Raw genomic sequence first — 53,845 nt, 5'->3', positions numbered from 1 at the left:
TGCCGAACCACGGCTTCTGCGGCTGGCACCACTGAACGGCAAACCGATGCTGCTGATCGTGCCGGAACTGGCACGGATGGAATTGCTGAAAAGCATGCTCGATCAGCGTCCGCAGCTTTTCGACGAACTGGCTGTGACCACACCGCAGGCGATGCGCGGCGCAATCTGGAAGGCGGGCGAGGCGCGCCGCTGCCAGGACACGCGACATCGGCTTTTCAACGCGGCGCCGCAGCATTCGGCCAGAATCACGCTGCAAGGGCAGCAGGGTTTTACAAGCGGTGTCCTCGTTACCCTGCTCGTTCTGTCGCTGCTGTTTTATACGCAGGCGACCCTAGTGTATATTCACGTCACGCTGACAATGCTTTATCTTTCCACCCTGCTTTTCAGGCTTTTTGCGCTCGTCCATGCGCCCAGAGAAAACGATGCAAAAACCATCGTCCCGCTCCCGCAGGACGGAGATCTGCCGGTCTACACCATTCTCGTGGCGCTTTATCGCGAAGAAGCGGTCGTCGAGCAGCTTGTCGGTGCGCTGGATCGGCTGGACTGGCCCAAATCCCGGCTCGACATCAAGCTCGTCTGCGAGGCGGACGACGCCGCGACGATTAAGGCTATCCAGCGGACAAATCCGGGTTCGCATGTGGAGATCATAAGGGTTCCGCCGTCCCTGCCGCGCACCAAACCCAAGGCCCTGACCTATGCACTCTCCGGCGCGCGCGGCACATTCGTTGCCGTTTACGATGCCGAAGACCGACCGCATCCGCAACAATTGCGCGAAGCCCATGCCGCCTTTCGCGACCAGCCGGTCGAGGTGGCCTGCCTGCAGGCGCCGCTTATCATCAGCAATGCGCGCTCCTCCTGGCTCAGCGCCTGTTTCGCACTGGAATATTCCGGTCTCTTTCGCTGCATGTTGCCCGTTCTCGCCGCGCACAGGTTGCCGTTGCCGCTTGGCGGCACCTCCAACCATTTCCGCACCGCCGTCTTGCGCCGGGTCGGCGCCTGGGACCCCTACAATGTGACGGAAGACGCCGATATGGGCCTCAGGCTGCACAGGCTCGGTTATCGCTGCGGTGTCATCCGGCGACAGACGCTGGAGGATGCGCCGACCTCGCTTCCCGTGTGGCTGAACCAGCGTGCGCGATGGTACAAGGGCTGGCTGCAAAGCTGGCTGGTAATGACCCGCGCGCCCTTCATCACCGCACGCCACATGGGATGGGGTGCCTATACGGTCTTTCAGTTACTGATCGGCGGGATGCTCCTGTCGTCGCTAACGCATCCCCTGCTGTTCGTTTCCTTCGCTTTCATGGTCATGGCGATCCGTGAAAATGGCGCGGATATGCTGCTTTCCTGGCAGGGGGCTCTGTTTCTCATCGATACGCTGAATATTTTCGGCAGCTACGCCATCTTCGTGCTGATGGGCCGAAACAGGATGATAGCCTACGAAAAACAACAGATCGGACGCCGCTGGATGGCAATCCCGCTCTATTGGCTGATGATGTCTGTTGCCGCCTGGCGCGCCGTGGTGGAGCTGAAAACCAGACCTTTCGTCTGGAACAAGACGCCGCATGTGCCTGTCGTCAAAGATGCGGCGTGACGAGACATAGCCGGGGAAGCGCTTACTTCGCGCTTTCTCACGATACATGGAATACTTTCAGTCCGCGCTTCCGCAATCGGAAACCATTCCGGCTTCGATGGCGATGCCGCTATAGCAGCGGCAATACTTAGAATGCCTTGCCGAACGAGGCTTGTCTCCCGGCAAGGCCTTTCACTTCGCCACCGAAGCGACTGAAAACTTTATTTGGCGACGAGCTTGTTCTTGATCAGGCCGACAATGACCTGGACGATCAGACCGCCCACACCGCCACCAACGAGCTGGCCGGCAAGAGCGGCGATATCCACGCCGCCGGCTGCCGCCGTGCCTGCAGTCCCGAGCAGCGATCCGAGAACCGTTCCGCCGCCGATGCCACCGATGGCGCCGGCGATCAGGTTTCCGAGCGAACCGAGATCGGAATCCTTCAGTATCTTTCCGCCTGCCGTGCCGCCAACCGCACCACCAACGATTTGGGCCAATATCGAAGTAAGATCCATGTCATCCTCCTCACTTGTTTCCCCGACCATTCGGGGAAACAAAGCCTCTTATTCATGTCTGCGCAGGCTGGACGGAACCGGCGTGGCCGGCCTTCTCTTCCTCGCCAAAGATTTTCCAGACCACGGCGCCAATGACGCCGCCGAGGATCGGAGCGAGCCAGAACAGCCAGAGCTGTTGCACCGCCCATCCGCCGACGAACAAGGCCTGCCCCGTGGAGCGGGCCGGATTGACGGATGTGTTGGTGACCGGAATGGAAATCAGATGAATAAGGGTGAGGGCAAGACCGATGGCGATCGGCGCGAAGCCGGATGGAACCCTGCCATGCGTCGATCCCAGAATGACGATCAGGAAAAATGCCGTCAGGATGACCTCGATCAGCAGCGCCGAGACGAGAGAATAACCACCCGGCGAATGTTCACCATAACCATTGGCGGCAAAACCGCCAATGTCCGCCCCTGCCTTGCCTGTAAGGATGACATAAAGCGCCGCGGCCGCGACAATCGCCCCCAGAACCTGCGCCACTATATAGGGCAGGAGGTTCGCTGCCGGAAATTTACCGGCAACCGACAGGCCGACGGAAACGGCCGGATTGAAATGACCGCCCGAAATGCCGCCAACCGCATAGGCCATGGTCAAAACCGTCAGGCCGAAAGCGAAAGCGACACCAAGAAAACCAATGCCGAGTTCAGGAAAAGCAGCAGCAAAAACCGCACTGCCGCAGCCTCCGAACACGAGCCAAAAGGTACCCAGAAATTCCGAAAGAAGCTTGCGACTCATAACATTTCCCCATCATGTTACGACTGCATCAACTATTACGTGCAATTTAATAGTAGTCAAGCTAAATCGCATATTCACGCGACTGCCGGGGCGTCAATGCGCTCCCGCACGATACAGCGTTCCTCTGCCTCTGCTCGCACGCCAGCGCCTGAAGCGTTTCAAAAAGACAACGCAGGGTGAGATCGGCTGACGCTTAGCAACTTCAGGCTCAGGCAAGCCCGATTGCGTAATGAGCCTTTGCAAAGTGATGGACTTGAACGGACGCTCTTCGGGGTATTGGCAAGTAAATCATTTGTTGCTGTTGAGAATTTGGCCTTAGCCTTTAGGATTTTCCGGACATGACTTCGATCATTTCTTCCCTGAATGTCAATCAGATCAAATATCTTTCGACAGCAGCAGTTGCAGCCTGGACAACCGATGAGGTGGGGACGCTTTCCACGGCTCAGATTAAAGCGCTTTCTTCCGATCAAGTCGCGGCACTGGATGCAGAGGATGTCAAAGTCCTAAACTCCCGACAGTTAAGCGCCATCTCACAGGGCGCCATCATCGGTTTGACGCTGGATCAGCTGAACATCCTCGATCAATACGCCATCAAGAGCCTGAGTGCGGGTCAGATTTCTGCGCTCACCACCACGCAGATCGATGCGCTGACGGTCGATCAAGCGGAGGCGTTGACCGCGCCCCAGGTGAGCGCCCTCAAAGCAACGCAACTTGCGGCCTTCAGCGCGGAGGAATTAGCGACCTTCTCGACCGCCGATATTGCGGCGATAGCCGCGAGAGCCATGCCCGGCTTGAGCACGGAGGCGATCGCAGCGCTTACCCCAGATCAGATCGCGGCTCTGAACATAAGCGCCATTGCGAGCCTGACGACCGATCAGATCGCGGTTTTGAGTCCAGGTCAGATCGAAGCCCTGTCGCCCGCACAGATCAGGATGCTGAATTCGGCGCAACTCGCGGCCTTCAGCGTGGAGGATATAGCAACCTTCTCGACCGCCGATATTGCGGCGATCAACGCCAAGGCCCTGCCGGGCATGACCACGGATAGTGTCGCCGCCCTGTCCCTCGATCAGATCGCCGCATTGACGGCAGCTCAGGTTGCCGCACTCAAAACGACACAGGTCGCGGCCTTCAGCGTCGGCCAGATCGAAGCCCTGTCGCCGGCGCAGGTGATGGCGCTGAGTTCGGCGCAACTCGCGGTGCTCAGCACGGATGCCATAGCGGCCTTCTCCCTCGCCGACCTCGCGGCGGTGACGGCCAGAGCCGTGCCGGGCCTGAGCACGCAGGCGCTATCAGGCTTTACCCCCGATCAGACCGCTGCCCTCAGCACGGGCGTAATTGCAAGCCTGACGACCGATCAGATCGAAGTCTTGAGTACCGATCAGATCGCAGCCTTGACGACGGCTCAGATTGCCGCACTCGGGACGAAACAGATTTCGGCTTTCAGCACGAGCCAGATCGAGGCCCTGTCACCGGCGCAGGTGAAGGCGTTGAGTGCGGCGCAACTCACCGCCCTCGGCGCCGAGGATATAGCAACCTTCTCCACCGCTGATATCGCGGCGATCAACAGCAAAGCAATCTTCCGCCTGGGTACGGAGGCGATCGCTTCGCTTAGCGATGATCAGATCGCAGCCTTGACGACAGCCCAGCTCAACGCCCTCAGCGCAGCGCAGTTTCAAGTCCTGAACGCCACTCAGATCGAACTCCTGTCGACCGCCCAGATTGCCGCCCTGAACGCCGGCGTGATCGCAAGCCTGACAGCAGATCAGATCGACATCTTGAGCACCAGTCAGGTCGAGGCCCTGTCCTCCGCGCAGGTGAGGTCGCTGAGTTCGACGCAACTCGCGGCCCTGCGTCTGGAGCAGCTGATGACATTCTCGACCGCTGATGTCGCGGCAATCACGAACAAGGCCCTGCCGGGCCTGAGCGTGGATGCTATCGCCGCGCTGACCAGAGATCAGATCGCTGCTCTAAGCGCCAGCGCAGTCACGGGCCTGACCACCGATCAGGTCGAAGCCCTCAGCAGAGATCAGGTCGGCCTTCTCTCCGCCGCGCAGCTTAAAGCGTTGAGTTCGGCGCAGGTCGCTGCCCTTGGCAGCGATGTGACGGTCCTCTCCACCAGCCAAACCGCAATGTTGAGTGCAGCGGGTGTCAGGGGCCTGAGCGCCGATCAGATTGCCGCCATGAGCGTCGGTCAGTTTTCGGCCTTGACCGCAGTCCAGATCAGCGCTCTCAGCGCGGCGCAGATCGCGGCCGTGAGCGAGGACACCATAAAATCACTTTCGCCGGTCCAGATCGCGGCCATAAGCGCCGCAGGCATCGCGGGACTTTCAACCAGTCAGATCACCGCTTTGAGCACCGATCAGATTTCACGTCTGACCACCCGGCAAATGGCAAGCTTAAGCTCGGCGCAAATTGCCGCTCTGGGCACAGACGACATAGCTGCTCTTTCAAAAAACCAGATCGCTTCCATAAGTGCCGCAGGCATTATGGGACTGAGCGCCGAGCAGCTGGCGACCTTCAGCACCGGTCAGGCCAGCGCCCTGACGGGCGCGCAGATTGTCAATCTCGATTCCACGCAGATTTCGGCACTGGGCACGGATGATCTCGCGACATTCACACCCAGGGAGATTGCCGCCATCGGTTCGACGGCGATCCCGGGCTTGTCGGCCGAAACGATGGTGTCCCTGACGACGGCGCAGATTGCCGCCCTGAATACGCAAAGCATCAGTGCACTGAGCACGGCGCAGATCGCCGCCCTGACCACCGCTCAGGTGGCTGCCCTGACCCCTGCACAGGTCAGCGCGCTCTCCTTGAAGCAGATCGCCGTCTTGAGCACGGATGACATTGCAACATTCTCGACCAAGGATATTGCCGCGATCAGCTTAAACGCGATCCAAGGTCTGTCGACCGAGACCGTAGCCTATATGACAACGGGTCAGATTTCGGCTCTCAACGCACAAAGCATCGGCGCGCTGACCACCGCGCAGATTGCCGCCTTGACGACGGCACAGGTGGAGGCTTTGACCACCGCACAGGTCGGCGCTCTCACCTCGAAACAGATCGCCGTCTTGAGCACGGAGGACATTGCAACATTCTCCGCCAGGGATATTGCCGCGATCAGCGCCAGCGCCATCCCCGGCCTGTCAACGGAGACCATAGCCTCCTTGACGACAATGCAGATTGCCGCCCTGAGTTCCGCTGGCATTGGTGGACTGAGCACCGGGCAGGTAGCCGCCTTGACCAGCGGTCAGGTGAACGCTCTGACCAATGCCCAAATCCGTGCCCTCGCCTCCAGACAGATTGCGGCGTTGCGCCCGGACGATATCGTCTCGCTTTCAGCAAGCCAGATCGCCGCTCTCAGCGCCGCGGGCATAACGGGCCTCACCCCTGATCAGATTGACGCCCTCACCACCGATCAGGTCGCGGCTCTGAACAGCGCTCAGATCGGCGCGCTTAACTCGAAACAGATTGCCGCCCTCAGTCCCGATGATCTCAACACCTTCACCGCCGCCGAGCTGGCTGCAATCAGCTCCACAGCGATCCGGGGTCTGTCGACAGCAACGGTCGCTTTGCTGACGACGGCTCAGATCGCAGCGCTGGGCACGGCAATATCGGGCATGACCACCGACCAGGTTGCAGCCCTCGGGACCAATCAGGTGGGCACCCTGACCAGCGCCCAGGTCAGCGCCCTCACCTCCAGACAGATTGCAGCGCTGGGTACAGACGACATCGCCTCGCTTTCGGCAAACCAGATCGCCGCTCTCGGCACAGCGGGTGTGACTGGCCTGACCACCGATCAGGTCGCGGCGCTCAGCGCCGATCAGGTCGAGGCCCTGACCAGTGCCCAGATCGGCGCTCTCAGCTCCAAACAGATTGCCGCCCTCGGTGCTGATGACCTCAGCACTTTCACGACCGCGGAACTGGCCGCTATCAGCCTGAATGCGATCCCCGGCTTGTCGACGGCCACGATCGCTTCGTTGACGACCGCACAGATCGCCGCCTTCGGCACGGCGGCGATAGCCAGCCTGACCATCGACCAAATTGGCGCGCTCGGCACCAGCCAGGTAGAGGCCATGAGCAACGCCCAAATCGGCGCCTTCACCTCCAAACAGATTGCAGCGCTAGGCACGAATGACATCGCCTCGCTTTCAACAGCCCAGATCGCCGCTCTCAGCACGGCGGGCATAACAGGCCTGACCAGCGATCAGATTGTGGCGTTGAGCAACGATCAGGTCGAGGCTCTGACCGGCGCTCAGATCGGCGCGCTCGACTCGAAACAGATCGTGGCCCTCAGCGCCGATGATCTGGTCACACTTACCAATTCCGAGCTGGCAGCAATCGGCATGAATGCGATCGCGGGCCTTTCAACGGAGACCATAGCGTCGCTGACGGCAGCGCAGATCGCAGCATTGAGCCCGGATGCCATCAGTGGGCTGAGCACCGGGCAGGTGGCCGTCTTGACCAGTAGCCAGTTGAACACCCTGAGCAATGCCCAGGTTAGTGCCCTCACCTCCAGACAGATTGCCGTCCTCAGCCCCGCCCACATCGCCTCATTCTCGGCAACCCAGATAGCGGCTCTCGATGCTCTGGCTGCATCCGGCTTCAGCGGCGCACAGATCGGCGCCCTGAGTGTTGGGCAGATCGAAGCGCTCTCCACCCGCCACATCGCATCGTTGAGTTCGGAGGCGCTCACGGGCCTGTCTCCGGCCATGCTGAAAACCTTCTTGCCGGCAGAACTCGCTGCGATTGGCTCGAACGCGATAAGGGGATTGTCTACCGACTTCATCGCCACATTGTCTTCCACTGACGTTGCGGCCTTGAGTACAGCCGGCGTCGCCGGACTGACCAGCGACCAGATCGGCGCTCTCGGCAAGGAGCAGATCCGGGCACTCACCACCGGCCAGATCGCCGCCTTGAGTTCAGCCGCACTAGCAGGGTTGACGACGGAAGGTCTAGCAACCTTCACCACCGACGAACTCGCCGCGATCAGCTCGGCGGCGATCAGGGGTCTTTCCACCGGTGTCATAGCCTCACTGTCTTCTCAGGGCATAGGCGCACTGACGACAAGCCAGGTGGCTTCGCTGAGCTACGGCCAGGTGGCGGCAATGGGTTCCGCGCAAATCGGAGCGCTGACATTGGCGCAGGTCGGCGCCCTTAAATCGCTGCAGACCGCCGCATTTGGCGGAGACGATCTCGCCGCATTGTCCACCGAGCAAATCATCAGCTTGAGTTCAAACGCGATCTCGGGATTGAGCACCAGCGCGCTCGCCGCCTTGACGGCCTCGCAGGCGGCGGCCTTCACCCAGGGTCAGATCGCCGCCATGAGTTCGGCGCAGGTCGTGGCGTTGAACAGCGACGATCCGGTAAGCAGCTCCGCCCAAACCATCGCCTCATCCACCGTAGCCGACACGTCGACGACGCAGGCGACGTCTCAACAGTCGCCAGACGTCGCTGCTGCGATTTTGTCCTACCTGAACGCATGACCTTCAGTGCGACGCATGCTAGAGTAAAGAAAGGTAGCTGGAGCGGGTGAAGGGAATCGAACCCTCGTATTCAGCTTGGGAAGCTTCGAGAACAGCGAGGAAAATCAATGCGACGTGTCATTTCGCTTACCTCGTGTCAGGTAACGAGAGACACGCGTTTCAATGAAAAATCGGGCAATTCAGATGATGAAAATGACTATCGGCAGCGTGGTGATGCTGGGGCTTTTGTTGCCGCCACAGGCCCATGCTGGCCAAGGCGTGGCGTGCGCCTCGCTGGTTGTGATCGACGGCGACACCATCAAATGCGACGGGCAGAACATGCGTCTGCTGGGCGGCGGGGTGCCGTTCAAGTCTGGCGTGGACGCGCCTGAAATGGGGAGCCGTGCCAAATGCGAGCTCGAGCGGAATCTGGCGCTGAAGGCGAAAGCCAGACTGAAAGAACTTCTGCTGGCTGGCGTGCCTCGCATCGAGGACAGCGGCGCACGGGACCGGACGCAGAGCCGCCGGCCGCTCGTGAATATCTATCTCCCCGATGGCCGGGAAGCTGGGCAGGTTCTTATGGGGGAAGGATTGGCGCGAGAATGGCGCCCAAAGCACCGCATTGATTGGTGCAATTGATCTGCATCTCCTTTACGGAGACGTGGGGAAATCCCCACGTTCGGAAATTCCGAACGCCGAGAACCCGCTTGCAGTACGAGGCTGCTGGCGGGTTTTCATTATCGCGGCAGCGGCGAACGAAGCACCGTATCGAATGTATCGAGCGATGAGCGCCGCAAGGGAGCGCTTCTGTTTATGGCGGTCTCCAAGCGCTGAAGAATTTCCTTCATCACCTGAATATCGCTGGATTGCCGGTTGAAGTCAGCCTGCAGTTCCTTGATCGCCGTGGAGATGCTGACGGTCGTTTGCTCAGTCACAGTCACGCGATAAGTGAGATTATCGGCCTTTCGTTCCGCTTCCACGCTCTTTTGCTCGAGAGCGGAAAGCCTGAGATTGTAGCTCGCCTCGATCGCCTTCACTTCGGCCAGCCGCTCTTTGTGAAGCTGCTCGTGGCCATCCTTCCACTTTTGCAGATCCTCAATATCGCGGCTCTTGTCCACCCAGATAACGACGCCGCCGAGTATCATTCCGCCCAGCGTCACCAGCTGGATGAGGGTGTTCAGATTCCACTCCAATTTAGGCGCGCGACTTATCTGCATGTTCGTGTTCTCCGCCATCCGGTAAGCCTGCCCCTGCCATGCGAATAAAAGAAGCCCCCGACGTTCGGCCGGGGGCAGGTTATCAGAACGGTTTCTCTGTCTGCCTGAGAAGATCGGGAAGCTTTGACAGGATGATTTCCTCAAGCCCCTTGGCATCGACGCCGAGCTTCTGGAGCGCTTCCGGATTCTTCTCGATCACATATTTCGAAGCTTCCGCCAGGATCGTGTCATTGATGACGCCGCCGACGTTGGGCAACCCAGCCTTGCTCAATGCAAAGCGGATGGCATTGGCGGCAGACTGGTGAAGTGCTTCGCGAAGCTTGGCCTCGATCTCGACCCGCTGCTTTTCGTTTGTCACATTCAGGAGCGAAATTAGCTTGGTGGCAATCCAAGTCGCCAGCACAGGACCAACGGTGGACACCAGCAGCACCACGACAGGCTGAACGATAGTCCATACCTCGTACCAGATCGAGGAAGGCGCAATGACCGGCCCGGCGTCCTGCGCCCATGCTGGAGCGAAGAAGAAGCCGACGATGCAGGTGAGCGCCAGAACCGCGGCAATCAAATACCAGATGCGTGCCATGATCAGCCTCCCACCTTCTGAGCTTGGTTGATAGCTTGCGTGATGGTCAGATAGGCCGCAGAGGCCGCCACCAGAGTGGTTCCGAGCGTTGCTGTGTCCTTGTTCGCGCAAAGTCGCTGAAGGCTGTCATAGGCCGCCTGTGCGGCTGCTGCTGTCTTCGGCTTGAGTTTGTCGGCCACGATGAATGGCTGAAGCACGGCATAGGCCGTTTCGCCGGCGGCGCACACCTGCGGCAGGCTGTTGCGGATACCGGTATCGATCGATCCGGTCGATTGGCACGCGGACAAGCCAAAGGCTGCCACCGCCACAATTAGCAGAGACTTGAACATGATCGTTCCTTTGATGGAGGGGTTAAGCTTCGTTCGTGGTGACGGAAGCTGAAATCGTGGTCATAGGCAGGGCAGCAAATGGTGCGTCCTGATATGTGATCGGCCAGCGGTAGCCGAGCAGTCGAGTTTTCGCGATGCGTGCGATGCTGACGGAATCGGACTGATTGCCGCCAAGGATATGCAGGTGTGTCTTGTCGTGGCCAACGACGATGCCAATATGACCTTGCCAGCCATCCTTTGAGCCGCGCCAGAAGACGGCGATGGCACCGATCTGGGGATCGTTCAGCGGCTTGCCGAACTTCAGCCAGTTGCGGGAGCCGAGCGGGTTCGCTGGCATCGGTTCTTTCGGCAGTGCCGTGGCAACGACCATGCCGACGAAGGCACCGCACCAGGCGATTTCACTCGCATCGAGGCGAAGCGCCTTATCCAGCGCCTTGGCGTTCTTCACCTCGTGCAGGCCAAGGAAACGGCGGGCTTCCGTGACCCACGGCGGCACCATGGGCTTGTTGTCATTCAGACCGAGCGCCGCGAGCGTCTTCGGGCCGATCGTGCCGGGATAGAGGATCGAGAGCTTCTTATCCTCCTGAAACCGCGCCACCGCCTTTGTCGTGCTGCGGCCGGGAATACCATCAGCGCCAGTCGGCCCGACATCATAGCCGAGCGAAATCAAGCGCTGCTGTACTTCGCGTACAGTCGCCATGGTCGTCTCCTAGTGATTGGTGCAACAAAAACCCCGGAGCATCGCTGCGCCGGGTTATGGTCGTGTCAGATGGGTGAGGCTGCTACCTCTTCCGGAATATCCTGCGGAAAAACCGCTTCAACCGGCCCTGCTTAACGTATCGTTCTTCTAGTAGGCGAACTCGCTTCTCAGACTCGATCAAGTGCAAATGGATGCGCTGATAAATCTTATAGGCTTCCGTCGATTGAACCGGCGGATGCTCTTTTACCAAGTCGCCAACCACAGCGAGAAAGTCAGACAATGGATTGTCAACCAGCGCGCCGTAGATCTGCTTTGTGTCGAATACGGGCGCCCGCTTCTTGACCGCCTTCAGATTCAACGAAATGCCGACATGCTTATCTTCGAAGCGTGGGGCCCAACCATTCGACGCATCAGCAAAATCAGAATTCCACCAGTCAAATTCACCGAAGCCAAGCGTTTCAAGGATGTCGATCAGCATGCCAATCGTGTATCCGTATCGGTGTTGCTCAAACTTGTTCACACGGCCGCCGACGCCATAGATCAACCCGACAACATGGAAAGCGCTGTCTCCGCTGAGCATCATGCGCAGCAAGGCGTTCATGTCCGGAACGGCAATCTTGAGCGTTCCGCCGACTTCCAGAGCCCGAGCAAACTCAGCGAATGCAAGGAAACTGTCAGGCCAGTCAATATGCTCAAGAACGTGGCCGGCAACGATTTCAGAACAGGAACCGTCTGCGACCGCCGTCATGTTGGTGATGTCGGCCACGATATCGGGCTTCATTCCGGGGTCGATGTCGACCGTCAGATAGCCTTCTGGCTTATATTCGTGACTGCCAACATACAGTTTCATGACGCCCCCACTGGAAGTTGAACGGCTTCCTTACGCGCAGGGGCGAAAGTTTTCAATCACGGAGCCTGAAATTGCCCATCAACAAGAACCCACAGAAGTTGCGGGACAGTATCGCCAGGCTCCAGCTCGTAAAGGTCGAAAGGTGAAGGGCCGGCTAGACCTGTGACATCCAGCGACTTCATGGTTGCAACATTGTTGACGACGATAATTTTCATCGTCCCAGATGAATCCACACCGTTCTCAACGTTCCAGTTTTCTCGCGTCCACTGATACCAGTCCTCGCCGTCGGCTTCACGTTTCCAATAAATTGCGTTCTCCGGCCAACCAGGTGGATACTCGGCGGGAGTGTAGTAAGACCAAGTGCCATGATTTTTCATTTTCACCTCACAGAGCCGGGACCGTCGCCCAATTGCCAAAAAGGTCAGTCGTCTGGATGTAGCGATATTCAAAATTGAGGATTTCCCCAGCTCCATCTTTGTAAACTGCCGTCATAACCGCCCCAGAGGGGGAATAATTCCAACCGCTCCGATTGACATTTTGCGCAGCTGGTCCACTCAAACGTGTTTGACGCATTCTGCTCAGTATGGTGCTAAGCGTCGTGTTAAACCCGCTGAAAGAGCAATACAGATTGCCGTCGCCGTACACGACGCCGCCGTTAGGAAGCGTCATGTGCCCGGAGGTATCGAGAACCCACTGCTTACCTGACACCCATGCGAATGCGGCGCCATTTGAGTTGCGCTGTCCGTATTCGACGTGGTTGCCCGTGAATCCTCTGTTGCCGGCAGCGATCTGCAATATTGCATCGTTGGCACCAGTGTTATGAATTCTAACGCCGGCGAAGACAGAGCCCTGCGATTTCTGAACGGTGAGACCGTCTGTCATCGTGTCGCCGGCCTTGGCAACCTTGGCATCAAGTGCTGTTTGTTGTGCGGTTGAGACCGGCTTGTTAGCGTCAGAAGTATTGTCGACATTGCCAAGCCCAAGGTTCGTTCGGGCAGCGGCAGCTGTTGCGCCGCCAGTTCCGCCGTTTGCGACCGTCAGCGCCGTTCCAGACCAGTTTCCATCATTCACCGTGTTGAGCGTTGACAGACTGCCGAGCCCGAGCGTTGTCCGAGAGGCTGCAGCGTCGGCGTCATCAAGAATGGTCCGGGCGAACGGCGTCAGCGCCGTCGTCGCATAGGCATCCGCCGCGGTCGTGTAAATCAGCTGGTTGGCGGAAGTCGTCAGGTCCGCAATCGACTTCAGCGCAGCGCTATAAACCTGCACATCAGATCCAGGCACGAGGCCGAAATTCGTCCGCATCTGCGAGACATTTGTGGCACCCGTTCCCCCGGCCGTGATCGGGCGCGGCTGGTTGGCGTCCTGCGCGAAATCGTCAAGCTGGGCGTTATATGGTGCGCTCTGGATCGTAGTGTTCGGTGAACCCTTCGACCCGGAGAGAAGCGAAAAGACGCCGCCAGTTCTGGGCATGGCATTCTCCATAAAAAAAGCCCGCCATAGCGAGCCATTTTAACTGTGTTTCTGAACGTTCGTGGACACTCTCGCGCCCTTGTGCTTTGCTTCACGGTGAGATCGGGGGATCACATGAAAAACATCGTCTTGTTGCTGGCCGCCTTGGCCGTCTCTGGTTGCACTGCATCGAATGGCGAGGAAATCGTCGGCCCGAGCGGTAAGGCAATGAGGGAAGCCAAATGCAGTGGCTCGCCAAATGCCTGTCTGAAGACGGCAGCATCGACCTGTAAAGGCCCGTATCAAGTTCTCGACAGTTCCAGCAACGCCGGCGGGTTGGTTGCTGACATCCTGCCCGGTCCCGTCACATGGTACCGGATGAGCTACCAATGCGGCCCATCTGACGGCAGGATGCCGACGTTTGCCTTCCGGGGGCAGAGCTACACCCCGCCCCCGATTGTGGTTTCACAGCCTCGCGTCAGCACCACGACCAACTGCAACAGGTATGGAAACAGCGTAAGTTGCACCACCTATTGACCGGACGCAGCAGAAACGGGCATTGTATGCCCATGCAGATCGACCACGACCCGAAAGAGCCAAAGATTGACCGGACACCGGAAAGCTTCCGGCTGTTCTTCGTCATCATTGCCTTTGTCTGGGCGTGGTACCTCTATTTCATCCCCTTCAACTGGCCTTCGATACTTGTCGGCCTCGTGACTGGCATGGGTTTCATGCTTTGGGCATCGATCCGCTTTAAGCACCTCTGGTAGGCGCTATTTCACCCGCGCCACACCAGCATTTGAATTCTGCAGCATGCTGCCGAGGATCATGGCGCGGAGCCTATCGCGGCTGACTTGCTGGCTGCTGACGCGGGAAAGCGCCTCACGCGCTGCCTCCGGGTTAGTCTCGATCAACTGCCGCCCAACGCGCTCAACCACTCGCGGCGGCATGCCCTTGCCCGCATTGAACGCTTGACGGACACCAGCAAGCGCCGCCTGCGTGAAATTGCCCGAAAGAAGGTTTGACAAGACGGCCGGGTCGAAGTTGGCCATGTCATCAATATCGCCCAGATTGTCCGCCGTGCGCGAGTTCCCGAGCGCCGCGTTATTCGTTTCGAACATGCGGTTTTCCCGACCGATCCGAGCGCCGAGTTGCTGAGCTCGACCGGGAGCGGCGAACTCCTGAAATTCCTGCTCATATTTCGGCGTCGTCAAGGTGCGCGCACGATTGGTTGCCGGTCCCATTGCTGCGCTCTCGACATCGGCAATGATGGGATCGACATACCCCGAGCGGAATGCCTGCTGCTGATCGGGCGTCATGCCGCGGAACTGATCGATGCTGTCTTCGGCTCGCACGCGACCGGATTTCGCAGCCTTGCCCGCGTCGATCGCATCAATCACCTGGCTCCGCGTGCGGAACGTGTCATTGGCAGTACGATAAGCAGGAGACGCGTTTTCAAGAGCCCTGTCGACTTCACGCTTGACCTGAGACAGGTAATGCGCCCGGTTTCCGGCGCCCTGAGCTTCGGCCCGCGTAATCATGTCATCGAGATCAAGCTTCGCCCGGAAAAGCGTGTTGAAATCGGTGACCTGAGAATTGCCGTCGGATATCATCTTTCTGACGCGAGCCAAAGCGCCCTCGATCGTGTCATTACCGATATTGTCACGAGGGCTGAGCATCTTGTTCACACCTGGCGACAACGTTTCATCAATCCGATCAAGGATCGGCGTGACGTTAACGGCACCGGCCTCTTTCCGAGCGGCACCGTAAAGCTTGTTCGCCTCAACACCTCGAGCTTCTGTCAAGGATCGAGACACGCGTTCGGATGTCTGCGGAGCATCGAACCCTTCCGCAAGAGCATTTGCCAGGCGCTGCGGCTGCCCCATCTGGCGCCGAAGAAGGAAGTCCGTCACCTCTTGGCGTGCCTCGTTCGGCGTGCGCGTGACAGGAACCAGCGCACGCTGACCGGCATTGCCCATGGCGTCAGCCATCGTATACATCGGCTGTCCGTCATCGGCGGCCAGTTTCATGATCGAGGCGATTTCGTCAGGTGTCTTGCCGGAGCGCTTTAGATAGGTTCCCATCGCCTTGTCGGTATAGGCAGCCGGGCGGAATGGCGCGACCAGTGGCGCAGTCGCTCCCTTGAAAGCTCCGGACACTGCTGCAGCAACGGAAGGAAGCGCCGCGCCGAGGGCGAAACCGGTACCAGTTCCGACACCGGATTTATAAAACCTGTCTTCGAAGCCCTCACCGCTGCCAGCGCCCTGCAAGCCGCCCAGGATTGCGCCCTCTTTTGCGGAGGCCAGAGACACCCCGGCCAAGCCCTTGCCCTTATTAATCGCATTGGCCGAGGCGGAAAGGCCTTGTTTTGCCAGCCCGACACCGCCAGTGATGCCGCCAAGGATCTGGCCACTGATACGCTGCGCCGTTCTGTTGGTGCTGTCGCTTGCGTCGATCGCGCGTTCTTCGGCAAGCGCGCGGTCGTAGTCGGCATTCTTCGTTTCAGATTCGAACGGAGAATTCAGGGTGCGAGCGATCACGCCCAGCGGGTTATACTTGCCGGCATAAATGCCGCTGTCATAGTAATCGTCCTCGGGCTTCTGCACCGAAAACGCGCCGCTTCGAGCGTGGGCTGCCATTTCATCAGCCAGACCGAAGGAAAGCGTGTCAGCCATACCGCGACCGAACGCATCCACCTTGCCAGCAAAAGTGTCACGCGCGTCGGGCTGCTGCACTGGCGCCGGCTGCTGAGCCGAAGGTTGCGAGCCAGAAGCCCGCATCTTCGTAATTTCAGCCGCAAGCGTGCGGGCAGCATCCACGTCGCCCGCCTGGTCGGCATTCACCAGCGCAGTCGTCAGCTGTTCAAGAGTTGCCACTTACTGGCCTCCATATTTTTTCAGGAGATCATCAACGTTTGGCGCGGCCGGAGCGGCAGGCACTGTGCGTCCCGTCTTGTAATAATTGCCCGAGCGCAGGTCGGCGGCGCGGGCGCTGTTATAGTCGATCTTCTTCTGCACCTCGACTTGTGCTCGCCTGAGGATGTTTTCTCGGACTGACCGCGGCTTGTTCGACAAGCCCTGTATTTCGAGAAGGATTTCCCGTTCACCTTCCGTCGGGTTGCCGCCAAATATTGCCTTCAACTGGCCGAGAGCCTGATCTTTGATGATGTTGTCATACTCGATCGTGGCTTTGCCGCTTTCAGGGCTCGACAGAAAGTCGGGAAATGCATTGTCCGGCAGGTTCGCGCCGAGCCACGCACGGGTTCCCGAGAGAATACCCTGATTGGCATCGGGAGAAAGGCCCATTGCCTTGCTCAACAGGTTCAGAGTTGATTGCCCCTGCAACACAAGGTCATCAGCCTCTCGAATGGCCAAGCGGTCGCCGGCGGTGACTCCCTTGTCGGCTGCCGGGAGCGTTCCGGTTAGGACAAATCGCTTCCCTTCTTCCGAGTTGGGGTCGAGCCCATATTCCCGAGCCATTTGCATGCGCTGGCGAGCCTTGGCGTCCAATCCGTCGCCACTGGTCAACGGGATCAGACCCGGCTGCGATGCCTGAGACTGTGGAGCCTGAGGCGGCGCAGGAGGTGCCGGGGGCTGTGGTGCTGCACCCGTTCCAGCAGCCATGTCCGAGAAGATATCGACGCCTGCACCAGTCGCGCTTTGCTGTTGCTGCGTTCCCGGCTGCGCAATACCTACCGGTGCAACCCGGCCATCAGCAGACCGACCGAATACCCCCTGCGGTGTCAGGAACATAAGCGAGCCCGTGGCCGGATCAGTGATCTGCTTTCCCGCTGCCAACTGCTGCGCTTCCGCGGGCGTCAGCTGCTTGGAGTCCATCAAGCCGTTAAGAGCCTGTGCCTCGACAGAATTGCCCTTGAAGCGGAACTCGCCGTTTTCAGTCCCTGGCGGCACTCCCACCGTCTTGATAGAGCCGCCATCGCTGTACAGGGTGTTGTCGTCAAGCTTATTCCACTTTTCCGTAGGCTTCGCCCTGAGTGCTTCCAACTGTGCCTGCTTCGTCTGGATATCCAGCTGGTAGGCAGGATCGTTGCGCTGCATTTGCTGCTGAACGATGCCTTGGATGATCTGCTTCTTGTCAGCGTCCAAGAACGGGTTGTTGAGCAGCTTCAGCATTTCCGGGTCGACGCCCTGATAAGGGTTGGTCGGTGCCAGCGGAGGCGCGGGAGGTCGTGGGGCCATCGGGAACTGACCGTTCTGCGCAACCTGCGTCGGCGCCGGCTGCTGGGCAGGCGTCTGCTGCGATGGACGCTCAACGCGCATTCCCCGGTCGTCATACGTCACCATAGGCGAATTGTAATCAGAACCACGGTAGGCATTCGGGGCGCTCACCATCGGATCACGGTAGCCGGCCGGAGCCGGCGCGAGAGGAGCAACCGTTTCGATAGCGTCGGCCGCCGACATGCCTGCCGAGGGATCAAGGCTCGCCACCTGAGCGCCACCGCCAGCCGCCATGAAGCGCTTGCCGTACTCGCCAATGCTCGTGCCCAGCGAATCCCGCCTGCCTGTCTTGCCAACACCGCCAGGACCGCCGAGCCACGCCTGCGCTGCGCCTTCGGGCCCATATTTCTGGACATACTGTCCAAACTGGTGATCGAATACAGCATCTTGCAACTGCGGGTTCGCCATGAACTCCTCAGGTGTCACAGCGCGGCCGAGCGCGGCCTGCGACCACGGGCCGATATTGGCTTCCATGATCTGATAGCGACCGAGCGCGCGGCCCATTTTCGGATGCGTTGGGCCGACGGCGGAATAATCGCCGCTGCCCTTGCTCTCGATCGAGGCGATTGCATCGCGATAGTTCTGCATGCCGCCGCCATTTGGCGACGTCGCTGCAATTTCAGACGCTGCACCGGGCATAGGAATGGCACCGGAACCGCCGCTCGATGCAACAGAAGGTGCAGCCGACGGGGAGCCACCCATAATCCGGCCAAGGATGGATTCGTAGGCCGAGTTGGCACTATCGGTGCCTTCCTTCAGGCCCTTGTTCGCCGTGTACCGGCCGATCCCCGCACCGATGCCCTTCATCAGTGCGCCGATGCCTTGAGCAGTCGTCTTCGGGGTATCGCCCATGATCTGCCTGGACAGTGCGTCCGCTATCTCGCGGCGGCGCTGAAGGTCATTATAGGAAACGCCAGTGTTACCGCCGAACAGAAATCCCGCCATTATCGTGCGCTCCCCGCTGCAAACAATGCGCCATAGTTGACGCGCTTCTTGCCGTCCGCGCCCTTGCGCACCGCGCCGGGCCGAACCTTTTCAACTTCCTGCGCCATGACGCCGATCCGCTTCGGGGCGTTCTTTCCTTCGCCCTTGTAACGGTACTCGTAGAGGCCGCCGACCTTCTTGATGTCTTTCTTCGCCGTTTTGTCCGACAGACTGAACAAGCCAGCCAGGCCGCCGAGGATCGCACCCGAGTTGGCCTGCTTTTGATTGTAGGCGGCCACCTGGTTTTCGTAATTCTTCTGGGCAATACCCGCGTAATCGACGGTTGGGATGCTTTGACCCTGCGTCGGCACGAAGTTCGGGTTTGTCACCTGCGCGCCGCTGGCGATGCCAAGAACCTCGTTCACGTTCTGGTTCCGAAGCGCATACTGCTCGTTCAGATAGTTGGCGCGCTCTGCGTTCTGAGCGTTGATTTTCGCCTGCTGCGCATTGAACGTCTGATCCTGCAGGGCATTGTTCGCAGCTGTCGTTGTGTTCTGGTTCTGGAACTGCTGCTGAGCATTCGAATTCGCGAGGCCGACGTTCTGGAAGGCCTGCGAATATGCCTGCTGCTGGGCCGAGTTCTGGAACGCAGCCTGCTGCTGGGCGAGATTGGCAAGACGCGTCTGTTCCTGCCCCGCGCTGAGAATGGCACCATAACGGGCGTCATTCTCCTGCCGGGTGGCAGCGTCATATGCGCGGTCATATGCTTCTGACCCGGGCTGCAAGCCCTGATTTGCCAACTTCTGCTCAAGCGCCGCTCGGTTCTTATCAAGAGACGGCTGCAGGCGCGCCATTAACGCGTCCTGCACTTCCTGAACGTTGGCGCCGTAGTCGGTCCCATAAGACTTGGTGATTTCCCCGACCTCTCCCACCGAAGACTGCAGCGTCGGGCCCTGCCCGAACTGCGTGTAATTGGGCATTGTCAGCGACGATGAACTACCAGCAGCTGGCGCTCCGGAAATCGACATCGGGTCTTTCAGCAGGTCGTTGAGGCGTCCAGACTGCGTGTTGGCCAGCGTGGCAAGGTTCTTCTCAGCGGCGTCCTGCTGTTCCTTGATAGCCTGTTGGGCAGGAGAGAGCGTCTGCGTGGCTGTCGCGATAGGAATGTCGTACACCGCCCCGGAAAGCGGGTCCGTCCACTTGGTCGTGCTGTAAGAATAGTTCAGCGAGCCGTCAGGGGTGTTCTGGTTGACATTCCCCATGTAGGAATTGGCGATGGCCGTGCCGACGTTGGTCGCGGTCTGGGCGGATGCCGTTTCTTTCGGATCTGGCGCTTTAGGTTGCGACTTCTTACCCATTTTCAGACCTTCTGTTTCTGTGGCCAAGGCTCTTGTTCACGGGATGGTTTTCCCACTGGTCATCTGTCAGCGTGAAGATGATTTCTGCCTCGTCCCGGCCGTGAAGCCTTGGAATGACATATTTGTTGAACCCGAAATCTTCGCATATCTGGGCCATTGCCCGGTTCGTTTCCGCCACCCTGACGGCCACCATCTGACAATTCAGGGTCTTGAAGGGATAGTTGAACATTTCCTTCAGCACCGGGCGCGTCAGCCATCGCTTCGAAGTCGAAGCGGCCGAAAATTCGATGACGCCATGTTGCGGGAACCAGTTGTTGTAGACGACGCAGGCGATCAGGGTGTCGCCGTCGATAACACCCATGGAAACGAAGTCTGAAAACCCTGTGCATCCGGGGATCAGGCCGGCAACAAAACGACCGAACGCCTGATTATATTCAGGTGTCCTCTCGCTCGCCCAAACAACCTCAATCATGCCGACTGTTCCCCGCCTTCCATTTCGAGAACTGCGAAATCGACTTCAATGTCGAGCCGGAACTGGCCGCCCGACAGGACCACGCAGCCAATTGCCAACATTTCACCGCTGGCCCGGACGTTCTGCCTGAACTTGAAGTTTCGGAGTTCGGTTACCCCGTCCCACTTCGCCACATCCCAAAGGCCAACATCCCATTCGGAAGAGCCTGCGTCACCGACCGAAACCATGGGAAATGACGGAATGCTGGTATCGTAATCCGCCCGAGCGAATAGCTTGACGCTGGGCTTGGTCTTTGCGCGGAAAGCCATAGCTCCCTTCGAAGCCGTCTTCTTCTGCGAAAATTCCCCGGCAGCCGTGAACTGCGAGAGATAGACAGCAGCAAAGGGTGCGCCATCATCTGCGCCGCTGATGTCGCCTTGCCAGCAAAGGCCCTCGTTGGACCCGAAGAACAAACTCCCCTGAAGGCTCTGGTAAGCCTGGGCGCGCCAGTTCTTGATGATGCTCCATTTTCCGTTGAGCACGTTCAGAACGAAGGTCGTATCGGGCAGCACTAGATTTTCAGGGAACGCTACGAAGACGAGGTTTTGTTCGGGCCAAAGCGTCATCGTCCAGCCGGTCGGCGTTGCGTTGGCCGCAAGTTTCCATTCGTCCTCAATAGCGCGAGACAGAGACACCAGTGCAAGCGTTTGCCTGTCGCGTTGGAATACCTGCGAAATCGGTATCAAGCCGTCTATCGTCGCCACCAGCACGTCGGCACCGGATCGGATCTGCGCATTTTTCCCGAGCGGCTTCCCGATTTGATAAACACCCTTCAGCGCGAAATCATCAGCATCGGCCGGGTTGGATCCGGAATAGATCGCAACCTCACCTTCAGTCGAGACGAACACGCAATAGTCGCCCAAGCCGTCGCCGCTCTCGATAGACCATGAAAAGCCCATCAGTAGCGAGCCGCCCTTTTTCATCACCCCGCCCAGCGGAAACACCGACGCCGCGCCGCCGACGGCGTTGAGGCCGAGGTAGTAGGCATCAAGCGAACCGTTCTTGAGCAGAAACTGACGGTTCTTGAACATCCAGCCATAGTTCAGCGCTGACATCGTGGTCGCGTCCGTGAACGTGATGGCGGGCGATGTAGACCACGACACGCCATTGAACAGCCGTCGGTCATTCGCCCCGTTGAAGCAGACGAGGTAGCTCGTCCCTGCGTTCGTCTGTTGGAAAGCGCACCAGTCACCGCTTGCCATTCCGCTGACCGCCGGCGCTGTCATTGCTGGCGGAGCCACCGGGGCAGTCATGTCGTAAATAGCCGCATCCGTGGCCATGAACATTTTCTCAATGCCGCCAAACTTGTATTTAAACGCACTCCTGATAATCCCGCCGTCAGCAGCAAGGCCACGTTTTGCAGAGCCGCCGCGGACACGCGCGCCTTTCAGCGTCATGAACCAGTTCTCGAGGATGATGGCGGAGCCAAGCGCAGCGGCACCCATGCTTGACGTCGTCACAAGGCCCTGTGTCGGGGCTGGGAACGTCAACGGTGCGGATGTTTGTTTGGCGGCAACCTTAACCGATCCACGGTTCGTTTGGGGAATGCGTCCTGGTCTGGGCATCACGCGGCCTTATCTGCTGTTTCGTACTGCCCAAGATCGGCTTCGAACTCGGCAAGGTGGTCGCTGTAATCAACGCCGTTATATCGGCGCCAGCGCCAGACGAGGTTCTTGATAAGCAGTTCGGACGGGAATATCGGCTCGTCGTCATCGCTCTGGATCATGCTGCTGGTCGAACCGTTGGACGCCCTCACCCATTCCTTCGACAGGTAGAGCAGAGACGCGCCGATCGCCGCCGAGGCGGGAGAGAAGTCAATCCCGGTCTCATTGAGGAAGTAATACGGCTGGGCCGACGGATGCGCAGAAATAAACCGCCACTGCCCACGGTTCGAAACAGGCCGAACAAAGTCGCCTGCGGCCGTCATCACCGATCCGCCAAGCACCACTCGCTGAAAGTCAGGGGGGAAGGCGGACGGCGCAGAGACCACAGGGAATGCCTTCACCAAGTCGCGCCAGTCCACGCGGCGAGCGATTTCGCAGCCGCCCTCCCATGCCAGCGAAAGCATGGTCTGGGCACTCTCATCGTTCGCGCCGTAGACGCTGTCGAAGCGGTCGAGCTTCACCACGTCGCAAACTTCGTTGACAAGGTCGATGAATTTCATGGCGTGCACCCACTGAGAGTTACCTGGCCGTTACCCCAGCGCAGCCGATTGTCGGCCAGCGTCAGGCCCGCCATTGCGTTCTCTTTGAGCGATCGGGCGGCGGCCGCTCCGTCAGCGTCCCGCCCCCAGATCGAGATTTCTTCGACCAGCGCATAGAGGTAGGCGTCGGGAGCCTTTTCCAGCAGCCAGTTCGTCGGCGTGGCTGGCGTCAACGGCGGAATAGCCGCGTAATAGGTCATGGTAAGGCTGCCGTTTGTGGTCGGTCGCGCCATGATGCGCCTGCCGACGACGGCGTACCCCTGCGGATAGCCCCCATTATTGCGATAGCGGGCCGTCAGCGCTTGCAAAGACCATGCCCCGATGTTTCTGCCGTCTGGGGTCAAAACCTCTCTGGCCTCAAGGAAATCCGCAGGCAGATCACCGTCACCGTTGGTCAACACCACCGTTCCGGCCGTCTCCATGTCAGCTGTGCGCAGAACGCGGTTCATCTTGCCTTCGGCCAGCCCGACGAAGCGTTGGAACAGGTGCGAAACATCGTCACGCTTGGCGTATTCGCTGGCGTCAATGAGAAGGGAGGAATAATCGCTGATCGCGCCCATTATGCCACCTTCCATCCTGATGTTTGATACATGCGCCGCTTGTCAGAGAGCGCTGCACGCCGCTCGACATTGCGCCGAAATTCGTCCGGGTCGGCGTCCTTGTCCGGGCATCGAGCCTCGAGCGCTTTGATTTCGTCGGATATGGTCCGCTCGGTCATCACACGCGCCCCTCAAACGACCGCCAGGCGCGATTGTCGCCGTCGTTGAGCCATCGGCTCACATAAGCGTCGTCGCCTTCGCTGTGCGCCCTCACAAGGTTCTGCTCATGCGCGTGATTGAGGGGGATCGATGCGACCTTCACCCATTCACCGAAGGCATTGCCCGAAGTGGCGTTGCGGGTGAATTCGTTTTCCCTGACGATGTTGTCGACGGGCGTGTCGATGCGGAAATGCATCTCCTGCCCATCAAAGAAGCGCCAGACCGAGCGGCCAGTGGCAAAGTCGTAATCGTGGAGTTCCCACTGGCCGTCCGTAATCTTCATGATCAATCGTCCTCAAGAGGCCGTTCAGCCTTGCCCTGGCTGACAAGTTCCTTCGCCTTGCTCAGCGGCAGCGCAACCACCTTGCCGGCTGGCTCGCGCACGCCTTCTTCAGGCCAGTAATCGAACTTGAGACGAACCTTGGTCGTCTTTTCCTTCGACTTCGGCTCTTCCGTCTTGAGTACCGGGCTCGGGGTGTCGCCGGGAGTGACGCCTTCAACCTTGGGCGGGGCTGCATCATTATCGATGACAGGTGCCTGCTGCGTGGTCGATGCTGCGCCCGGATCGAGCGGAGTTTCATTCTTCGACATGCTTCTTCTCCTCGAAAAGGAAAGGGGCGGCTTTCGCCACCCCTCGTTTCAGGATCAAACCGTTGCGGAGAACGGCGTGACTTCGGTTCCGGTACCGGCCGCGATGATCTGGACTTGCCAGGTGTTGTTCGCGATATCCTTGAGCAGGATACGGTCGCCACGAATGCCGCCCTTGGTAGAGCCGTTCATGGTGATAGTGTCGGTATCGGCGGCAGTTTCGAAACCGGCAACGGTATCGCCAGCATCCTGCAACATCACGCAATTGCCAGTCATCACGTCGGACGAGTTGGCCACCTGAATGATCAGGTTATTGGAGGTGATGGTGGTGCCTACCATGATGTCGAACTCGGCACCGGAGCCATAGGCGGCCGGAAGAACGAGCGTCGAGCCCGCGGCACGATTGACGACAACTGCCGCCGGGGTGCCGTGGGTGGAAGCGTTGAGGGCGAGCGTGGCCGCCGTCACGACGAAGGGAAGATAAGTCGGCATGTTCGTTTCTCCTTACTGCGAAGCCGAGATGCCGAAGAGGTCAGCGGCGATGCCGAGGCCCTTTTCATTGGCAACTTTGAGCGTGCCTTCACCGATGATCACGCCCTTGTCGGCGTCACCAGTCTTCGCGACCTTCGTGTCTTCCTGGATCTTGCGGAGCCAGAGGAATTCAAGGAAGTCGGTATCGATGAAGAAGGCGTTACGGGCGAGCGCCGGCGTCGACTGGATGGTGCTGGGGTGAACCAGAACCTTGCCGAACGGGCCTTCGTAGAAGTCGGCCGTTGCCACCATGGTGTTGCGCTTGCCGCCTTCCGAGATGGAATACCGGAAGGAAGCGACGTTCGCGTCAGACATGAACTTGACGAACGTGGACTTGACGAAGGCAGAACCGACGACGTGCTTGAACTTCGCGCCGTTGTTGAAGCCCTGCTGCATCACGTTGTCGAGAATGTCTTTCGTGAAGGCGCGCTGCGTGCCATTCGTCGCCGGGACAGTGAAGCCGCCGACAAAGCCGCCGTTTGCACCACCAGCACCGCGGGAAACGTTGCTGACGATCCAGCTGGGCAGACCACCCATGCGACGGACAGCGCCGCCGACAGAGCCCTGGTTCGAAACGATGGCGTATTCGGTATCCTTGCGGATCTCGACGCCTTTTTTCGCCTTCTGGTACTTGCGCTTCTGCACCTTGCCGGCTTCGTCCACTTCTTCCTGCGTGCCAGAGATGATCCAGCTCTTGCGCAGAATCTGCGTATAGTTGCCGACACGGGCCGGGGGATCGACCTTGTCGAAGTCGTATTCTTCGCCTTCTTCACGGGCGTTTTCGCCGGGGGCAGCCAGGTCGTCGGTTTCCCATTCCGGGTGAACGGACTTGGTTTTGCCCTTCTCGATCATGGAATAGATCGGGGTGTCTTCCGGCGTGATGCGCGATACAACGTCGGAAAGCTCTTCGCGGTTACCGACCGCGTTCGTGGTGCGGACGGTGTTCGTAATGACTGCCATAACAGTTACCTCGGAGTAGTGGGTTCAAAAGGCCCGCTGCGATGTCCGATCAGAAGTCGATATTCATCGCGTCTTTGAGCGAGCCCGTTCGGGTCAGCTTCTCCATCGCATCCCTGTTCTTGCGGCTCTGCTGGGCGTTCTGGCCTTGGGCCTTGCGCGCCGGGGCAGCGGCAGGAGCATTGTTCACCTTTTCCAACGCCTTCTTCTTTGCAGCCTCGGCCTGCATGCCGAGCCGCGCATAATGGGCAAGCTTGAAATATCGGTGATCGGTCACATCGGCCATTTCGTCGTCGGTGAAACCCAACTGGCGCGCTGTGTCGAATGCTTCCTCGAAGAACTTTTCGCGCTCTTCCGGTTTGGCGGTCTGAGGGAATGCTTCAGCCAGGCGTTCGCTTTCCTGTCGAAGCATCTCATTGCGCTGTTCGCCGGTCAGCTGCTGAACGACGGCCTGAGGTTCGGCCCCCATCTGCAAAATCTGGTTCACGCGACCCATCGCGTTATCAAAGATTGCCTTCTGGCGGGTGTATTCAGTCGGGTTCTGGATCGCCAGGTCATGAGACGGTTCTGGCGGCAACTGGCTGGCAAGGAATTGCGCGAATGCGTTGGCCGTGTTGACCACGCGGGTGGATAGAGATTCCAGTTCCCGGCCGCGGTTGGCCGTTTCCTGGGTTTTGAGGCGGTAATCGCGCTCCCGCATGTAACCGAGCTTCAGTTCCTTGATCGGAACCTGCTCTCCGCCCTTGAGCGTTACAAGCGTTTCATCAAGTTCGGCGTCAGCACCGGTGTCATCGTTTCCGGTATCGGCGTCGTCTTCGTTTTCATCGCCTGCGGGGGCATCGGTCTCTTGGCTGTCGATCTCGTCTTCAGCCGCACCGGTCTCGTCTTCGATCCCGTCGCCACCTTGTTCCGAGTTGGCCTGATTTTCTTCTTCAGGCTCCCAGAAGTTCAGCGCGGAGGGGTTGTCGATATCCAAGGGTTCAACGGTTTTGCTCCCGCCGTCGGCCGGCAGGTTGGCACTATCGTTAATTGTCATGGTCTTTCCCTTATGGGGTTGGTCGCACCGGCGTTATGCGGGTGCTCGGTTCGCGCCAGCCTTTGCTTCCGCCGAAAGGTGGTTGAGCTTGCTGCGCAAATTTCTGATTGCGCGGGCTTCTGCGGCATAGCCGGCCCGCGTCTCGTGATCGGTCACCTTGGCGTTGATGCAGCCATTGATGGCCGCCGCCTCGATATCGTCCATCAGGAGATGAAACAGGGGATTGTCGAGCAGCGCGCGTGCAGCTGCCGTTTTTTCTTCATCCCTCATCCTGCCATACCTCCAAGCTGGACAGCCGTAACGCTCTGCCCGGTCAAGGCCTGCGCGACGTTCTGGCGCTGCTTCAACTGGATTTCCTGATCGATCTGGTACCGCTTCAGCTGATATTCCTGCTGCAGCTTCGCCATTTCGATCCGCTCGTTACTTTCGATTTTCTGCTGCTCGATCTTGGCGTCCATATCGGCCTTAGCCTGCTGTTGCTTCAGCTTCTCCATTTCAGGGTTCGGCTGATTGCTCTGCTGGGCGATGAGCTTGTTAATCTGGTCTTCCGTCGGCTCGGTGAAGAACTGATCGGTGGCGCGCATGCCCGATGCCTGAACCAGCTTGGTCAGCGCATTGAACATGTTCTTGGGCGTCACGAACGGGTTATTGACCGTCCCCAGCTGCGCCAGAATCTTCTCCTGAAGCCCGACAATCATCTGCATCATCATCATGTCACGCTCGCGCGTCCCAGCGCCAAGGCCGGTGTTCACGATGACATCCATGCCCGAGTTCCAGGGCTTGGGATCGAACGTCACCCACTTCTTGCGCAGGCGGACCATGCGGGGCTTGTCCTGATGCTTGATTGTAAGCTTCAGCAAACCCTTGAAGACTGGAACAAGGCCGCGTGCGATGGTGCGCGCCATGAGCTCGGTCTGGGCGATTCCGGCCTGCTCGACCATGGATGAAGCCTTGGCCGTGACGTTCTGCAGTGCATCAGGCGCAAGACCGCCCGCCGCGTCTGTTATGCCGGTGACATCCGCCATTTCGCGGTCGAAGTAATCCAGCATCTGGAAGGACTGCGCGCCGACGAACGGAACCTGAGTAAATCCCAGAGCCGCGCGAACATCGGTACCTGCACTGACGCGGATAGGCTTTCCAAAGGCAGGATTGAGCACCGCATCCGGGTTAACCACGGCCTGCTCATCAACGATCGGCTGGGCCTTGTTCTGCCAGTAGATGTTATCGAGCGTTTCCCGAAGAAGAACGGTCTTGACCTTCTGGCCTTCCATCGTGTCGTCTGCGATCGAGGAGCCTTCGCGCTGGTGCGGCCGGCGTTCCGAGATGATATCCGCAAACGGCACATCGTCCCATTCCTCGTTTTCGAGAAGATATTCCTCCTTGATCGCACCGGCATAGACCAGTCTGCGAAGCTCTGCGATACCATCGTCGTCGGCGTCATAACGAACATAGAGCTCGTAATACTCGACTTCCTGCATGGCCGTGGCAGCCGTTGCATTGTCATCGTTGATCAGATCCCGGCGGCGGGTGCTTTCTTCATCGTCTTGATCGCTTGTCGCCCCGGCAACCGGCAGGCTGTCGATCACGTCACGGTCATAACCCATCGCCACGAGGTCAGAACGACGCTGGCGCATGTTGATGCCCGTCAGCGGGCTCTCCTCGATGCAAAGCGCGTCAGGGTGAACAAGCAGCTGCTCGGGAGGAACGGCGCCAAGGCGTGTTCGTCCGTTCGTGAAGCGCTTCCTGATCTTGACGTCGTAAACGGTCGTGGGCGTCGGGCCCTGGCCTTCAATATCGACAATTTCGACGCGCTGGTCTTGCTCCAGCACCGTAACGTCGTCATCACCAATCAACTGCACCAGCGCCAATTCATCAAGGCCGGTGTGCTGCGTTACCTCAACCCTGTCCTTCTTTTCGTGCCACCAGCGGATGATGCCATTGCGGAGCTTGAGAGCATCATGGATCGCATCCTCGACAGCTTCGTATCCATCGCTCTCCGGAAAGACCACATTGCTGATATAGTCGGAAGCCTGTTCCGCATATTCCTCATCGCCTTCACCCATCGGCTGGAATTCGGCCACCTGGTCATTGCCAAGGATCGTGCGAATGAGCGACGGCAGCACCTTCTTGATGTGAGCGCGCACGTCGCGGGAAACGACCTTCGACCGGCCATCGATGACAGGCACGTCATCCATCTTGCCGTCGAAGTATTCCATCGCCTTGTCGCGGTCGATCGACAGTTCTTCGCGATAGCTTTCGCACTCTTTCACAAGGTGCGAGACAGCAGCCGTCAGCGCGCCATTCCGCTTGTCGTCTTGTGCTTCGGGCATTAGGCCACCTTCTGTTGCTTGAACTTGTCCCACTCGCCGTTTGGCTTGGGCGGCGTCTTGTAGCCGTCTGTGAATGTCATGAACCCGTCAGCGCCATGGCTGTGCGCGTCATGCCTTGGGTAACTGCGCCAAACGCTCAGCTTTTCGTCCCAATCACGGCTGTAGTTCTCCAAATGGATGATGCCCTGCGCCGCCCCCACTTCATCGAAGCAGCAGCTGGGCAGCTTTGCGCGAACACCCATGATGGAATTGATCTTGTCCGGGTTTCTCGTCACCGTCTCGAAGATGAAGCCCTGCTTGGCCGACATCGTCTTGATGGTCTCTGCCTGCCCTGCTGTCGTCGTCTGGCGGCGATGGTCAACGTCATGTGGCCCGTAGTGCTTTCCCCACCGTGCGCCGCGCTGTGCCGCCCATTTGTCGAGTAGGTTGAAATAGTGGCCGAGGCCCATACCGCTGTCTTCGAAGTACCCGGGGAACCGATGCTCTCCCGCTACCTCTTGATGCAGCCATATGGTCTGATTGTCGCCCAGACCAAAATCCCAGAAGGTATTGACGGCAATGTTCGGCACGAACGGGAAAGAACCAATCCGGCCCAGCTGGCGCAACGTGCGCATCTCCTTGCCGAAATAGGCGCCTTCCTTTGCAGCCCTGAAAGCTTCGTCAGGCGTGGACGGAAACTCTTTCCACATGTCCTCACCCTGTTCCGCTTTCTTGGCCACGTACCACCATTTCTGGGGCATCGAGAGCGTTATGCCGTGCTCCGCCTCCAGCCCTGCGAAATAGACCTCGTCCTCGTCAGTGATCAACGTGGGCTTACTCAACTGGTATGAGCCATCTTGCCACCAGGCGAAGAAATGGAACCTGTAATCCATGTCACCGGGTTCGCGGCCTGCATCAAGAATCTTCCGAGAAGCCTGCACTTTTTCGTAGAAGTCGCCGCCCCGCCCTTCAGCGGTGCTCTCGATGAAGCCAAGCTGCCCGGCGGCCAGGGTGTTGAGCGAACCAGACTTCACTTCCTTGGCCTTGTCGGGCGTCTTGGCGCAAATCTTCCCGTATTCGGAAATATGCAGAAAGTTCTTCGTGCCGGATCGCAGCGAAACGCCCACCTCGACGCCCGAGCCGTTGCTGAACTCTATCTCCGTCGAGTTGTCCGACACGATTTGAACCGTGCGCTGGATCGGGAGCGGCAGCTTTTCATAAGCGTACTTGATGCGCTCAAGCAGGTTTTGCGCGTTCTTCTTCGTGTCAGCGATCAGGCCTGCCGCGAAGTTCGAATTGAATATGCAACAGTCCAGCGCCAGCAGCAGAATGAAGGTCGAGAAACCCATCTGCCGCGCCTTGAGGATGATGTTCAGGTAATGAAGCTCATCCAGCAGCTTCTCCTGCGCCGGGTTCATCTGGAACAACACGACGTTGCCGTGCTTGTCCTTGATGTAATAGAGGTTATTCAAGCGCCAGCGGCGATCAGACCACTGCGCTATGATCTCCTCACTTAGTGCGGGTTCGCCCATCGATCGCCTTCATAAGCGCCATCACGCTGTCGCCAGCCTCAAGCGTCGTCTTCTGCTCGACATCGATCTTGTCGCCGTATTTCTTCGGGCGCATGCGAGCCGCAACCCATTTGCGCGTCTCGATCTGCAGCCGGCGATGCTCGGTCATGTCGAACGTGGTTTCTTCAAGCTTTCCGTCCGAAGTCCGCTTCGTTTTCTTGCCAATCTTCGGCTGATCGGCAATGTCGATCATCTCATCAACCAGCAAGTCAGCTTGAGATTCGCGTGCGCGCGCGTACTGGTCGCTAAACTCGCTGTTTGCTGCCAGCCATCTGAACACCGTCGCCTTGTTCGGCATGGCACTATTGCGGCAAATCCGGCGAAGGCTGAGACCGCTTGCAAGCCGATCACATATCGCGTCAGCAGTGGCTTGATTGAATTTCGTTGGCCTTCCCATGTCTTACTCTGCCTGCTCGTCTGCCATCAGGTGAAGGCGATGCAGAAGGCGGGACACCGAAGCGATGCGCCTATGTGCATCCTCTGTTGCTGTGAAGGATGAGACGACAGAACCGTCGACCTTTGCCGCCGACCAAGAGAGGTCAACAATCTCTCCCCGTTCGGCCATTGCGAGAACGCGCTTCGCTTCCTCTACGACTTCAGCCTTTGCTGACGCCTTCGTGTCCAGCACCCGAATTGTTGCCGCCATTGATGTCACCGTGCGTTGATCCGGTTTGCCTTGCTTTGCGCCCCCATATGCCAGGCGAAACACCTGTCGAGCGGACGGCGCATGGTTCTAAGCCGTGAGCAAGGCCTTGTTCCTCGTACCGGTTGACGAAGTCAGGATCGTCCGCTCGCCCATGAAGAGGTTAAAGCCCGAGCGCGAGAACCTTCGATAGACGCGAAAGCTCATCGTTGGCGCGGCGCAACTCGGATAGTGCACCATCGGCATTGTCTGCCAGATCGTTCACGACGCCTTGGCTGGTCGTTATGCCGCCGCCCCAATTATCGCGCGCTTCGCTTTCCGGCTTGGTACCGATCAGGTGATCGACCGTGACCCGAATACGGGCTGAGACCTCGCGCGCCTCTGCAAGCGCCATTGCGATGCGATCTACAGGGGTTCTGGAAGGAACGATTTCACCAGCGGTATTTGAAAGGCCGGAATAGTCCAGCCGGTCAAAGTGATTGTTCAGCGAACCGGCGATGTTATTCCTTGCCATTGTGTGGTCCATGGCCATGGTTCAGCCCTCCTTAAACCGGATAACGGCGAGCGTCATCGAGGACGGTCTGCACGATTGCTTCATGCGGCATGGAACCACCGTTGATGGCCTCAGCGTCTCTGAGCAACTGCGCAAGGCGATCCAAGCGAGGCCCTGCTGTCTGGTGGAGGAATTCCCGAAGTAGATAGCCCTCAAGCGCCCAAATTTTGTTTCGGGCATTGTCGCGCGCAATCTTGCGGCCGATCTCCTTGTCAAAGTTCTCAGGCGATGCGGCGGCGCTCTCGCCGGTCACGATATAGCCGTTGCGAAGCGTCAGCGCGCAGACGGTCAACGTGGTGCCGGGGAACACATGGTATTGCTCCGACTGGATGGCATCATCAATCAGCGCCGGCGTCAGCCGGGGAGCATTTAGGCCTTTGCGCTGGATTTCATTCTCGATCTGCTGTTCGTCCTTCATTTCAATCTTCCTTCTCAGCCTAAATAAAAACCCCGCCATTGCTGACGGGGTCGAAACGTGCCTGCCTACAGGCTTACGGATAAAACCGGCGATCAACCCGGCTGCCCTTGCGGGACTTGAGGACCAAGCCGAAGCTGGTCAACTGGAATGGGACAGGAAGGAACGGCCGAGCACGAACCCCAACCTTCACGAGCTATGCCCGCCTTCCTGATTTGCTGCGAGGGCCACACGCTACCGTGGCTTGATCGTCCGTTCATCTGCCTACCGAGGAGGTATCGCCCCCTTGATCGGAATTAGGCTGGTGAATTCAAGATGAATTGCCCATCCGATACCCGGGCCTACGATCACACCTTGATGCGCTTCTGCGTTTCAGCGCCGCCTCGCATTCCGTTGCCCTGTTGGGCGAATATGGAGCAGAGTGGCGGGATCGCACCGCCAGCTTAACCGAGTGTCGCAGGAAGGCTGATCAATTCCCACCGCTCTACCGATATACCCGACTAGGGTTCTGCTTAATCGCATGCCGAGCGCCAAACACTCGGATTACTCTACACCCTTGCGGGGAGGACGGCCTTGGCTGATTACCGCGTCGTCATGCGAACTGAAAAAGCCGCCCAGCATAACCGGACGGCTTAAAAAGCGAACTGTATTCGTATTTACGCTTGACGAATGCGAACACAGTTCGTAAAACATAATTACCGAAGCAATCAAGCTTCGGGGACTAGGAGGCACCCATGAGCGTCAAGCTCAGCATCCAAGTCCGGTTCGGAAAATGGCGACTGACAATCACCATTAGCCGCTAACTGGGGGCCGGGAGGAACTTGCACTTCCTTCCGGTTCCCAAGATACTAACCCAGGAAGGTTAAATCAATGGAAACCGAAAACGCGCCTTCGATTATGTCAGCCGACGAGCTTACCCATCTCCGCAAGCAGTCGAAGATGACGCAAGCCGAAATGGCAGAAGCTCTCGGCATCACGCTTCGCGGATATCAAAAGCTCGAGGCTGGCGACAGCCCTATAAAGCTCCACTATGCCAAGGCCGCGCAGTTCACCGTCATCGAACGTATTGCCGACGGCGTGCCCAGCGATGACGCCGCCATCAACGACCTTGTTCTTCGCGCTTGGAGGCAGATCGAGTTCCGCGAGCAAGCCAAGTGGGGCAGCACCAACGGCGGCTTCCAGCGCACTGTTGGGGGCATGAACCCTTCAAACGAAAAATAAGCCTCCATCTGCCTGCTTTGTTCCTGCCGCTGTTTCCCCGGGCGTCCATGTGTCCCAGGCTGTGGCTTTAACCCGGCTTAGTCCCGTTTAGGGCGCCGGGCGCGGCTCTCCGTCTCCCGAGAGGACAAGGCCCGAAGGCCACCTTGCGGCTACAACACTACTCTGGGCAGTGGCGTCTCCAGTCGGGATTTCTCAATCTACGCCGCGCCCGGTGTCCCGGTGTTCGAATTCTCCGCGGAGAAGGGTCGATTGCGGCCTACCGTTCGGCACGCTCCAGAAGCTGCCGGCGGCGTTCGTTGCGCCATTGGGCATAAGCGAGGTTATCAGCCCTCACCTTTTCCTTCTGGCCAGTAACCTCATCGTCTCGCCAGTCCGTGGCGCATTTCTTTGAATTTACCGTTGTTGATGCGTGTTCTATGCCGGTTTCCGTCACGCCGTCCAGCGCCACTGTCAACCGGATTTGATGCTTTTGGTTGAGATTGTCTGCAATTCGTTGACAATACGACTGAATTCGGCGTTCGAAAGTACTTCTCGAAATACCGATTTTTCGCAGATAGGCCTCAAGGTACATCCCTTTTCGGATTTTGATGAACGAATACTCGTAAATCATCTTCCGCCCTTCCTCATCGAGATAGGCGTTAATCCAGTCCCAGACCTGATGCATCCGGCTTATCGCACCGGCCGACGGCGGAGCGCGGCGAACGTTATGCTCGCTCTCACCGAACGCGCCAACCATCTCATGCAGCACCGATGCCATGGCGCCGGTCTTCAGACCCGGCCCGGCGTCGGCAGGAGAGGCGCGCAGCGTGTGCGCGGCCTCGATGATTTGCGCCCGCACCTGCTCATATGTCCATTCCGCAAATACCGTCATGCTGCCGCTCCTCGATATGGCCAGAGGCCGAAATGCATTCTCAGGGCTCCAAGGATCTCGTCGCTTGCAGCCATTCCATATTTCGTTGACGTCAATCGAGCGCCACGACGCACGGCGCTCAGATCTATTTGATTGAAGTCGGCCACCAGCGACGGCCGGCGGGTCAACTCCGGGTTCGCCGCGAGCAGGCGGGACACTGCCTTGATGACATCGGCATAGAGCTCGCCGGCGTTGCTCTGGTTGCCGGTGATAAGCATCAGGACGAGGCGCAGGTGATCTTCACCATGGCGCTGGCCAATTTCGCGCACCGTGGGCTTGCAGAAGCATTCGCGCCCCTTGCGACTGGTCGGGCTGTGGTGCCGCCAGTCGCGCAGGATGACGCCGCATTCTCGGGCCACCTTGAAGATGTTGATGGTATGCTTCACACCGCCCCCATGATCTGGCGATAGCGTTCGTCCAATTCGTTACCGGCTGAATTTTGAGCCCGTTCGACAAACAGTTCGCGGCCTTGCTCGGCCAGTGCGTCGGCGCGTTCGTTTCCGATGACACCGACATGGCCCTTGACCCACTTGATTGAAATACGGCTCACGGGCGTATTTGAAAGCGCCCTGTCTATCGCCTGCCATAGGTCTAGGTTCTTGATGCCTCCCTCGTCACGCTTAGGGCTTTCAGGTTTCTTCTTGTTCCAGCCCCGCGCTTTCCACGTCTTCAGCCAGACATTTGCGCCCTCGACGCAGTATTGGCTGTCACACCATATCGTCGCCGGGTGTTCTCCATCGCTGTAGGCCTCAGCCATTTCGATAGCCGTCAACAGCCCCATCAATTCCATTTGGTTGTTCGTAGTCTCGGCGTTGCCGCCATGCGACGAGGCGCATTCGATCCCGTCACGATAGACCACCACCCCCCAGCCACCTATGCCAGGATTGGGGATAGATGCCCCGTCGCAGAATATATGGACACCTTCAGCAAAGACTTGCGGACTGAAATCCGGCTTATTCCGCTTTAGGTTTGCGTAAGGCGATTTTTGCTTACGTTTCTTGCCCTTCGGCGCTGAAGGTGTTGCCGTCATGGCAATCCCTTTTTCAGTGACAGCCTTCTGGATGAGAAATAGCGTCGATGTCATGTCGGCACCCTTGTCGGGGAACTTGACGCGGGTGCCAAGCAGCTGCTGCGCCATGAAGGCCGCCTGACGCGCAGAGACGAAAGCGCGGGTGTCAGCGCCTTGACCTTTGAGATAGTCGCGCAGCGGGTACAGGGAGGGTGGGAAGGTGTATATCATGCAACGCCTCCATCGTTGTGTTGTACGCCCAGCGCCGCACCAACATGGCAGCCGCAAAGGCCGAGTTTGATGCAGTCGTCGGCGCACTGATCCCACGGTTGGCCGTTCGCAGGGCGTGGGCATCCGGTTTCTTTCAGCGTTTCCTCAAGAAGCTTGATGCGCCTGGCCAACGCGATACGGGTCTTGATAATATCGATCAGGATCATAGCGACACCTTTTGCGTGGCGCGGCTCTTTTCCCTTTTGCGAAGCTCTCCCAAAATCATCATGTAGAGGCCGATGGAGGCCGCCGCGATGGCGATAAATACTGGGAACAATCCGGACGGGAGGTCGAAGGCCACTATCATGTAAGCGATGCCGAACAGGACAACTGCGGCGGCAATGAGCAAAAGAGCGAGAAGCGCGGCGGCTTTGAGATAGATCATCACGCAGCCCCCACGAGACTAAGCTTCGGCTTCTTGATTTCGATTAGCTTGCTACTCGCCTTGTCCGCCACCGCCTGATACCGCAACGCGTCTTTCTCGGCGTAGCGCTTCAGGGCGAGACTTTCCCGAGCGAGAAGCGACAGCGCGTCTTCAATGAGATATCTCGGGGTACCGTCCGGTTGCGCCGCTATAATTTCGTCATACGTCATGTGCCGAGACTTACCGTCTTCGGTCGGCGTGCGAGGCGGATACTCGAAATCTTTCGCGAGCCTCTTGACCCGGGACTGATAAGCTTTTGTCCTGCGATTGTAGCTCATGCCACCTTCCTCGTCTTTTTGGTCTTCCGGAACCATGTGATGGCAAGCGCCTTCCAGAACGGCCATTTGTGGGTTAGCGCCAGCTGCTTGGCGGCGTCGTGATCTGCGAACCAGTCGGCGGCAATCGCGGCTGTCAGGTTCTCGGCGTTGATGTCGTGGCAATATTCCTCGTCGGTCAGCAGCAACTCGACGGCCTTGATTTGGGGCGTAACGATCGGCGCCATCTCGGCCTTCGTCAGAACCTCAAGGATGATGCGGGCTTTCATCGCGCCTCGCTTGTCGACCAGCTGGGAAATCGCATTGATTGCCACCGTGTCGCCCGGCTCGAAATTTTTGGTAGAGAAGCGCAAGATACGGACGCCAGCGCGTTCACATACCTGGGCGACAGTCTGGGCATCCACGTCGCCGGCGATAAGCGACGAGTGATGAAGCTGCAAAGCCGTGACCGCCAGCCGATTGGTGTTCTGGCCGACGAAGGCGGCGGCTTGTGCTGCAGTCTCCTTTGCCTCGTGGATCATCACCGGGATCTCGGTAACGCCCGGATGGCTGGCGGCGGCAATCGCCGTGTGTTGACCGTCGAAGACCTTGAGAACCGTCTGGCCGCAATGGATCGCATAGGCGCACGCCGGCGGCTTGAACTTGTTCCAATCCCAGCTTTCGATAATGCGCCGGATTTGCTTCAGGCCGCGTTCGCCAATGGAGCGCTGATACATGGGATCGACAAACAAAGATGCAGGATCGACGCTCATGCAGATAGGCTCGATGTTCTCGGGCTCGTCTATATCAAGGCCCGTAGTGCTGACCGGCTTCACTGGCCGCAGTGTGTCGACGGATCGCAGTTCGCCCGACATGATGCGCGTGTTCACTGCGCTGATGGCGAGCTTCACATGCGCGTCTTGGGCCGAAGGAAACTCGGCGGCGATGATTGTTGCTACACGCTCCGCGGTCGCGTCGTCACTCTCCGGAAGGCCGCGCTTCTGCAATTCCTCGACCACGCGGTCGGCAATGGTGTGGAAATCGGTCATTCACTCCTCCCGAAAATTTCAGGGAAGCAACGGTGAACGCGATTTAGGCCCTTAGCTCTTTCTCTTTGCGCGAACTTCTCGACGCGGCGAAACATCTCCTCATGGATACGGTCTCCAACGCCGTCACCAATGGCGCATAGCTTATCGCGCAGATGTATTCCGCCAGCTTCGGTTCGGAATGCTCGGATCACATTGAAGCGCGGCAAGCGCTCACCAGCGTTGATGTATTTGTTTGAGCCGAGAACAGTGAAGGTCTTCGGCTTCACCTGGTCGACTTGCATAACGAAGAACTCTTCTTCCTCGTCCCAATTTTCCATCCAGTGACGGAACGCGTATGTTTCAAGCTTCCGGGACATCGTGATGTCATCGTGCAACCCGTAAGGCTTGTGAAATGACAGAACCCACTGGCCCGGTTCGATATGTACAAGCTCGGTCATATGGCACCCATTGTTTCGTCATTCCAATCCGTGCCGAGGCAGGGAGGGATATGAACTTCGATTGTGAAACCTTGCTGCTTGAGGCGCTTCGCCAGCACGAAGGCAGCGGCCTGCCCGGTGAAGCTCCTGTCGTTGTCGCCAAACACGAACACATGGCTCGCGCCTTCAGGCGGCACCCACTTTTCGAGATTGTTCGCGGTCAGGGCCGCCCAGACCGGCACGCCGAATTTCTGGCCCGCGGCCAGCGCCGTTTCGATGCCTTCTGCTATGCCGATCGCTTCCGCAACTGGCGCCAGGCGAACGGCCGAGCCGTCCGGCAGCGTACCCATGATCTTGCGGGGAGACGGGACCGGCGCTTTCCGTCCGTCTGGCGTGAGATATGTTCGATGCACACCGCAGGGCCGACCGTCTGACGCTTGGATGAGCGACAGCATCGCCGGCAGGCGGCCATGAAACTCGCCGTCTTCCAGATACATGACGCGATCATGGTGCCGGATCGATCGGGGCAGGATATCCAGCGAAAGCCCACGGTTCCGAAAATGACTGGCGGTCGCCGTCGTTTCGGCAATACCTGCGCCTTCATTCCAGAGTGCCTTTGCCTTGATCAGCACGTTTTCGGATGATGGTCGGGCTGCTGGCTGCGACCGCTGGACGGTCGGCATGGCAGTTTCGATCAGCTTGCAGGCGTGGGCATAATCCAGCCCCGTGGCCTTTTGCAGAAGATGGATGCCATAGCCCGCGCCGCACTGGTTGCAGATGTACGATCCCGAGCCGCCCTTATCATCGAAGCGGAATCGGTCGACGCCGTCCTTGCAGATCGGGCAAGGTCCTTTTTTGCCAGTGAGGAAGCTTTCGGAAATCCCGGCGTGAGCAAGAATGCCGCGCCACTTTCCTTTCGTTTGTTCGATAAGGTCGCGGCTCATCGCGTGACCTCGTCTTCGATAGGCCAGTCGGGATAGAGCTCACCCGTCTCAACATCATAACCATGAGAGAAGCTGTCTCCCCTATACGTATCCTCTTGAGCTTCCAGTTCGTGGTTATGTTCTGATGTGTTTACATCCTCCCTCTTCCATCCTCCATCCTCCATCTGTTTTGGTTCTCTCTTACCAGTACGCGACCGTTCCTTGACTGGTACCGGAGCGGTATAAGAAAGAGCGACGTATGAACGGAGATTTTCCGGTAACGGGTGAATATCGTTCGGCTTCTGCGGGCGTTGGTATTTTCGGAAGTTCCGGATCGCGCCATAGGTCTTTCCGTCAGCAACGAAGCTGCAAACGATGTTCGCAGCGCTCAGTTCAGCCAGCCAGCCAGCCATCATGTCGATGTCGAAAGCGTCAGCCGGGAAGATGCGCATTTTCAGCGACAGGGGCTTCCATTCGAACACGCCCTTATCATCAGCTTCAGTCCACAGACCGATCACCAGCAGGCGAGCTGTGACCGAGCAGGACACGAAAGCCTCATCTGAAAATATCGGCGGGTGGATGCTGCGAATACGGGCCATTAAGAAGCCCTCTTGCCCTCTGGCGGGGGAGCCAGAACAAGCTGCATGAGAAGTTTCTGGTAGGGCTTGCCGATCTTCGCGCCGAGTTCGAACTTCGAGATGCGCGCCTGGGAGACGCCGAGGTAGTCGGCCAGCTGGGTCTGCGACCAGCCGCGGCCTTTACGCAGCTTCTTGAGATATTCCCCGTCAATGGGGGGCAATTCACTCACTTTGAGCCTCCATGATTTGTGTTGAGAGGAGGTCACTATGCGTTAAGTATATTTTCAATTCAACAAATTATTACGCGTTACGTATATTTTTCTGTGCTATACGCATTTTCATGAGCGAAAACAACGTACACACCCGCCTTGAACAGGCCCGAAAAGCAGCCGGTTACACCTCCGCCCGTGAAGCGGCAGAGGCAATCGGGGTCAGCTACCCGACATACGCGGCACATGAGAACGGACAGCGCGGCCTGGCTCGCGCGGCCGAGCGATACGCGAAGTTTTTCAAGGTCTCTCTTGATTGGTTGTTAACCGGCAAGCCCGATGCTGCGCCTAAGCAGGCCGAGAGAACGCCTTTCGAAGCTCCGCCATCGAACGCCATTATTGGCGACAAGGTCAGGGGCATGGGAACGCGTATCCCGGTCTATGGGCAGGCTGTAGGCGGGATAGACGGCGAATTCCTCATGAACGGCAATATTCTGTATGAAGTGATGGCTCCACCGATCCTTTCGGATGTGTCGGGGGCCTATGGGGTCGGCATATCAGGCGAGAGCATGTGGCCGAGATACGAGGACGGCGAAGTCGCTTTTGTCGATCCAAGCCGACGCGTGCGGAAAGGCGATTATGTTGTCGCCCAGATTCAGCTTGAAGAGCATGGCCCGCTTCTGGCCTACGTGAAGAAGTTTATTCGACACAATGCACAGGAACTTGTTCTTGAGCAGTTCAACCCGCCCAAGCAATTGGTTTTCCCTGCGGATTCTGTCGTGACCGTCCATTTCATCGCCCTTGCCGGGGTGGCGTAAAATGCGTTTTGTATAAAAATATTCGTTACGCCTATTGACGGCATCTATTCGTTACGCGTAGCTTTACCTCGTTCGCAGCGGCAAATCGCCTTGCGTTTAACCCGAACGAGGACACCACATGTTCGCAAAATTTAAAGAAAAGCTCACCGGATCGGTCAACAAGTACAGCGGTCGCAAGGATTTCCTTGAGGCCGTCTGCGCCGCAAGCGCCCTTGTTGCCGCCGCTGATGGAGACATCTCCGACGCCGAAGTCGGCCAGACGATCAACGCCATCACTTCCAACGCCCAGCTTTCCGCAGCCTTCAAAACCGCCGAAATCGAACGCACCGCCGATGCCATGCTGAAGCGTGCGCAGGGCGGCCGCGTCGGTCGCGCCGGCCTCTACAAGGAAATCGAAGACATCAAGGCCGACCATGATATGGGCGAAACGGTCTTGCTGTCGGCGCTGGACGTGGCCGACCATGGCGGCATCGACGCCAAGGAACGGGAAGTGCTGGCGAAGATTGCTTCGACGCTGGGCCTCAACCTCGCAAACTACGATGTCTGATTTGATCAGGTCGTTTAAGGGCGTTGCCCTGGCTACGGCAGCAGGAGTGATTATCCTGCTGCAGTTCACGATCCTCTCCGCCGCCTTGGACTTCGTCACCAGCTTTCTGCTGGTTGTCGTCGGCTTCGTGGCCGGCAGGTTCTCGAAGTAATCCGTCCGGGCCGAACGATATCGGCCTATCCAATTCCAACGACAGGATGAAGGACGCGACGTGATGAACGCGCAGAACCAGTTTCCCGCAATTTCCGATAAGGCTATCTCCGGGCAGATCGTCAAGACGGTCGACGGCCGCGAAGTTCATCGCTTTCTCGAAGCGAAGAAAGATTACACGACTTGGATCAAGGACCGCATCAAGAAGTACGGCTTCGTTGAAAACGTCGACTACCTGCTCACCGAAATTGGGGAGCAGCATCCAACCGGCATGAAGTACCGCACAGAATACTATTTGACCATCGGCATGGGCAAAGAGCTCGGAATGGTGGACAGGTCGGCCAAGGGCAGAGAGATACGGAAATACTTCCTCTCAATCGAAGAACGCTCGTTCGCTCCCCATCAGCCGATGACGGCAGCGGAGATAGTTCTGCAAAACGCCCAGGCGCTTGTGACATTCGAGCGCCGACAGGCTGAAGTTGAACGCTTGCAGGCGGAGACCGCTTCTGCCTTGGAAGCGGTTAACGCCCGCGTGACAGTAATTGAGGACACCGCGCCACTTAAGGCCAAACCCCAGCATTGCGAAACCAAGACGGAAATCAAAACACGGATGAACAAGCTGTACGGCTTGCCGGCGTGGCTGGTTGACGAGGTGCTGACATCCATATCCTACCGGCCGCCAGCTTTCGCGATGGTGAAGAACAGCCACGAGAACGCGCAGGGCAGCAGCTTTGCCGTCTATCAGATCATCGACATCACCAAGCTGTTCAAGCGCTTCATCAGCGAGTGCACGCAGGCGACTGCCACGACGGCCACACACCCGAGCATCAACGGCCGGTTTAAGATCCTCCGCCGGGAATAAAGGCCGGCCGCCAGATCGGTAATCACTTCACCCAATTAGGAAACAAATCATGCCAGACCGACACAGCCAAGTCGTAGACGCCATAGTCAACACGCCCGTAGAAGTCCTTGAGCGCGGCGCCATCGCCATTCTCCAGAACCTCGCTGATAAGTTCCCTGACTTATCTCGTGACGAATTCACGAACGCAATGGATGAGGCAATGAGCGTCTTTGAAGAACGCATGGAGAAGGCTTCCGCTGAGATCACTTCAATGGAACAGCTTGCGCCTTTGTTCGACGGACTGCCCGAGGGAACCCCTCTGGAAGAATGCGCTCGCATCAAGGGCGAACGCGGCGACCCGTTGGCGCTGGCATTCTTGAAGTGGATGGCGCAGCAGGCAGGAGGCGTTCAGTGATGTCCAGTCCCGCCTATCGCTTCTTGCCCTTGTTCGCCTTTGCCTTCAGTTCCGCGATCATCTTCGTCAGCCGCTCCGTTGCTTTTTCGGCATCGGCAATGGCGACATCGGCGGATTTCGCATTGCGGATGGCAACGATCGGCTCGCTCAAGTGCATGATTGCTTCATTCAACGCCATTTGGTCATCCATGGCGGACTTAATAATATCAGCCGCGAGCAATCGGACATCTTCGACGTCAAGGCCGTCTGGGTCCTCACCTAGAAGCGCGACCATGACTTTAGCGTCGTCCGCACGGTTGGTGAAAGCTTTCTCCGAGAGCTTCCAGACTGAACGGACATTCTCGTCGGCCCTTATGCCGATCTGGCAAAGTCTTCGGATGGCCTCGCCTCGAGATCTGATGCGGAGTTTGAACATCCATTCGTCAATCAAATCAAGCTCCGAAGGCGACATCATCGTCACCACGCGCTGATCTTTAAGTTCGTCCGCCACGATAAGCCCCTGTGCAAAGTTGGTAAACTTTACAAAGACTGTTGACACATACGAAAAGCGAGATCAATATGGCAAACATGGTAAACATGACAAACTCGGAAGATGGTAAACAGATGGTTAGCGACTCCCGAACTCGCAGGTTTGTGGTGATGCTGACGCCGGGTGAGGAGGATGCCATTCAGAAGTTCAGATACGACAACCGCCTGCCAACGAAGTCTGAGGCAGCACGCGAGTTGATCAAAGCTGGACTGGCTGGGGAAATGAAAACGGCCTCAGACTGAAGTTCGCAGCTTCAACCAAAGGCCGGTTTCGAAATGACTGCCGCGTTCGCAGCGCGGAAATCGTAACTCACAGAGACAAGGACAAGTCCAATGAGCGATCATAGGAATAGCACAACTGTGCCCGCAGTTTCAACTGCCTTGCACGCAAGCCACACTCTCAGCCTCACTGCCCTGTCTTCCGTCGGCATGGAAGGCCTGTCGACGCTGAACGATGTGATGGTTCACCTCGAGACGTCACTACTGGGTTTTATCAACCAGCCGCGGTTCATCATCTCGAAGACCGGAGAAAACAACGAAGCTGGTAACGTCGTTGAAGCTCTCCTTGAGCACATCTACGAGTGCCGGGACTTGGTAATCCGAGCAGCCCGGAACGCGCAGCCTGTTTCCTCCTCCGACATTCTTGATCGTGCATGGCTGCTTGTCCGCGATGAGGCGAAGAACGCTGAAAGCCTTTCCGGTATAACCTCGCTCGCAGCGCAGGAAGCCGTAAAGGTTCTTGATGCGCAATGGCGAGAAGAACATGCCGAGCACCTGAATGGGGGTGCGTGACATGTTGACGAAAGAAAACATCGTTCCCTCTGATGTCCTCTATGCCCTGCTCGACCTGTCGCGCCTTACCGGCGCGATCAAGAGCATGGTCAGCGATCTGGATTTCAATCGTCCCGACGGCACGCGCAATGTAGAGCTTGATACCGTCTCGTCGTTGCTTCGCATTGTCGACGGTAACATCCTCTCTTTGGCGACCGCTTGCGAACGCTTTGACACGATGAACTTTGACGAACCGAATTTCGGCCTTTCGGGTCCAATTCGCGCAGCGATCATAGATTATAACGAGAAGGAAGCCTTGTTTCGCCCGCTGATCGACAAGCTGGGCGACACCGACCTTTGCGAAGCCGAATGGAAAGCCAAGGAAGCCGCGGAAGAGGTGCTTATCCGCACGCCGTGCGTCACGCTGGCCGATGTCCGCGCCAAAGCTCGGCTCGCTATCGAGGACGAAAATGTCTTTGACAGCATCACCAACTGCCGGGCTCCCGACGGCCACATGGGAACCATCTTCCTGAAATCGATCCTCAACGAGGAGGCAGGCGAATGAAAACTACCCGTCGCACTTTCCTCGTCGGCGCTGCTGCCGCCTCTCTGCCGGTCACTGCTGGCGCCTGTGTTGATGTTACAGCAATTCAGGCCGAGGCCGCTGCACCTGCGACCGTCGCTGAAAACCCGGACCTGCTGGCGGCTTATGCCCGCCTGCAGGATGCTCGGGCCGAATTGCATGCCGCGAAGGATGCACTGGAATGGATTGCGGATGAATGGCGGCACCGGTGGCCGCTCGCTCCTGAAGAACTTCTTGGTGGCTCCAACGCAAACCGTGGCTCGCGCACCGACGGCGCAGAGAGGGATATTGTCGGCCGCTACTTGGTCCGAGACACAAGCTCATTGCGCAAGCGTTTCACCGATCGGCAACGACAGGAAACACCATCTGCGTGTTTCTTCGTGACGAGCCAACGGGACGCCGCCGAAACCCTTCAAGAGTTGCGTAAACGCACACCGCGTGGACGAAACGAAAAGGCGTTGGCAAAATCTCGTGCTGATTTGAATGCCGCGATCGAGAGATACGAACACAAACTGGCTCTGGCGCAGGAATATGAAGCGAAAACCGCAAGCCTGCGCAAAGCCGCCGGCGTTGCTGCCGCTAAGGGGCGCATCAACGATGCTGAAACCCGCATGGCCGTTATCAGTTCTGAAATCTCTAAATTGCCAGCATTCACTCATGAAGGCCTCGTGATCAAGGCTGATGCCATCAGGGCCAGCGGGATTTTCGAGGCTCTGAGGCGAAGCGAGGGCGTCGTTCCAGAGATGGCCCGGTTCATCGAGCAGGTGGTTGCCATGGGCGGGAGGGTTTCCGTATGAACGATCCCCGCACCAAATTTGACGATGCGGCCGGCGCGGCCGAAAGCTTCATCCACGCCATGAAAAGGCTGATCGATACCGCCTTCGATGGCGGCAACGAAAAGCCTAAGGATTATTGCGCGCTTCACCTCCTCGCGGATTCTGCCATTCGGGAAATCACCGAAGCACACAAGGCGTTCGATGAGATGGAGGCACGCTGATGAGCCACGGAGCCTTCAGACAGGCTGACATGGAAAGGATCATCAGGGCCGCCCGCAGTGAGGGCGCGGCGGTTCAAGTTGATCTACGGACGCTGGTTGTTACCGTTATTCCCACTATCCACAGGCAAGACGGCCTTGACGAGCGCGTCGGCAACACCCGCATCCTGCCGTTGGGCGCTCTTGCCCCAGACGGAAAGGACAATTTTGATGCGGACTGACAGGCCCGGTTATAAATACCGGGACAACAAAGATGGATCGAGGGTCCATTATTGGGATCCGAAACGCGCCGTGAAGGGTTCGCCCGCGGCGCTTTCGGCCATTCGTCTTGATGACGATTTGACGGAAGACCAGATCGCCGCCGAGTGCCGGCGTCTGACCGACCAGCTGCGCAGCGAACTTTCAACGCTTGGTGCCCCGCCGACGTTCGACGGGACAATCAAAGCGCTGATCGATGCTTACAAGTTCGATACCACCAGTTCCCTTCACAGCGTCAAGCACTCGACGCGCATAAGGGACTATGAGCCGAGCTTGCGCGTGCTGGAAAAGAATATCGGCTCGCGTCGGATCGACGTGCTGAAAGCTTCGGACTTCAAGAAGTGGTTCGGGGAATGGCGCAAGAAGGGACATAGACGTGCCGCTGGAGCGATCAAGCTCTTGCGGGTGATCTTGTCCTATGGCGCGGGGGAACGCTTGCACGGCTGCGCACAAGCACGCTCTATCCTGTCGGATATGCAGTTCGAACAGCCAGGCGGCCGAACCGTCGCAATGACCTATGCACAGTGCGAGGCCATCGTGAAGAAAAGCGCCGAGATGAAATGCCCGTCGATCGGATTCGTTGAAGCGCTGAAATTCGAAACAGCCCTGCGCCGGATCGATGTAATCGGGGAGTGGTCGCCGCCGCCTGAAGGTGGTCCGTTCCGGTGGCGTGGCCTGACGGCCGGGGATATCTCGAAAGACATGATCCTGTCCATCAAGACGAGCAAAACAGGCGCCCTCGCCTCTCGCGACCTGAACGTCATGCCACTGGTGACGGAAGCCCTGAAGGCTTACACGATCCCCGAAATCGGTCCTGTCGTGATCGATGAGGACACTGGCAAGCCTTACCGGGATAACCACTACACGACCAAATTCAGCAAGGTCCGGAAAGCTGCCGGCGTGCCAGATTATGTGTGGTCAATGGATTCCCGGGCGGGCGCCGTTTCGGAGACTGTCGAGGCAACAGGATCGCTTGAAGCCGCCCAGGAATTGGCGACACACAGCACGCCGAAAATGACAAAAAGGTATAGCCGCGGTGACGGTTTGCAGTCGAGCAGACGAATCGCGGAAATGCGCGCCGAAAAGCGCAAGTGACATGACGTGACACGGGTGACACGTCGCATCCTCTAAGTTATTGAAAAGACTGGAGCGGGTGAGGGTAATCGAAACCCCATCATCAGCTTGGGAAGCTGCTGCTCTACCATTGAGCTACACCCGCGCCGCAGACAAGACATCGGATAGTTCCATCCGGGTGTCAAGCACCCGGAGGGGTCATTATTCCGCGCGGAAATGCTTGGAAAGTTTCAGGCCCTGGGCCTGGTAGTTGGAGCCCAGGCCGCTGCCATAGAGGCCTTCCGGCTTTTGCAGCATATGCTCGTAAACCAGGCGGCCGACAATCTGGCCGTGTTCCAGGATGAAGGGCACTTCGTGGCTGCGCACCTCGAGCACCGCGCGGCTGCCTGTGCCGCCGGCCTGCGCGTGGCCGAAGCCGGGATCGAAGAAGCCGGCATAGTGGACGCGGAACTCGCCCACCAAGGGGTCAAAGGGTGTCATTTCTGCCGCATAAAGCGGGGGCACATGCACGGCCTCGCGTGAGACGAGAATATAGAATTCATCGGGATCGAGGATCAGTTCCGCGCGGCCGCGCGCATGCAGCGGCTCCCAGAAATCGAGAACGTCGTGCTGGGCCTTCTTGTCGACATCGACCACGGCGGTATGATGCTTGCCGCGATATCCGATCAGGCCGTTCTCGCCAAAACCCATGAGGTCGATGGAAAGCGCGATGCCGCCGCCGGTCACGTTCGGAGTGTCGCTCGCGACCAGCATTTCCGTCTCGTGCAGTTTCAGCAGCTCGCTTTCGTTGAGCAGCGAGTGACCAACGCGGAAGCGGATCTGCGACAGGCGCGATCCTCGACGCACGACCACGGGGAAGGTGCGCGGGCTGATTTCCAGATAGAGCGGGCCCGAATATCCAGCCGGTATCTTGTCAAATTCCTGCGCATTGTCGGTCATGACGCGGGTGAAGATATCAAGACGTCCGGTCGAGCTTTTGGGATTGGCCGAGGCCGACATGTCCGCCGGCAGCTCCAGGCTTTCCATCAGGGGAACGATATAAACGCAGCCGGTCTCCAGCACCGCCCCCTGGGTGAGATCGACCTCGTGCAGGCTGAAGCGGTTGAGCTTGTCGATGACGCGGGTTCCGGGGCCCGGCATGAAACTGGCGCGCACACGATAGGCCTTCGAGCCGAGCCGCAGATCAAGGCTGGCGGGCTGCACCTGGTCAGCATCGAGATCGGCTTCGCTTTTCAGCTTGCCGCCCGCAAACAGCGCCCTGATTGCGCCATCCGCCAAAATGCCCGTCGTTCTGATCATGGTCATCATTCCTTTTTACGGCGACAAAACCAAAAGGAAAGCATTGACGCAAGCCGGTAACGGCAGTATGGCAAGCTTATCCCGTGGTGATTTGGCCGGTCGGCTTGCAGCCACGTTAAACAAGTGGCTAAAAAGACCGGGTGCTAGGAACCGGTCTGCTTTTGCGGCCGGTTTTTTTGTTTTGAAGGTGATCACATGAGCAATAAATGGCGCCCGGCAACCCAGCTCGTTCACGGCGGTACGCTACGCTCACCCTATGGTGAAACGTCGGAAGCGATCTATCTGACCCAGGGTTTCGTCTACGAAAACTCCGAGGCCGCCGAAGCGCGCTTCAAGGGTGAAACGGATGGATTCATCTACGCCCGCTATGCAAGCCCGACCAATGACATGTTCGAAAAGCGCATGTGCCTGCTGGAAGGTGCGGAAGACGCCCGGGCGCTTGCCTCCGGCATGGCCGCCGTCACCGCCGCCATCATGTGCCAGCTGCGCGCCGGCGATCATATCGTTGCTGCCCGTGCCCTCTTCGGCTCCTGCCGCTGGGTGGTCGAAACGCTTGCGCCGAAATACGGCATCGAATGCACGCTGATCGACGGACGCGATCTCGGCAATTGGGAAAAGGCGATCCAGCCGAACACCAAGCTGTTCTTCCTTGAAAGCCCGACAAATCCGACGCTTGAAATCATCGACATTGCCGGCGTGGCGAAGCTCGCCAACCAGATCGGCGCGAAAGTGGTGGTCGATAACGTCTTCGCGACGCCGCTCTTCCAGAAGCCGCTCGAACTCGGCGCCCACATCGTTGTTTATTCGGCAACGAAACATATTGACGGTCAGGGCCGTTGCCTTGGCGGCGTGATCCTTTCCGACAAGAAGTGGATCGAGGAAGAGCTGCAGGATTACTTCCGCCATACCGGCCCGGCCATGTCGCCGTTCAACGCCTGGACGCTGCTGAAGGGCATCGAGACCCTGCCGCTGCGCGTCAAGCAGCAGACGGCCAATGCCGGCAAAATCGCCGATTTCCTCGCCGATAGCGGCAAGGTTGCCAAGGTCATCTATCCCGGCCGCGCCGATCACCCACAGGCCGACATCATCGCGCGGCAGATGTCCGGCGGATCGACGCTCGTGGCTTTCGAACTGAAGGGCGGCAAGGATGCGGCCTTCGCGCTGCAGAACGCGCTGGAAATCGTGAAGATCTCCAACAATCTCGGCGATGCCAAGAGCCTCATCACCCACCCCGGCACCACGACGCACAAGAACCTGACCGATGAGGCGCGCGCCGAACTCGGCATTTCCGGCGGCACCTTGCGTCTTTCCTGCGGCATTGAGGATACGGACGATCTGCTGGAGGATCTGGCGAAGGGTCTGGCAGCCGTTTCGGCTTAAAAATTCAGTTTGCACATCGCCATGGCCCGTCTTCAATGTCCGGCCATGGCGTCCGAAAGGCTCCCGCCGCAAGGGTGAAGCCCGGTATCAGGCAACCAATATTTACCTTTACCGTTATCCCTAACGGTAGAAAACAGCGCAACAGAAGATGCCGCCTGCCCGTCAAGTCGTTCATTTTCTTGACGATAGCCAGAACCTATAGTGTAGGATATCGGCGGCAGGCATAATATCGAGGTGTGGCGCGTATGTATCGTGCTCTGACAAGGGATATCGAGGTTACGGTCGATCCGTATTATCTCGAGGAACAATCCGACCCGGATGACGACCGTTACGTCTGGGGCTATAAAGTCGTGATCTCGAACAACTCAGATATTCCGGTAACACTCGTCAACCGCTACTGGCACATCACCGATCAGAACGGACAGGTGGATGAAGTCTACGGCCCCGGCGTCGTCGGCGAGCAGCCGCATCTGAACCCCGGCGACAGCTACGAATATTCGTCAGGATGTCCGCTGGATACGCCGTCCGGCCTGATGTTTGGCCATTATGAAATGGAAACGGACAAAGGCGAGGTGTTCAATGTCACCATACCCGCCTTCTCACTGGATTCACCCGGCCTGATGCGGGTCTTGAACTGACGCAAACGGGGCCGCACCATTTAATAGCGCGGCCTCGCCAGTCAAAGTGCCTCAGGCGTTTTCAAACTCGCTGACATCATAGCGATAGGTCGTGGAGCAGAACTCGCAGGTCACGGCAATTGCGCCGTCTTCTTCGCTTGCCTTGATCTCTTCGGCGGTGAAGCCGGAGAGCACGCCCTTGATCTTTTCGCGCGAGCAGCTGCAGCGGTCAAAAATCGCCTGCGGATCGTAGATGCGCACGCCACTTTCGTGGAAAAGCCTGTAGAGCAGACGCTCCACCGGCACCTGCGGATCGGTCAGCTCGTCGGTATCCACCGTGTTCAGCAGCGTGACCGCCTCGGTCCAGGCATCATCCTCAGCCACGTCGTAATTGCCCTCATCGCCGTCGCCTCCGTGAAGATCACGCATGCGAAGACGCTCAGGCGCCTGCGGCAGAAATTGCGCAATCACGCCGCCGGCACGCCAGCCGTGGCGTGGCTTTCCATCGCCGTCACGGTCGAAGAATTCGGCAACGCCAAGGCGCACGCGGGTGGGAAGCTGTTCCGACTGGCGGAAATAAACCCCGGCGATTTCTTCCAGCGACGAGCCGTCCAGCGGCACGATGCCCTGATAGGGCTGCATTCCCGCGCCCTGATCGATGGTGAAGGCCAGAATGCCGGTGCCCAGCAACTGTTCCGGAGAGGTCGCTCCCGCCGCAATCGCCTCCGCCAGCCGCTCCTCATCGAAACGGGCATAGGCACGCATGCTTTCAGGGGCGGTGAAATCCGCCACCAGAAGGTCAACCGGGCCGTCACCCTTGGTCTGAACGGTGAGCTTGCCGGAAAATTTAAGCGAGGTGCCGATCAGCGCCGTCAGAACGGTGGCTTCCGCGAGAAGGCGGGCGACCACCGCAGGATAGTCGTGCCTTTCGAGAATGGCATTCAACAGCGGCCCAACCTGCACGGCGCGGCCGCGCACATCCAGACCTTCGACCTGAAAGGGCACGACCTTGTCGTCGCCAGCCAAATCGAGATCGTCCAGTTCAACTGTTACATCTGCCATATCATAACTCCTTGGCGCAGCCGTTGCGCCGCTACCGTCCAAAAGTCCGGCTTTCTGAATGTGCTTTTTCCGCTTGTCGCACAGAGATTCGGGAAGCGAAACCGCCTCCGGGAAAAATCGTGCAAATCGTGATTGTGGCCCGCCAGCAAAACCGACGAGCCTTTTCGAAGTCCCACAGATGGTAATGTGCCGAGCCAAGTTCAAGCACCCTTCCTCACCGTTTGGCAGGAAGGGCAAGAGCCGTCAGATGACGCCCATGCACCAGGCAATGATGGACTTCTGCGCATGCAGGCGGTTTTCCGCCTCATCGAAGACGACCGACTGCGGCCCGTCGATCACGCCATCAGTCACTTCCTCGCCACGATGTGCCGGCAGGCAATGCATGAACAGCGCGTCTTTATCAGCCTTCGCCATCAGGGCTTCATTGACCTGATAGGGCTGGAAAATATTGTGGCCGCGCGCCTTGTGCTCCTGGTTCATCGACACCCAGGTATCGGTAACGACGCAATCCGCTCCCGCCACTGCCTTATCGGCATCGTGGTACAGCGCGATCTCGCCGCCATTGTTGCGCGCCCAGTTCAAGAACTTGTCATGCGGTTCGGACCCCATCGGCACCGCCATCGCCATGCGATAGCCAAAACGGGCGGAGCCTTCCACGAAGGAATGCAGCACATTGTTGCCGTCGCCCGTCCAGGCAATGGTCTTGCCCTTGACCGGGCCGCGATGTTCCTCGAACGTCAATATATCCGCCATGATCTGGCAGGGATGGGTGTCGTCCGTTAGACCGTTGATGACCGGCACAGTGGCGTGTTCAGCAAGCTCGAGCAGGCGCGAATGATCTGTCGTGCGGATCATGATGGCGTCGACATAACGCGACAGCACCTTGGCCGTATCGCCAATCGTTTCGGCGCGGCCCAGCTGCATTTCCGTGCCCGACAGGAAAAGGGTCTCGCCGCCGAGCTGGCGCATGCCGACATCGAAGGAGACGCGGGTGCGGGTGGACGGCTTTTCAAAGATCATCGCCAGCATCTTGCCGGCAAGCGGCTTTGCCGCCGTGCCGGTTTTGGTGGCAATCTTGCGCGTGCGCGCATCATCAAGAATTGTCCGCAAGTCCTCCGACCCGACGGCCGAGAGGTCCAGAAAATGTTTTGGTGAAACCATGCTGATCTGTCCCATGCTTGCGAGCCCCTGAACAGAGGCCCGCCCTTGATTTACTCAGGCGATTTTCGCCTGTTTCGCTGTCAGGGAGGCGGCGGCCGCGTCGACACGCGCAAGACCCTCGCGGGCCTCTTCCGCCGTGGTGACGAGCGGCGGCAGAAGGCGGATGACATTGTCGCCCGCAGGCACGCCAAGCAGATGTTCGGCGCGCATGGCCTGCAGCAGATCGCCCGAAGGAACCTTCGCCTTGATGCCCAGAAGCAGGCCTTCGCCGCGGATTTCCTCGATCACGTCAGGATAACGATCCTTGAGCGAGGCGAGGCCCTGGCGGAAAACCAACGCGACATCACGGACCTTTTCGAGAAAACCGTCGGCTAGAACGACATCCAGCACGGCATTGCCGACCGCCATGGCCAGCGGATTGCCGCCATAGGTGGTGCCGTGTACGCCCGCCGTCATGCCGGAAGCAGCATCCGCTGTTGCAAGGCATGCGCCGAGCGGGAAACCGCCGCCAATACCCTTGGCGACTGCCATGATATCGGGCGCAACACCGGTCTGCTCATAGGCAAAGAGTTTGCCCGTGCGGCCGACGCCCGTCTGGACCTCATCGAAAATCAGGAGCAGGCCGTGCTCGTCGCACAGACCACGCAGGAGTTGCAGGAATTCCTTGCTGGGCGCGCGGATACCGCCCTCGCCCTGGATGGGCTCGATCAGAAGTGCGGCCGTCTCGGCCGTGATGGCTGCCTTCAGGGCATCGACATCGCCGAACGGCACCTGATCGAAACCTTCGACCTTGGGACCGAAACCTTCGAGATATTTCTGCTGGCCGCCGGCGGCGATCGTCGCAAGCGTGCGGCCATGGAACGCGCCTTCGAACGTGACGATACGGAACTTTTCCGGATGGCCTTTCGAATAGTGATAACGGCGCGCGGTCTTTATTGCACATTCCAGTGCTTCCGCGCCGGAATTGGTGAAGAACACCTTGTCTGCGAAAGTCGCTTCCGTCAGGCGCCTGGCGAGTTTTTCCTGTCCCGGCACTTCATAGAGGTTCGAGACGTGCCAGACCTTCTCGGCCTGCGTCTTGATCGCATCCACAAGGTGCGGATGGGCATGGCCCAGTGAGTTGACGGCGACACCGGCCGCAAAATCGAGATATCGTTCGCCGCTTTCCGTGAACAGCCAGACGCCCTCACCGCGCTCAAAGCGCAGGGGGGCTCTGGAAAACGTATCAAACAATGGCGCGGCGGCTTCGGCCATGGCTGTATCACTCCTTGCGCAGATGCGCTGTCAACGGTTGTCAATAGGCTTCAAGGGTTATCCCTCGCCTGAAAATCAAAAATGCCGCCTCGCGGCGGCAGGGGCACTATTGTCACTTCGTTTGCCGATGTCAACAAAAGTCCGCGTTTCCCGGGCTTCTCAAGCCCTAGTAGGTGGCGGCCGGCGAGCCCCAAGGTGTTGCCTTTCAGACTCAACTCGCCAGCAAGTTGGGGAAAACCGGAAAATCGATTCCAGATGATTCCCCCGACTCTTGCCACGGAGTCTGCGTGGCACTAGGTTAATCGCTAATTACTAGACTGCATTGCGGCGGAACTAGTCACCAAAAATCCGGCGGAAACCACGCTTGCGGCACGCCCGCGAGACGGAGAGGGATTCTGCCGAAAATACACGCGACAAGCGGAGAAGCGGCATGAACTGGACAGACGAGCGAGTCGAAAAACTCAAGAAATTGTGGTCCGAAGGGCTTAGCGCCAGCCAGATAGCAGCGCAGCTGGGCGGTGTCAGCCGCAATGCCGTAATCGGCAAGGTCCATCGTCTCAACCTGCCGGGGCGCGTCAAGGCTGGCGGTCCGGTCACTTCGGCACGTTCCGCGCCCAAGCGCACCGCTGCACCTGCTCCGCGCACGACGACTTTCGCAGGCCGCGTCAACGCAGCCCCGGCGCGGGTTCTCACCCGTTCGAACGCGGCAACGGCGCTGCACGAGGAGATCGACATCGAGACCGCACAGGTTCTCGATTACGTTCCTTCCAAAAACGTTGTCA

The 53,845-nt window shown here is 58.5% G+C and carries 66 protein-coding genes, 1 tRNA gene and 1 riboswitch (2 of these 68 only partly in view); of the genes, 21 read left to right on the top strand and 46 right to left on the bottom strand.

Annotated elements, in window-relative coordinates:
• Positions 1-1,591, top strand: partial view of a glycosyltransferase family 2 protein gene (locus JZY08_RS00865; protein ID WP_216330672.1) — the 3' portion only. 347 nt of this gene lie to the left of the window's left edge; the window shows 1,591 of its 1,938 coding nt (coding positions 348-1,938); its start codon lies off the left edge, out of view; the stop codon is at positions 1,589-1,591.
• Positions 1,592-1,791: 200 nt separating this feature from the next.
• Here JZY08_RS00865 and JZY08_RS00860 read toward each other — a convergent pair whose 3' ends face one another.
• Together JZY08_RS00860 and aqpZ are read right to left on the bottom strand one after the other, a co-directional pair.
• Positions 1,792-2,085, bottom strand: a complete 294-nt coding sequence (locus tag JZY08_RS00860) for a hypothetical protein (RefSeq protein WP_035227544.1) — start codon at positions 2,083-2,085, stop codon at positions 1,792-1,794.
• Between the two features lie 52 nt (positions 2,086-2,137).
• Positions 2,138-2,863 (bottom strand): aquaporin Z, encoded by a 726-nt coding sequence (gene aqpZ, locus JZY08_RS00855; RefSeq protein WP_137037052.1) that lies wholly within the window; start codon positions 2,861-2,863, stop codon positions 2,138-2,140.
• A 338-nt stretch (positions 2,864-3,201) separates the two neighbouring features.
• Between aqpZ and JZY08_RS00850 the strand changes: the two genes are divergently transcribed.
• Positions 3,202-8,346, top strand: a complete 5,145-nt coding sequence (locus tag JZY08_RS00850; RefSeq protein WP_216330671.1) for an S-layer family protein — start codon at positions 3,202-3,204, stop codon at positions 8,344-8,346.
• Between the two features lie 213 nt (positions 8,347-8,559).
• On the top strand, positions 8,560-8,964 hold the full coding sequence (locus JZY08_RS00845; RefSeq protein ID WP_216331477.1) for a thermonuclease family protein: 405 nt from the start codon (positions 8,560-8,562) through the stop codon (positions 8,962-8,964).
• Positions 8,965-9,062: 98 nt separating this feature from the next.
• Here the strand turns inward: JZY08_RS00845 and JZY08_RS00840 are convergent, their stop codons facing one another.
• From JZY08_RS00840 to JZY08_RS00810, 7 genes are all read right to left on the bottom strand, one after another.
• The gene (locus JZY08_RS00840) at positions 9,063-9,560 is read right to left on the bottom strand and encodes a hypothetical protein (protein ID WP_202903104.1); all 498 of its coding nucleotides are present in this window, start codon (positions 9,558-9,560) and stop codon (positions 9,063-9,065) included.
• Between the two features lie 64 nt (positions 9,561-9,624).
• Complete coding sequence (locus tag JZY08_RS00835; protein WP_104679275.1) at positions 9,625-10,125, bottom strand: hypothetical protein; 501 nt, start codon at positions 10,123-10,125, stop codon at positions 9,625-9,627.
• 2 nt (positions 10,126-10,127) lie between these two features.
• On the bottom strand, positions 10,128-10,454 hold the full coding sequence (locus tag JZY08_RS00830) for a cell wall anchor protein (protein ID WP_216330670.1): 327 nt from the start codon (positions 10,452-10,454) through the stop codon (positions 10,128-10,130).
• A gap of 22 nt (positions 10,455-10,476) precedes the next feature.
• Positions 10,477-11,154: a TIGR02594 family protein gene (locus tag JZY08_RS00825; protein ID WP_216330669.1), complete on the bottom strand. Its 678-nt coding sequence runs from the start codon at positions 11,152-11,154 to the stop codon at positions 10,477-10,479.
• 82 nt (positions 11,155-11,236) lie between these two features.
• Positions 11,237-12,004, bottom strand: a complete 768-nt coding sequence (locus JZY08_RS00820) for a methyltransferase domain-containing protein (protein ID WP_216330668.1) — start codon at positions 12,002-12,004, stop codon at positions 11,237-11,239.
• Between the two features lie 56 nt (positions 12,005-12,060).
• Positions 12,061-12,381 (bottom strand): hypothetical protein, encoded by a 321-nt coding sequence (locus tag JZY08_RS00815; RefSeq protein ID WP_216330667.1) that lies wholly within the window; start codon positions 12,379-12,381, stop codon positions 12,061-12,063.
• A gap of 7 nt (positions 12,382-12,388) precedes the next feature.
• Positions 12,389-13,474: a hypothetical protein gene (locus JZY08_RS00810; RefSeq protein WP_216330666.1), complete on the bottom strand. Its 1,086-nt coding sequence runs from the start codon at positions 13,472-13,474 to the stop codon at positions 12,389-12,391.
• A 114-nt stretch (positions 13,475-13,588) separates the two neighbouring features.
• Here JZY08_RS00810 and JZY08_RS00805 point away from each other — a divergent pair, with 114 nt between their 5' ends.
• On the top strand, positions 13,589-13,990 hold the full coding sequence (locus tag JZY08_RS00805) for a hypothetical protein (RefSeq protein ID WP_216330665.1): 402 nt from the start codon (positions 13,589-13,591) through the stop codon (positions 13,988-13,990).
• A 26-nt stretch (positions 13,991-14,016) separates the two neighbouring features.
• On the top strand, positions 14,017-14,223 hold the full coding sequence (locus JZY08_RS00800; protein WP_216330664.1) for a hypothetical protein: 207 nt from the start codon (positions 14,017-14,019) through the stop codon (positions 14,221-14,223).
• 3 nt (positions 14,224-14,226) lie between these two features.
• Here JZY08_RS00800 and JZY08_RS00795 read toward each other — a convergent pair whose 3' ends face one another.
• The 20 genes from JZY08_RS00795 to JZY08_RS00700 form a co-directional block, all read right to left on the bottom strand.
• Positions 14,227-16,296: a hypothetical protein gene (locus tag JZY08_RS00795; protein ID WP_253204029.1), complete on the bottom strand. Its 2,070-nt coding sequence runs from the start codon at positions 16,294-16,296 to the stop codon at positions 14,227-14,229.
• A gap of 33 nt (positions 16,297-16,329) precedes the next feature.
• The gene (locus tag JZY08_RS00790; protein ID WP_216330662.1) at positions 16,330-18,636 is read right to left on the bottom strand and encodes a hypothetical protein; all 2,307 of its coding nucleotides are present in this window, start codon (positions 18,634-18,636) and stop codon (positions 16,330-16,332) included.
• Complete coding sequence (locus JZY08_RS00785) at positions 18,636-19,973, bottom strand: tail fiber domain-containing protein (protein ID WP_216330661.1); 1,338 nt, start codon at positions 19,971-19,973, stop codon at positions 18,636-18,638. The genes JZY08_RS00790 and JZY08_RS00785 overlap by 1 nt, the downstream gene beginning before the upstream one ends.
• Positions 19,966-20,445, bottom strand: a complete 480-nt coding sequence (locus tag JZY08_RS00780) for a GNAT family protein (RefSeq protein WP_216330660.1) — start codon at positions 20,443-20,445, stop codon at positions 19,966-19,968. The genes JZY08_RS00785 and JZY08_RS00780 overlap by 8 nt, the downstream gene beginning before the upstream one ends.
• Positions 20,442-22,049, bottom strand: a complete 1,608-nt coding sequence (locus JZY08_RS00775) for a hypothetical protein (RefSeq protein ID WP_216330659.1) — start codon at positions 22,047-22,049, stop codon at positions 20,442-20,444. Before JZY08_RS00775 ends, JZY08_RS00780 begins: the two co-directional genes overlap by 4 nt.
• The gene (locus tag JZY08_RS00770) at positions 22,049-22,648 is read right to left on the bottom strand and encodes a hypothetical protein (protein WP_216330658.1); all 600 of its coding nucleotides are present in this window, start codon (positions 22,646-22,648) and stop codon (positions 22,049-22,051) included. The genes JZY08_RS00775 and JZY08_RS00770 overlap by 1 nt, the downstream gene beginning before the upstream one ends.
• The gene (locus JZY08_RS00765) at positions 22,645-23,247 is read right to left on the bottom strand and encodes a hypothetical protein (RefSeq protein ID WP_216330657.1); all 603 of its coding nucleotides are present in this window, start codon (positions 23,245-23,247) and stop codon (positions 22,645-22,647) included. Before JZY08_RS00765 ends, JZY08_RS00770 begins: the two co-directional genes overlap by 4 nt.
• Complete coding sequence (locus JZY08_RS00760) at positions 23,247-23,405, bottom strand: hypothetical protein (protein WP_216330656.1); 159 nt, start codon at positions 23,403-23,405, stop codon at positions 23,247-23,249. Before JZY08_RS00760 ends, JZY08_RS00765 begins: the two co-directional genes overlap by 1 nt.
• Positions 23,405-23,728 carry a hypothetical protein gene (locus tag JZY08_RS00755; RefSeq protein WP_216330655.1) on the bottom strand — a complete coding sequence of 108 codons (324 nt, stop codon included), beginning with the start codon at positions 23,726-23,728 and terminating at the stop codon, positions 23,405-23,407. Before JZY08_RS00755 ends, JZY08_RS00760 begins: the two co-directional genes overlap by 1 nt.
• 2 nt (positions 23,729-23,730) lie before the next feature.
• Positions 23,731-24,036 carry a hypothetical protein gene (locus JZY08_RS00750; RefSeq protein WP_216330654.1) on the bottom strand — a complete coding sequence of 102 codons (306 nt, stop codon included), beginning with the start codon at positions 24,034-24,036 and terminating at the stop codon, positions 23,731-23,733.
• Positions 24,037-24,090: 54 nt separating this feature from the next.
• Positions 24,091-24,525 carry a hypothetical protein gene (locus JZY08_RS00745; protein WP_216330653.1) on the bottom strand — a complete coding sequence of 145 codons (435 nt, stop codon included), beginning with the start codon at positions 24,523-24,525 and terminating at the stop codon, positions 24,091-24,093.
• Positions 24,526-24,537: 12 nt separating this feature from the next.
• Positions 24,538-25,524, bottom strand: coding sequence for a DUF5309 domain-containing protein (locus JZY08_RS00740; protein ID WP_062654316.1), 987 nt, complete (start codon positions 25,522-25,524; stop codon positions 24,538-24,540).
• 49 nt (positions 25,525-25,573) lie between these two features.
• Complete coding sequence (locus JZY08_RS00735; protein WP_216330652.1) at positions 25,574-26,557, bottom strand: hypothetical protein; 984 nt, start codon at positions 26,555-26,557, stop codon at positions 25,574-25,576.
• A 33-nt stretch (positions 26,558-26,590) separates the two neighbouring features.
• Positions 26,591-26,827, bottom strand: a complete 237-nt coding sequence (locus JZY08_RS00730; protein ID WP_216330651.1) for a hypothetical protein — start codon at positions 26,825-26,827, stop codon at positions 26,591-26,593.
• Positions 26,824-28,887, bottom strand: coding sequence for a phage portal protein (locus tag JZY08_RS00725; RefSeq protein ID WP_216330650.1), 2,064 nt, complete (start codon positions 28,885-28,887; stop codon positions 26,824-26,826). The genes JZY08_RS00730 and JZY08_RS00725 overlap by 4 nt, the downstream gene beginning before the upstream one ends.
• A complete protein-coding gene (locus tag JZY08_RS00720) occupies positions 28,887-30,398 on the bottom strand; it encodes a terminase (RefSeq protein ID WP_156394011.1) in 1,512 nt (503 codons plus the stop codon). The genes JZY08_RS00725 and JZY08_RS00720 overlap by 1 nt, the downstream gene beginning before the upstream one ends.
• The gene (locus tag JZY08_RS00715; RefSeq protein ID WP_052817014.1) at positions 30,376-30,834 is read right to left on the bottom strand and encodes a hypothetical protein; all 459 of its coding nucleotides are present in this window, start codon (positions 30,832-30,834) and stop codon (positions 30,376-30,378) included. Before JZY08_RS00715 ends, JZY08_RS00720 begins: the two co-directional genes overlap by 23 nt.
• Before the next feature lie 3 nt (positions 30,835-30,837).
• Positions 30,838-31,083, bottom strand: a complete 246-nt coding sequence (locus JZY08_RS00710) for a hypothetical protein (protein WP_062654311.1) — start codon at positions 31,081-31,083, stop codon at positions 30,838-30,840.
• Between the two features lie 160 nt (positions 31,084-31,243).
• Positions 31,244-31,612: a hypothetical protein gene (locus tag JZY08_RS00705; protein ID WP_062654310.1), complete on the bottom strand. Its 369-nt coding sequence runs from the start codon at positions 31,610-31,612 to the stop codon at positions 31,244-31,246.
• Positions 31,613-31,625: 13 nt separating this feature from the next.
• Complete coding sequence (locus JZY08_RS00700) at positions 31,626-32,051, bottom strand: Gp49 family protein (protein ID WP_200960478.1); 426 nt, start codon at positions 32,049-32,051, stop codon at positions 31,626-31,628.
• An 867-nt stretch (positions 32,052-32,918) separates the two neighbouring features.
• On the opposite strand from JZY08_RS00700, the gene JZY08_RS00695 reads away from it, so the two are divergent.
• Positions 32,919-33,269: a helix-turn-helix domain-containing protein gene (locus JZY08_RS00695; RefSeq protein ID WP_062654309.1), complete on the top strand. Its 351-nt coding sequence runs from the start codon at positions 32,919-32,921 to the stop codon at positions 33,267-33,269.
• Between the two features lie 256 nt (positions 33,270-33,525).
• Here JZY08_RS00695 and JZY08_RS00690 read toward each other — a convergent pair whose 3' ends face one another.
• The 11 genes from JZY08_RS00690 to JZY08_RS00640 are packed head-to-tail and all read right to left on the bottom strand — an operon-like array spanning position 33,526 to position 39,332.
• Entirely contained in the window at positions 33,526-34,140 is a 615-nt protein-coding gene (locus JZY08_RS00690; RefSeq protein WP_062654308.1) for a DUF6362 family protein, read from the bottom strand.
• The gene (locus JZY08_RS00685; protein ID WP_062654307.1) at positions 34,137-34,565 is read right to left on the bottom strand and encodes a hypothetical protein; all 429 of its coding nucleotides are present in this window, start codon (positions 34,563-34,565) and stop codon (positions 34,137-34,139) included. Before JZY08_RS00685 ends, JZY08_RS00690 begins: the two co-directional genes overlap by 4 nt.
• The gene (locus JZY08_RS00680; protein WP_062654306.1) at positions 34,562-35,419 is read right to left on the bottom strand and encodes a ribonuclease H; all 858 of its coding nucleotides are present in this window, start codon (positions 35,417-35,419) and stop codon (positions 34,562-34,564) included. Before JZY08_RS00680 ends, JZY08_RS00685 begins: the two co-directional genes overlap by 4 nt.
• On the bottom strand, positions 35,416-35,625 hold the full coding sequence (locus tag JZY08_RS00675; RefSeq protein ID WP_062654305.1) for a hypothetical protein: 210 nt from the start codon (positions 35,623-35,625) through the stop codon (positions 35,416-35,418). Before JZY08_RS00675 ends, JZY08_RS00680 begins: the two co-directional genes overlap by 4 nt.
• Positions 35,622-35,843, bottom strand: a complete 222-nt coding sequence (locus tag JZY08_RS00670; protein ID WP_062654304.1) for a hypothetical protein — start codon at positions 35,841-35,843, stop codon at positions 35,622-35,624. Before JZY08_RS00670 ends, JZY08_RS00675 begins: the two co-directional genes overlap by 4 nt.
• The gene (locus JZY08_RS00665) at positions 35,843-36,160 is read right to left on the bottom strand and encodes a hypothetical protein (RefSeq protein ID WP_062654303.1); all 318 of its coding nucleotides are present in this window, start codon (positions 36,158-36,160) and stop codon (positions 35,843-35,845) included. The genes JZY08_RS00670 and JZY08_RS00665 overlap by 1 nt, the downstream gene beginning before the upstream one ends.
• Positions 36,157-37,185 carry a DUF6551 family protein gene (locus JZY08_RS00660; RefSeq protein ID WP_216330649.1) on the bottom strand — a complete coding sequence of 343 codons (1,029 nt, stop codon included), beginning with the start codon at positions 37,183-37,185 and terminating at the stop codon, positions 36,157-36,159. The genes JZY08_RS00665 and JZY08_RS00660 overlap by 4 nt, the downstream gene beginning before the upstream one ends.
• A complete protein-coding gene (locus tag JZY08_RS00655; RefSeq protein ID WP_062654301.1) occupies positions 37,182-37,622 on the bottom strand; it encodes a hypothetical protein in 441 nt (146 codons plus the stop codon). The genes JZY08_RS00660 and JZY08_RS00655 overlap by 4 nt, the downstream gene beginning before the upstream one ends.
• The gene (locus JZY08_RS00650; protein WP_216330648.1) at positions 37,619-38,545 is read right to left on the bottom strand and encodes a toprim domain-containing protein; all 927 of its coding nucleotides are present in this window, start codon (positions 38,543-38,545) and stop codon (positions 37,619-37,621) included. Before JZY08_RS00650 ends, JZY08_RS00655 begins: the two co-directional genes overlap by 4 nt.
• On the bottom strand, positions 38,542-39,123 hold the full coding sequence (locus tag JZY08_RS00645; RefSeq protein ID WP_216330647.1) for a hypothetical protein: 582 nt from the start codon (positions 39,121-39,123) through the stop codon (positions 38,542-38,544). The genes JZY08_RS00650 and JZY08_RS00645 overlap by 4 nt, the downstream gene beginning before the upstream one ends.
• On the bottom strand, positions 39,123-39,332 hold the full coding sequence (locus JZY08_RS00640) for a helix-turn-helix domain-containing protein (RefSeq protein ID WP_216330646.1): 210 nt from the start codon (positions 39,330-39,332) through the stop codon (positions 39,123-39,125). Before JZY08_RS00640 ends, JZY08_RS00645 begins: the two co-directional genes overlap by 1 nt.
• A 110-nt stretch (positions 39,333-39,442) precedes the next feature.
• On the opposite strand from JZY08_RS00640, the gene JZY08_RS00635 reads away from it, so the two are divergent.
• From JZY08_RS00635 to JZY08_RS00615, 5 genes are all read left to right on the top strand, one after another.
• Positions 39,443-40,129, top strand: a complete 687-nt coding sequence (locus tag JZY08_RS00635) for a helix-turn-helix transcriptional regulator (protein WP_161751754.1) — start codon at positions 39,443-39,445, stop codon at positions 40,127-40,129.
• 118 nt (positions 40,130-40,247) lie between these two features.
• Positions 40,248-40,676, top strand: coding sequence for a TerB family tellurite resistance protein (locus tag JZY08_RS00630; RefSeq protein WP_216330645.1), 429 nt, complete (start codon positions 40,248-40,250; stop codon positions 40,674-40,676).
• A complete protein-coding gene (locus JZY08_RS00625; RefSeq protein WP_216330644.1) occupies positions 40,669-40,827 on the top strand; it encodes a hypothetical protein in 159 nt (52 codons plus the stop codon). The genes JZY08_RS00630 and JZY08_RS00625 overlap by 8 nt, the downstream gene beginning before the upstream one ends.
• Before the next feature lie 63 nt (positions 40,828-40,890).
• The gene (locus JZY08_RS00620) at positions 40,891-41,688 is read left to right on the top strand and encodes an antA/AntB antirepressor family protein (protein WP_216330643.1); all 798 of its coding nucleotides are present in this window, start codon (positions 40,891-40,893) and stop codon (positions 41,686-41,688) included.
• Between the two features lie 49 nt (positions 41,689-41,737).
• On the top strand, positions 41,738-42,082 hold the full coding sequence (locus JZY08_RS00615; protein ID WP_216330642.1) for a hypothetical protein: 345 nt from the start codon (positions 41,738-41,740) through the stop codon (positions 42,080-42,082).
• Positions 42,083-42,095: 13 nt separating this feature from the next.
• On the opposite strand, the gene JZY08_RS00610 is transcribed toward JZY08_RS00615, so the two are convergent.
• Positions 42,096-42,620 (bottom strand): hypothetical protein, encoded by a 525-nt coding sequence (locus JZY08_RS00610; protein ID WP_216330641.1) that lies wholly within the window; start codon positions 42,618-42,620, stop codon positions 42,096-42,098.
• A 20-nt stretch (positions 42,621-42,640) separates the two neighbouring features.
• Between JZY08_RS00610 and JZY08_RS00605 the strand changes: the two genes are divergently transcribed.
• The 7 genes from JZY08_RS00605 (at position 42,641) to JZY08_RS00575 (ending at position 46,311) form a co-directional block, all read left to right on the top strand.
• Positions 42,641-42,853 (top strand): hypothetical protein, encoded by a 213-nt coding sequence (locus JZY08_RS00605; RefSeq protein WP_216330640.1) that lies wholly within the window; start codon positions 42,641-42,643, stop codon positions 42,851-42,853.
• A 90-nt stretch (positions 42,854-42,943) separates the two neighbouring features.
• Positions 42,944-43,402: a hypothetical protein gene (locus JZY08_RS00600; RefSeq protein ID WP_216330639.1), complete on the top strand. Its 459-nt coding sequence runs from the start codon at positions 42,944-42,946 to the stop codon at positions 43,400-43,402.
• 1 nt (position 43,403) lies between these two features.
• Positions 43,404-43,946 (top strand): hypothetical protein, encoded by a 543-nt coding sequence (locus JZY08_RS00595; RefSeq protein WP_216330638.1) that lies wholly within the window; start codon positions 43,404-43,406, stop codon positions 43,944-43,946.
• Positions 43,943-44,761, top strand: a complete 819-nt coding sequence (locus tag JZY08_RS00590) for a hypothetical protein (protein WP_216330637.1) — start codon at positions 43,943-43,945, stop codon at positions 44,759-44,761. Before JZY08_RS00595 ends, JZY08_RS00590 begins: the two co-directional genes overlap by 4 nt.
• Positions 44,758-44,961: a hypothetical protein gene (locus tag JZY08_RS00585; RefSeq protein WP_216330636.1), complete on the top strand. Its 204-nt coding sequence runs from the start codon at positions 44,758-44,760 to the stop codon at positions 44,959-44,961. Before JZY08_RS00590 ends, JZY08_RS00585 begins: the two co-directional genes overlap by 4 nt.
• Positions 44,961-45,179: a hypothetical protein gene (locus JZY08_RS00580; RefSeq protein WP_216330635.1), complete on the top strand. Its 219-nt coding sequence runs from the start codon at positions 44,961-44,963 to the stop codon at positions 45,177-45,179. Before JZY08_RS00585 ends, JZY08_RS00580 begins: the two co-directional genes overlap by 1 nt.
• 118 nt (positions 45,180-45,297) lie before the next feature.
• Entirely contained in the window at positions 45,298-46,311 is a 1,014-nt protein-coding gene (locus JZY08_RS00575; RefSeq protein ID WP_216330634.1) for a hypothetical protein, read from the top strand.
• Positions 46,312-46,361: 50 nt separating this feature from the next.
• Here JZY08_RS00575 and JZY08_RS00570 read toward each other — a convergent pair.
• Together JZY08_RS00570 and JZY08_RS00565 are read right to left on the bottom strand one after the other, a co-directional pair.
• Positions 46,362-46,435: transfer RNA gene (locus tag JZY08_RS00570), tRNA-Gly, on the bottom strand.
• Positions 46,436-46,491: 56 nt separating this feature from the next.
• Complete coding sequence (locus JZY08_RS00565) at positions 46,492-47,589, bottom strand: 2'-deoxycytidine 5'-triphosphate deaminase (protein WP_035241992.1); 1,098 nt, start codon at positions 47,587-47,589, stop codon at positions 46,492-46,494.
• A gap of 73 nt (positions 47,590-47,662) precedes the next feature.
• Positions 47,663-47,741, top strand: a riboswitch (SAM riboswitch).
• A gap of 43 nt (positions 47,742-47,784) precedes the next feature.
• On the opposite strand from JZY08_RS00565, the gene JZY08_RS00560 reads away from it, so the two are divergent.
• A complete protein-coding gene (locus JZY08_RS00560; RefSeq protein ID WP_082183672.1) occupies positions 47,785-48,969 on the top strand; it encodes an O-succinylhomoserine sulfhydrylase in 1,185 nt (394 codons plus the stop codon).
• 245 nt (positions 48,970-49,214) lie between these two features.
• Positions 49,215-49,607 carry a Co2+/Mg2+ efflux protein ApaG gene (apaG, locus tag JZY08_RS00555; protein WP_003493702.1) on the top strand — a complete coding sequence of 131 codons (393 nt, stop codon included), beginning with the start codon at positions 49,215-49,217 and terminating at the stop codon, positions 49,605-49,607.
• 51 nt (positions 49,608-49,658) lie between these two features.
• Here the strand turns inward: apaG and JZY08_RS00550 are convergent, their stop codons facing one another.
• The 3 genes from JZY08_RS00550 to JZY08_RS00540 all read right to left on the bottom strand — a co-directional run bounded on the left by JZY08_RS00550 (position 49,659) and on the right by JZY08_RS00540 (position 53,063).
• Positions 49,659-50,648: an Hsp33 family molecular chaperone gene (locus tag JZY08_RS00550; protein WP_216330633.1), complete on the bottom strand. Its 990-nt coding sequence runs from the start codon at positions 50,646-50,648 to the stop codon at positions 49,659-49,661.
• A gap of 243 nt (positions 50,649-50,891) precedes the next feature.
• Positions 50,892-51,809, bottom strand: a complete 918-nt coding sequence (gene argF / locus JZY08_RS00545) for an ornithine carbamoyltransferase (RefSeq protein ID WP_035241990.1) — start codon at positions 51,807-51,809, stop codon at positions 50,892-50,894.
• Positions 51,810-51,863: 54 nt separating this feature from the next.
• Positions 51,864-53,063: an aspartate aminotransferase family protein gene (locus tag JZY08_RS00540; RefSeq protein ID WP_216330632.1), complete on the bottom strand. Its 1,200-nt coding sequence runs from the start codon at positions 53,061-53,063 to the stop codon at positions 51,864-51,866.
• Positions 53,064-53,493: 430 nt separating this feature from the next.
• On the opposite strand from JZY08_RS00540, the gene JZY08_RS00535 reads away from it, so the two are divergent.
• Positions 53,494-53,845: the 5' portion of a GcrA family cell cycle regulator gene (locus JZY08_RS00535; RefSeq protein ID WP_035241558.1), read on the top strand. Its footprint extends 182 nt past the window's final position; 352 of the gene's 534 nt are visible here — the first part of the coding sequence; its start codon is at positions 53,494-53,496; its stop codon lies beyond the right edge, outside the window.

The sequence above is a fragment of the Rhizobium sp. X9 genome, assembly GCF_018873185.1.
GTDB classification, from domain to species: Bacteria; Pseudomonadota; Alphaproteobacteria; order Rhizobiales; family Rhizobiaceae; genus Agrobacterium; species Agrobacterium oryzihabitans.
The sequence above is the reverse complement of the archived record's forward strand: the minus strand, read 5'-3'. Positions and strand labels throughout refer to the sequence as shown.

Bases quoted from the DNA above. Each gene is read 5' to 3' on its own strand.
- JZY08_RS00860 (WP_035227544.1), bottom strand. From the start codon at position 2,085: ATGGATCTTACTTCGATATTGGCCCAAATCGTTGGTGGTGCGGTTGGC.
- aqpZ (WP_137037052.1), bottom strand. From the start codon at position 2,863: ATGAGTCGCAAGCTTCTTTCGGAATTTCTGGGTACCTTTTGGCTCGTG.
- JZY08_RS00850 (WP_216330671.1), top strand. From the start codon at position 3,202: ATGACTTCGATCATTTCTTCCCTGAATGTCAATCAGATCAAATATCTT.
- JZY08_RS00845 (WP_216331477.1), top strand. From the start codon at position 8,560: ATGCTGGGGCTTTTGTTGCCGCCACAGGCCCATGCTGGCCAAGGCGTG.
- JZY08_RS00840 (WP_202903104.1), bottom strand. From the start codon at position 9,560: ATGGCGGAGAACACGAACATGCAGATAAGTCGCGCGCCTAAATTGGAG.
- JZY08_RS00835 (WP_104679275.1), bottom strand. From the start codon at position 10,125: ATGGCACGCATCTGGTATTTGATTGCCGCGGTTCTGGCGCTCACCTGC.
- JZY08_RS00830 (WP_216330670.1), bottom strand. From the start codon at position 10,454: ATGTTCAAGTCTCTGCTAATTGTGGCGGTGGCAGCCTTTGGCTTGTCC.
- JZY08_RS00825 (WP_216330669.1), bottom strand. From the start codon at position 11,154: ATGGCGACTGTACGCGAAGTACAGCAGCGCTTGATTTCGCTCGGCTAT.
- JZY08_RS00820 (WP_216330668.1), bottom strand. From the start codon at position 12,004: ATGAAACTGTATGTTGGCAGTCACGAATATAAGCCAGAAGGCTATCTG.
- JZY08_RS00815 (WP_216330667.1), bottom strand. From the start codon at position 12,381: ATGAAAAATCATGGCACTTGGTCTTACTACACTCCCGCCGAGTATCCA.
- JZY08_RS00810 (WP_216330666.1), bottom strand. From the start codon at position 13,474: ATGCCCAGAACTGGCGGCGTCTTTTCGCTTCTCTCCGGGTCGAAGGGT.
- JZY08_RS00805 (WP_216330665.1), top strand. From the start codon at position 13,589: ATGAAAAACATCGTCTTGTTGCTGGCCGCCTTGGCCGTCTCTGGTTGC.
- JZY08_RS00800 (WP_216330664.1), top strand. From the start codon at position 14,017: ATGCCCATGCAGATCGACCACGACCCGAAAGAGCCAAAGATTGACCGG.
- JZY08_RS00790 (WP_216330662.1), bottom strand. From the start codon at position 18,636: ATGGCGGGATTTCTGTTCGGCGGTAACACTGGCGTTTCCTATAATGAC.
- JZY08_RS00785 (WP_216330661.1), bottom strand. From the start codon at position 19,973: ATGGGTAAGAAGTCGCAACCTAAAGCGCCAGATCCGAAAGAAACGGCA.
- JZY08_RS00780 (WP_216330660.1), bottom strand. From the start codon at position 20,445: ATGATTGAGGTTGTTTGGGCGAGCGAGAGGACACCTGAATATAATCAG.
- JZY08_RS00775 (WP_216330659.1), bottom strand. From the start codon at position 22,049: ATGCCCAGACCAGGACGCATTCCCCAAACGAACCGTGGATCGGTTAAG.
- JZY08_RS00770 (WP_216330658.1), bottom strand. From the start codon at position 22,648: ATGAAATTCATCGACCTTGTCAACGAAGTTTGCGACGTGGTGAAGCTC.
- JZY08_RS00765 (WP_216330657.1), bottom strand. From the start codon at position 23,247: ATGGGCGCGATCAGCGATTATTCCTCCCTTCTCATTGACGCCAGCGAA.
- JZY08_RS00760 (WP_216330656.1), bottom strand. From the start codon at position 23,405: ATGACCGAGCGGACCATATCCGACGAAATCAAAGCGCTCGAGGCTCGA.
- JZY08_RS00755 (WP_216330655.1), bottom strand. From the start codon at position 23,728: ATGAAGATTACGGACGGCCAGTGGGAACTCCACGATTACGACTTTGCC.
- JZY08_RS00750 (WP_216330654.1), bottom strand. From the start codon at position 24,036: ATGTCGAAGAATGAAACTCCGCTCGATCCGGGCGCAGCATCGACCACG.
- JZY08_RS00745 (WP_216330653.1), bottom strand. From the start codon at position 24,525: ATGCCGACTTATCTTCCCTTCGTCGTGACGGCGGCCACGCTCGCCCTC.
- JZY08_RS00740 (WP_062654316.1), bottom strand. From the start codon at position 25,524: ATGGCAGTCATTACGAACACCGTCCGCACCACGAACGCGGTCGGTAAC.
- JZY08_RS00735 (WP_216330652.1), bottom strand. From the start codon at position 26,557: ATGACAATTAACGATAGTGCCAACCTGCCGGCCGACGGCGGGAGCAAA.
- JZY08_RS00730 (WP_216330651.1), bottom strand. From the start codon at position 26,827: ATGAGGGATGAAGAAAAAACGGCAGCTGCACGCGCGCTGCTCGACAAT.
- JZY08_RS00725 (WP_216330650.1), bottom strand. From the start codon at position 28,887: ATGCCCGAAGCACAAGACGACAAGCGGAATGGCGCGCTGACGGCTGCT.
- JZY08_RS00720 (WP_156394011.1), bottom strand. From the start codon at position 30,398: ATGGGCGAACCCGCACTAAGTGAGGAGATCATAGCGCAGTGGTCTGAT.
- JZY08_RS00715 (WP_052817014.1), bottom strand. From the start codon at position 30,834: ATGGGAAGGCCAACGAAATTCAATCAAGCCACTGCTGACGCGATATGT.
- JZY08_RS00710 (WP_062654311.1), bottom strand. From the start codon at position 31,083: ATGGCGGCAACAATTCGGGTGCTGGACACGAAGGCGTCAGCAAAGGCT.
- JZY08_RS00705 (WP_062654310.1), bottom strand. From the start codon at position 31,612: ATGGCCATGGACCACACAATGGCAAGGAATAACATCGCCGGTTCGCTG.
- JZY08_RS00700 (WP_200960478.1), bottom strand. From the start codon at position 32,051: ATGAAGGACGAACAGCAGATCGAGAATGAAATCCAGCGCAAAGGCCTA.
- JZY08_RS00695 (WP_062654309.1), top strand. From the start codon at position 32,919: ATGGAAACCGAAAACGCGCCTTCGATTATGTCAGCCGACGAGCTTACC.
- JZY08_RS00690 (WP_062654308.1), bottom strand. From the start codon at position 34,140: ATGACGGTATTTGCGGAATGGACATATGAGCAGGTGCGGGCGCAAATC.
- JZY08_RS00680 (WP_062654306.1), bottom strand. From the start codon at position 35,419: ATGATATACACCTTCCCACCCTCCCTGTACCCGCTGCGCGACTATCTC.
- JZY08_RS00675 (WP_062654305.1), bottom strand. From the start codon at position 35,625: ATGATCCTGATCGATATTATCAAGACCCGTATCGCGTTGGCCAGGCGC.
- JZY08_RS00670 (WP_062654304.1), bottom strand. From the start codon at position 35,843: ATGATCTATCTCAAAGCCGCCGCGCTTCTCGCTCTTTTGCTCATTGCC.
- JZY08_RS00665 (WP_062654303.1), bottom strand. From the start codon at position 36,160: ATGAGCTACAATCGCAGGACAAAAGCTTATCAGTCCCGGGTCAAGAGG.
- JZY08_RS00660 (WP_216330649.1), bottom strand. From the start codon at position 37,185: ATGACCGATTTCCACACCATTGCCGACCGCGTGGTCGAGGAATTGCAG.
- JZY08_RS00655 (WP_062654301.1), bottom strand. From the start codon at position 37,622: ATGACCGAGCTTGTACATATCGAACCGGGCCAGTGGGTTCTGTCATTT.
- JZY08_RS00650 (WP_216330648.1), bottom strand. From the start codon at position 38,545: ATGAGCCGCGACCTTATCGAACAAACGAAAGGAAAGTGGCGCGGCATT.
- JZY08_RS00645 (WP_216330647.1), bottom strand. From the start codon at position 39,123: ATGGCCCGTATTCGCAGCATCCACCCGCCGATATTTTCAGATGAGGCT.
- JZY08_RS00635 (WP_161751754.1), top strand. From the start codon at position 39,443: ATGAGCGAAAACAACGTACACACCCGCCTTGAACAGGCCCGAAAAGCA.
- JZY08_RS00630 (WP_216330645.1), top strand. From the start codon at position 40,248: ATGTTCGCAAAATTTAAAGAAAAGCTCACCGGATCGGTCAACAAGTAC.
- JZY08_RS00625 (WP_216330644.1), top strand. From the start codon at position 40,669: ATGTCTGATTTGATCAGGTCGTTTAAGGGCGTTGCCCTGGCTACGGCA.
- JZY08_RS00620 (WP_216330643.1), top strand. From the start codon at position 40,891: ATGAACGCGCAGAACCAGTTTCCCGCAATTTCCGATAAGGCTATCTCC.
- JZY08_RS00615 (WP_216330642.1), top strand. From the start codon at position 41,738: ATGCCAGACCGACACAGCCAAGTCGTAGACGCCATAGTCAACACGCCC.
- JZY08_RS00605 (WP_216330640.1), top strand. From the start codon at position 42,641: ATGGCAAACATGGTAAACATGACAAACTCGGAAGATGGTAAACAGATG.
- JZY08_RS00600 (WP_216330639.1), top strand. From the start codon at position 42,944: ATGAGCGATCATAGGAATAGCACAACTGTGCCCGCAGTTTCAACTGCC.
- JZY08_RS00595 (WP_216330638.1), top strand. From the start codon at position 43,404: ATGTTGACGAAAGAAAACATCGTTCCCTCTGATGTCCTCTATGCCCTG.
- JZY08_RS00590 (WP_216330637.1), top strand. From the start codon at position 43,943: ATGAAAACTACCCGTCGCACTTTCCTCGTCGGCGCTGCTGCCGCCTCT.
- JZY08_RS00585 (WP_216330636.1), top strand. From the start codon at position 44,758: ATGAACGATCCCCGCACCAAATTTGACGATGCGGCCGGCGCGGCCGAA.
- JZY08_RS00580 (WP_216330635.1), top strand. From the start codon at position 44,961: ATGAGCCACGGAGCCTTCAGACAGGCTGACATGGAAAGGATCATCAGG.
- JZY08_RS00565 (WP_035241992.1), bottom strand. From the start codon at position 47,589: ATGATCAGAACGACGGGCATTTTGGCGGATGGCGCAATCAGGGCGCTG.
- JZY08_RS00560 (WP_082183672.1), top strand. From the start codon at position 47,785: ATGAGCAATAAATGGCGCCCGGCAACCCAGCTCGTTCACGGCGGTACG.
- apaG (WP_003493702.1), top strand. From the start codon at position 49,215: ATGTATCGTGCTCTGACAAGGGATATCGAGGTTACGGTCGATCCGTAT.
- JZY08_RS00550 (WP_216330633.1), bottom strand. From the start codon at position 50,648: ATGGCAGATGTAACAGTTGAACTGGACGATCTCGATTTGGCTGGCGAC.
- argF (WP_035241990.1), bottom strand. From the start codon at position 51,809: ATGGTTTCACCAAAACATTTTCTGGACCTCTCGGCCGTCGGGTCGGAG.
- JZY08_RS00540 (WP_216330632.1), bottom strand. From the start codon at position 53,063: ATGGCCGAAGCCGCCGCGCCATTGTTTGATACGTTTTCCAGAGCCCCC.